Annotated in this window: 46 protein-coding genes (1 of these 46 running past the window's edge); 21 read left to right on the forward strand and 25 right to left on the reverse strand. The window is 39.9% G+C overall.

Annotation, left to right across the window (positions count from 1 at the left end; all coding sequences use genetic code 11):
- From VK159_RS07440 to VK159_RS07480, 9 genes are all read right to left on the reverse strand, one after another.
- Nucleotides 1–559: phosphatase PAP2 family protein (locus VK159_RS07440; protein WP_324229498.1), on the reverse strand; the 559-nt coding region annotated here is incomplete at its 3' end.
- A 13-nt stretch (nucleotides 560–572) separates the two neighbouring features.
- Nucleotides 573–1,094 (reverse strand): class IV adenylate cyclase, encoded by a 522-nt coding sequence (gene cyaB, locus VK159_RS07445; RefSeq protein ID WP_324229499.1) that lies wholly within the window; start codon nucleotides 1,092–1,094, stop codon nucleotides 573–575.
- A gap of 56 nt (nucleotides 1,095–1,150) precedes the next feature.
- Nucleotides 1,151–1,597 (reverse strand): hypothetical protein, encoded by a 447-nt coding sequence (locus VK159_RS07450; RefSeq protein WP_324229500.1) that lies wholly within the window; start codon nucleotides 1,595–1,597, stop codon nucleotides 1,151–1,153.
- 153 nt (nucleotides 1,598–1,750) lie between these two features.
- Nucleotides 1,751–2,563, reverse strand: a complete 813-nt coding sequence (locus tag VK159_RS07455) for a M48 family metallopeptidase (RefSeq protein WP_324229501.1) — start codon at nucleotides 2,561–2,563, stop codon at nucleotides 1,751–1,753.
- Between the two features lie 75 nt (nucleotides 2,564–2,638).
- Nucleotides 2,639–3,265 (reverse strand): glycerol-3-phosphate 1-O-acyltransferase PlsY, encoded by a 627-nt coding sequence (gene plsY, locus VK159_RS07460; protein ID WP_324229502.1) that lies wholly within the window; start codon nucleotides 3,263–3,265, stop codon nucleotides 2,639–2,641.
- Between the two features lies 1 nt (nucleotide 3,266).
- On the reverse strand, nucleotides 3,267–4,085 hold the full coding sequence (gene prmA, locus VK159_RS07465; protein WP_324229503.1) for a 50S ribosomal protein L11 methyltransferase: 819 nt from the start codon (nucleotides 4,083–4,085) through the stop codon (nucleotides 3,267–3,269).
- A 135-nt stretch (nucleotides 4,086–4,220) separates the two neighbouring features.
- Complete coding sequence (pnp, locus tag VK159_RS07470) at nucleotides 4,221–6,398, reverse strand: polyribonucleotide nucleotidyltransferase (protein ID WP_324229504.1); 2,178 nt, start codon at nucleotides 6,396–6,398, stop codon at nucleotides 4,221–4,223.
- A 157-nt stretch (nucleotides 6,399–6,555) separates the two neighbouring features.
- Complete coding sequence (rpsO, locus tag VK159_RS07475) at nucleotides 6,556–6,828, reverse strand: 30S ribosomal protein S15 (RefSeq protein WP_324229505.1); 273 nt, start codon at nucleotides 6,826–6,828, stop codon at nucleotides 6,556–6,558.
- 85 nt (nucleotides 6,829–6,913) lie between these two features.
- On the reverse strand, nucleotides 6,914–7,384 hold the full coding sequence (locus VK159_RS07480) for a nuclear transport factor 2 family protein (protein ID WP_324229506.1): 471 nt from the start codon (nucleotides 7,382–7,384) through the stop codon (nucleotides 6,914–6,916).
- A gap of 83 nt (nucleotides 7,385–7,467) precedes the next feature.
- On the opposite strand from VK159_RS07480, the gene VK159_RS07485 reads away from it, so the two are divergent.
- The gene (locus VK159_RS07485) at nucleotides 7,468–8,610 is read left to right on the forward strand and encodes a glycosyltransferase (protein WP_324229507.1); all 1,143 of its coding nucleotides are present in this window, start codon (nucleotides 7,468–7,470) and stop codon (nucleotides 8,608–8,610) included.
- Entirely contained in the window at nucleotides 8,603–9,721 is a 1,119-nt protein-coding gene (locus tag VK159_RS07490; RefSeq protein ID WP_324229508.1) for a glycosyltransferase, read from the forward strand. Before VK159_RS07485 ends, VK159_RS07490 begins: the two co-directional genes overlap by 8 nt.
- On the opposite strand, the gene VK159_RS07495 is transcribed toward VK159_RS07490, so the two are convergent.
- Complete coding sequence (locus VK159_RS07495) at nucleotides 9,702–10,388, reverse strand: cell division ATP-binding protein FtsE (RefSeq protein ID WP_324229509.1); 687 nt, start codon at nucleotides 10,386–10,388, stop codon at nucleotides 9,702–9,704. The two genes, VK159_RS07490 and VK159_RS07495, sit on opposite strands and share 20 nt — an antisense overlap.
- A 60-nt stretch (nucleotides 10,389–10,448) precedes the next feature.
- On the opposite strand from VK159_RS07495, the gene VK159_RS07500 reads away from it, so the two are divergent.
- The 3 genes from VK159_RS07500 to VK159_RS07510 all read left to right on the forward strand — a co-directional run bounded on the left by VK159_RS07500 (nucleotide 10,449) and on the right by VK159_RS07510 (nucleotide 13,781).
- The gene (locus tag VK159_RS07500; RefSeq protein ID WP_324229510.1) at nucleotides 10,449–10,856 is read left to right on the forward strand and encodes a GldM family protein; all 408 of its coding nucleotides are present in this window, start codon (nucleotides 10,449–10,451) and stop codon (nucleotides 10,854–10,856) included.
- A gap of 79 nt (nucleotides 10,857–10,935) precedes the next feature.
- Entirely contained in the window at nucleotides 10,936–11,307 is a 372-nt protein-coding gene (locus VK159_RS07505; protein WP_324229511.1) for a BlaI/MecI/CopY family transcriptional regulator, read from the forward strand.
- Between the two features lie 395 nt (nucleotides 11,308–11,702).
- Nucleotides 11,703–13,781 carry an N-acetylmuramoyl-L-alanine amidase gene (locus tag VK159_RS07510; RefSeq protein ID WP_324229616.1) on the forward strand — a complete coding sequence of 693 codons (2,079 nt, stop codon included), beginning with the start codon at nucleotides 11,703–11,705 and terminating at the stop codon, nucleotides 13,779–13,781.
- A 1-nt stretch (nucleotide 13,782) separates the two neighbouring features.
- Here the strand turns inward: VK159_RS07510 and VK159_RS07515 are convergent, their stop codons facing one another.
- Nucleotides 13,783–14,955 (reverse strand): AIR synthase related protein, encoded by a 1,173-nt coding sequence (locus VK159_RS07515; protein WP_324229512.1) that lies wholly within the window; start codon nucleotides 14,953–14,955, stop codon nucleotides 13,783–13,785.
- A 71-nt stretch (nucleotides 14,956–15,026) separates the two neighbouring features.
- On the opposite strand from VK159_RS07515, the gene VK159_RS07520 reads away from it, so the two are divergent.
- Both VK159_RS07520 and pgi read left to right on the forward strand, forming a co-directional pair.
- Entirely contained in the window at nucleotides 15,027–15,962 is a 936-nt protein-coding gene (locus tag VK159_RS07520) for a bifunctional riboflavin kinase/FAD synthetase (RefSeq protein WP_324229513.1), read from the forward strand.
- Between the two features lie 39 nt (nucleotides 15,963–16,001).
- Complete coding sequence (gene pgi / locus VK159_RS07525; RefSeq protein WP_324229514.1) at nucleotides 16,002–17,630, forward strand: glucose-6-phosphate isomerase; 1,629 nt, start codon at nucleotides 16,002–16,004, stop codon at nucleotides 17,628–17,630.
- A 52-nt stretch (nucleotides 17,631–17,682) separates the two neighbouring features.
- Here the strand turns inward: pgi and VK159_RS07530 are convergent, their stop codons facing one another.
- From VK159_RS07530 to VK159_RS07540, 3 genes are all read right to left on the reverse strand, one after another.
- A complete protein-coding gene (locus tag VK159_RS07530; protein ID WP_324229515.1) occupies nucleotides 17,683–18,483 on the reverse strand; it encodes a M57 family metalloprotease in 801 nt (266 codons plus the stop codon).
- A gap of 181 nt (nucleotides 18,484–18,664) precedes the next feature.
- On the reverse strand, nucleotides 18,665–19,465 hold the full coding sequence (locus VK159_RS07535; RefSeq protein ID WP_324229516.1) for a M57 family metalloprotease: 801 nt from the start codon (nucleotides 19,463–19,465) through the stop codon (nucleotides 18,665–18,667).
- A gap of 160 nt (nucleotides 19,466–19,625) precedes the next feature.
- Nucleotides 19,626–20,435, reverse strand: a complete 810-nt coding sequence (locus VK159_RS07540; RefSeq protein WP_324229517.1) for a M57 family metalloprotease — start codon at nucleotides 20,433–20,435, stop codon at nucleotides 19,626–19,628.
- A 312-nt stretch (nucleotides 20,436–20,747) separates the two neighbouring features.
- Between VK159_RS07540 and VK159_RS07545 the strand changes: the two genes are divergently transcribed.
- Nucleotides 20,748–23,288 (forward strand): S8 family peptidase, encoded by a 2,541-nt coding sequence (locus VK159_RS07545; RefSeq protein WP_324229518.1) that lies wholly within the window; start codon nucleotides 20,748–20,750, stop codon nucleotides 23,286–23,288.
- 61 nt (nucleotides 23,289–23,349) lie between these two features.
- On the opposite strand, the gene VK159_RS07550 is transcribed toward VK159_RS07545, so the two are convergent.
- Nucleotides 23,350–24,249 carry a nucleotidyltransferase family protein gene (locus VK159_RS07550; RefSeq protein WP_324229519.1) on the reverse strand — a complete coding sequence of 300 codons (900 nt, stop codon included), beginning with the start codon at nucleotides 24,247–24,249 and terminating at the stop codon, nucleotides 23,350–23,352.
- A 55-nt stretch (nucleotides 24,250–24,304) separates the two neighbouring features.
- On the opposite strand from VK159_RS07550, the gene VK159_RS07555 reads away from it, so the two are divergent.
- The 3 genes from VK159_RS07555 (at nucleotide 24,305) to VK159_RS07565 (ending at nucleotide 26,844) form a co-directional block, all read left to right on the forward strand.
- The gene (locus VK159_RS07555) at nucleotides 24,305–25,210 is read left to right on the forward strand and encodes a 1-aminocyclopropane-1-carboxylate deaminase/D-cysteine desulfhydrase (protein WP_324229520.1); all 906 of its coding nucleotides are present in this window, start codon (nucleotides 24,305–24,307) and stop codon (nucleotides 25,208–25,210) included.
- A gap of 54 nt (nucleotides 25,211–25,264) precedes the next feature.
- Nucleotides 25,265–25,954 (forward strand): hypothetical protein, encoded by a 690-nt coding sequence (locus VK159_RS07560; RefSeq protein ID WP_324229521.1) that lies wholly within the window; start codon nucleotides 25,265–25,267, stop codon nucleotides 25,952–25,954.
- 83 nt (nucleotides 25,955–26,037) lie between these two features.
- The gene (locus VK159_RS07565; protein WP_324229522.1) at nucleotides 26,038–26,844 is read left to right on the forward strand and encodes a hypothetical protein; all 807 of its coding nucleotides are present in this window, start codon (nucleotides 26,038–26,040) and stop codon (nucleotides 26,842–26,844) included.
- On the opposite strand, the gene lipB is transcribed toward VK159_RS07565, so the two are convergent.
- The gene (gene lipB, locus VK159_RS07570) at nucleotides 26,839–27,570 is read right to left on the reverse strand and encodes a lipoyl(octanoyl) transferase LipB (protein WP_324229523.1); all 732 of its coding nucleotides are present in this window, start codon (nucleotides 27,568–27,570) and stop codon (nucleotides 26,839–26,841) included. The two genes, VK159_RS07565 and lipB, sit on opposite strands and share 6 nt — an antisense overlap.
- Before the next feature lie 126 nt (nucleotides 27,571–27,696).
- Between lipB and VK159_RS07575 the strand changes: the two genes are divergently transcribed.
- On the forward strand, nucleotides 27,697–28,809 hold the full coding sequence (locus tag VK159_RS07575; RefSeq protein WP_324229524.1) for an RluA family pseudouridine synthase: 1,113 nt from the start codon (nucleotides 27,697–27,699) through the stop codon (nucleotides 28,807–28,809).
- Between the two features lie 70 nt (nucleotides 28,810–28,879).
- Here VK159_RS07575 and def read toward each other — a convergent pair whose 3' ends face one another.
- From def to VK159_RS07595, 4 genes are all read right to left on the reverse strand, one after another.
- On the reverse strand, nucleotides 28,880–29,458 hold the full coding sequence (gene def, locus VK159_RS07580; RefSeq protein WP_324229525.1) for a peptide deformylase: 579 nt from the start codon (nucleotides 29,456–29,458) through the stop codon (nucleotides 28,880–28,882).
- Nucleotides 29,459–29,570: 112 nt separating this feature from the next.
- Nucleotides 29,571–29,981: a Holliday junction resolvase RuvX gene (gene ruvX / locus VK159_RS07585; RefSeq protein ID WP_324229526.1), complete on the reverse strand. Its 411-nt coding sequence runs from the start codon at nucleotides 29,979–29,981 to the stop codon at nucleotides 29,571–29,573.
- Entirely contained in the window at nucleotides 29,974–30,897 is a 924-nt protein-coding gene (locus VK159_RS07590; protein ID WP_324229527.1) for a UbiA-like polyprenyltransferase, read from the reverse strand. The genes ruvX and VK159_RS07590 overlap by 8 nt, the downstream gene beginning before the upstream one ends.
- Nucleotides 30,898–30,912: 15 nt before the next feature.
- The gene (locus VK159_RS07595) at nucleotides 30,913–31,449 is read right to left on the reverse strand and encodes an RNA methyltransferase (RefSeq protein ID WP_324229528.1); all 537 of its coding nucleotides are present in this window, start codon (nucleotides 31,447–31,449) and stop codon (nucleotides 30,913–30,915) included.
- 200 nt (nucleotides 31,450–31,649) lie between these two features.
- Between VK159_RS07595 and VK159_RS07600 the strand changes: the two genes are divergently transcribed.
- The 6 genes from VK159_RS07600 (at nucleotide 31,650) to VK159_RS07625 (ending at nucleotide 42,490) form a co-directional block, all read left to right on the forward strand.
- Entirely contained in the window at nucleotides 31,650–33,368 is a 1,719-nt protein-coding gene (locus tag VK159_RS07600) for a DEAD/DEAH box helicase (protein ID WP_324229529.1), read from the forward strand.
- A 732-nt stretch (nucleotides 33,369–34,100) separates the two neighbouring features.
- On the forward strand, nucleotides 34,101–35,609 hold the full coding sequence (locus VK159_RS07605) for an Ig-like domain-containing protein (protein ID WP_324229530.1): 1,509 nt from the start codon (nucleotides 34,101–34,103) through the stop codon (nucleotides 35,607–35,609).
- A 785-nt stretch (nucleotides 35,610–36,394) separates the two neighbouring features.
- Nucleotides 36,395–39,253 carry an Eco57I restriction-modification methylase domain-containing protein gene (locus tag VK159_RS07610; protein WP_324229531.1) on the forward strand — a complete coding sequence of 953 codons (2,859 nt, stop codon included), beginning with the start codon at nucleotides 36,395–36,397 and terminating at the stop codon, nucleotides 39,251–39,253.
- Between the two features lie 152 nt (nucleotides 39,254–39,405).
- Nucleotides 39,406–39,846, forward strand: a complete 441-nt coding sequence (locus VK159_RS07615) for a hypothetical protein (RefSeq protein WP_324229532.1) — start codon at nucleotides 39,406–39,408, stop codon at nucleotides 39,844–39,846.
- A 31-nt stretch (nucleotides 39,847–39,877) separates the two neighbouring features.
- Nucleotides 39,878–40,132 carry a hypothetical protein gene (locus tag VK159_RS07620; protein WP_324229533.1) on the forward strand — a complete coding sequence of 85 codons (255 nt, stop codon included), beginning with the start codon at nucleotides 39,878–39,880 and terminating at the stop codon, nucleotides 40,130–40,132.
- 1,449 nt (nucleotides 40,133–41,581) lie between these two features.
- Nucleotides 41,582–42,490 carry a carboxypeptidase-like regulatory domain-containing protein gene (locus VK159_RS07625; RefSeq protein WP_324229534.1) on the forward strand — a complete coding sequence of 303 codons (909 nt, stop codon included), beginning with the start codon at nucleotides 41,582–41,584 and terminating at the stop codon, nucleotides 42,488–42,490.
- Between the two features lie 53 nt (nucleotides 42,491–42,543).
- Here the strand turns inward: VK159_RS07625 and fusA are convergent, their stop codons facing one another.
- Nucleotides 42,544–44,688 (reverse strand): elongation factor G, encoded by a 2,145-nt coding sequence (gene fusA / locus VK159_RS07630; protein ID WP_324229535.1) that lies wholly within the window; start codon nucleotides 44,686–44,688, stop codon nucleotides 42,544–42,546.
- A gap of 511 nt (nucleotides 44,689–45,199) precedes the next feature.
- Between fusA and VK159_RS07635 the strand changes: the two genes are divergently transcribed.
- A complete protein-coding gene (locus VK159_RS07635; protein WP_324229536.1) occupies nucleotides 45,200–46,552 on the forward strand; it encodes a hypothetical protein in 1,353 nt (450 codons plus the stop codon).
- Nucleotides 46,553–46,697: 145 nt separating this feature from the next.
- Here VK159_RS07635 and VK159_RS07640 read toward each other — a convergent pair whose 3' ends face one another.
- From VK159_RS07640 to rpsL, 4 genes are all read right to left on the reverse strand, one after another.
- Nucleotides 46,698–48,962: a DUF3857 domain-containing protein gene (locus tag VK159_RS07640; protein ID WP_324229537.1), complete on the reverse strand. Its 2,265-nt coding sequence runs from the start codon at nucleotides 48,960–48,962 to the stop codon at nucleotides 46,698–46,700.
- Nucleotides 48,963–48,967: 5 nt separating this feature from the next.
- A complete protein-coding gene (locus VK159_RS07645) occupies nucleotides 48,968–50,839 on the reverse strand; it encodes a transglutaminase domain-containing protein (RefSeq protein WP_324229538.1) in 1,872 nt (623 codons plus the stop codon).
- Nucleotides 50,840–51,110: 271 nt separating this feature from the next.
- Complete coding sequence (gene rpsG, locus VK159_RS07650; protein ID WP_182801520.1) at nucleotides 51,111–51,578, reverse strand: 30S ribosomal protein S7; 468 nt, start codon at nucleotides 51,576–51,578, stop codon at nucleotides 51,111–51,113.
- A 25-nt stretch (nucleotides 51,579–51,603) separates the two neighbouring features.
- Nucleotides 51,604–51,984, reverse strand: a complete 381-nt coding sequence (gene rpsL / locus VK159_RS07655; protein ID WP_182801521.1) for a 30S ribosomal protein S12 — start codon at nucleotides 51,982–51,984, stop codon at nucleotides 51,604–51,606.
- Nucleotides 51,985–52,259: 275 nt separating this feature from the next.
- Between rpsL and VK159_RS07660 the strand changes: the two genes are divergently transcribed.
- Together VK159_RS07660 and VK159_RS07665 are read left to right on the forward strand one after the other, a co-directional pair.
- A complete protein-coding gene (locus VK159_RS07660) occupies nucleotides 52,260–57,080 on the forward strand; it encodes a PKD domain-containing protein (RefSeq protein WP_324229539.1) in 4,821 nt (1,606 codons plus the stop codon).
- 99 nt (nucleotides 57,081–57,179) lie between these two features.
- Nucleotides 57,180–57,671 carry the beginning of a sulfatase-like hydrolase/transferase gene (locus VK159_RS07665; protein ID WP_324229540.1) on the forward strand. It continues 831 nt past the right edge of the window, so the window shows 492 of its 1,323 coding nt (coding positions 1–492); it begins with the start codon at nucleotides 57,180–57,182; the stop codon falls past the right edge of the window.

The following is a 57,671-nucleotide window of genomic DNA, read 5'->3' on the forward strand; positions in this document are numbered from 1 at the left end:
CTAAAGCTGCACCTGCCAATACATCTTCGGCAAAATGTGCGCCTACATAAATACGGGAATAGCCAACAAGCACTGCTACTACAAAAAAGAAAAGTTGTACAACTTTATTTCGTGAAGCAAACGCAAGTAAACTGAAAGTTGCAAAAGCAGTTGTGGTATGGCCGCTCGGGAAACTGTTATTCCCTTTCAACAATTTATCATCTACCCGATGGATACGTTCCGGTTGTTTGAAATAAGCACCGGGTCTTGGTCTTTGTTCAAGGCGTTTAATTGTTTGCGCCAGTAATCCGCTTAATAAGAAAGAGAGTACCAGAAGTAATCCAAGTTTACGTTTACCAACAAGAAATAAAATAACGCCCAGCGCTGCCATAAAAATACCGTCACCGATGTAGGTGAAATATTTCAACACAACATCAGCCACATCTGTATGACGGTTGTTGAGCGCCAGAAACATCTGTTCTTTATTCCAATAGAACAAAGCAGCTCCACCCAGCAACAACAGCAAGAGTGTTGCGTATGTAAAAAGATTGCGTAGGGGATGATTGTATTTCCAGTTCATACCTATTACAAAACTAAGATTGATTCATCAACAGATCACTGTAAGAATGCGTTAAAAGATCGTCCTCACCTATTTGAAACTGCTGCAAATAAAAGTAGCATTGTTCTTTTATTTTCTCAAGACCAAGATTGCCGTCTGTATCAATGGCTTCAATTTCTACAAAACTGCCAAGCCCTTCCACTTCATCAATATGGAATTTCACATTGTCGATGAAATAGATCTCACGCTTCTTCTTCACCACTACTTTTACGCCATGAGCTTTTATTAAGATTTCTTTCAACTGATCAGCATTGTTATCGAGCGGCAATAATTTCACTTCGCTCAATTTAGGGCCGGCTTTGTTTTCACGATTGTAATAAATAAGTGCATTTTCAATTGGCCCTTGCCTCATTTTTAACCGACCATTGTTTGTGTTGAAATAAGTATCGGTTTGATCATCTACACCAATGAACCGTGCCTTTTGCTGTTGCAGGTAATTTCGGATTGAAGCAGTGTTGGCACAGTGTGCTTTTATTTCGATATTCTGATGACTCATGTAAACTAAAAAGCCGCCTTTTCAGACGGCTAGTGTAATTAGTTGGTGAACCGGATTTAAGCTTCAGCTGGAGTTAACCTTGAAGTTCTGTTTGTTCTGGTTGGTTTTGGAGCTAACGCAATTGCATGTTCAAAACGCATTGCTGTCCAAACATGATCCAACACTACTTCTTCTGAAGTTTCAAATCCGCACTGGCAAACAAATTGCCAGCTTCCATCACGGTTTAAATCACTCACAATTTTGGAAGCAGATTTAGGATAAGCTACCCAGAATTTGGCATTAGGGCCCAACGCCGGTAACACTTCCTTTAAGATTCCGTTTAATTGATTCTGATTTACCGCAAAGATCAGGGCGAAATCGATCTTCTTACTACGCAGCAACGGAGTAACATTCTTGGCGAATGATAACTTTACAAATTGCTTTTCGATTGAAGAGGGTAACCCCTGGATTAATAAGTTCTTTTCTTCGTTCAATTGGAGTTTTTCCAAGAGAGAAATAGACATGCCAATGTAAATTTTGATGAGAACTAAAGTGGATGGCAAAGGTAGACTTTTTTTACCATTTCTAAAGGTCGTTAGCTAAAAATTTTAAAAAGAAGCCATTTAAAAAGCCTGGCCAAATGGCCAGGCTTTTTAACTCAACAACTTATAAATCAATTATTTACCTATAGGTTTATAATAAGGCATGGCCTCTTTTACATATTGCTGCATTTTGTTGATACGTGTTTCATCTGAGGGGTGCGTGCTTAAGATCTCAGGTGGTTTTTGCCCACCGCCCGCTTTTGCCATGCGTTGCCAGAAAGGAACAGCCTCCTGTGGGTTATAACCGGCCATTGCTGCAAAACGTAACCCAAACTGATCAGCTTCCAACTCCTGTTTACGGGAGAATGGTAAGGTTCCTCCTACCGTTGAACCGATGCCATAAGCCGTCATAAACAGGTTTTGTGTTTCAGCAGGTTTATTTGCAACTGCCACTGATAAAGCAACACCACCTAACTGCTGCACTAAGCCCTGACTCATGCGTTCGTTACCATGCAGAGCAATGGCGTGTGCAATCTCATGCCCCATTACCACCGCCAGTGCCGCTTCATTTTGTGTAACCGGCAACAGACCTGTGTATGCCACCACTTTACCACCAGGCATACACCATGCGTTTACTTCTTTATTGTCGATGAGATTAAATTCCCATTTGTAACCATCAAGAATATCTGACTTACCCTGTTGCTGCAAATAACTGGTGATGGCTGCGGCTATGCGTGTACCAACACGACGCACCATTTCTGCATCTTTATTTACGCTTACAGACACTACTTTACTTTCGGCAAGAAATTGCTGGTACTGCTGGGTTGCCATTGCCTGCAGATCTCTTTCAGGTAGTAACTTGAGTTGACTACGTCCTGTGATCTGGTTTTTTGCACAACCAACCATCAGGGCCGTTACTACGATAAATGAGCTTAGTATCTTTTTCATCTTATGTTTATTTTTCTTATTGATTTCAATTTACGTACCAAGTTTAAAACTGATACTTTGCAAAGAACGTTAAGATTATTTTTTCTTACGCAACCCTTTGAATTTATTTTCAGTCCCGGCAATTAACCGTTTAATATTCGAACGATGCATTACAATTACAAGCAACGCTGCAATCACTGAAAACCAACGCATATATACATTTGTTTCTTTTACTGCAAACCATACACATGCTGCAAAAACAATAACGGCAATGATGGAGCCAAGTGAAATATACTTTGTTAAAAAAACAACTACCATGAACACTCCAATGCTGATGAGTGCTGTCCACGGTTGTATTGCTAATACCACGCCAAACAAAGTTGCAACACCTTTCCCTCCCCTGAAACCTGCAAATACCGGGAATATATGCCCTGCTACTGCCAGCAATCCAAATATCAATTTCCAGAATGTGAGTTCACCACTCAACCAATCAGACGAGTGAACCGCATGTGCAAGTTGCACTGCTGCTATTCCTTTTCCCATATCAATCACCAATACAATAATACCCCATACGGAACCAAGCACACGAAAGGTATTGGATGCCCCCATGTTCTTACTGCCATGTTCACGGATATCGATATTAAAAAAAAGTTTACCGATCCAGTAGGCTGTGGGAATTGAACCGATGAGATAAGCAGATATAATGAGCAGCAACAAATTCATGTTAACTTAATTTCTGAAATAACAATGCGCTCCAGTTGTTTCTGTCGGATGCAGTTATCAATTGAAGTTGATGAGTATTTGCTGCATCAATGAGCAATTGATTTTCCTCTTTATAAAAACCACTGATGATGACAGAACCTCCTTTGCTGAGCGATGCAGCCATCGTTCCCATGTATTGCAATAAAATATGACGATTGATATTGGCCAGTATAATATCGAATTGTTGTGTTGAAGGAACGTCTGCTTTTTGCACTGTAATGTTCCTGCAATGATTGGCTTCAACATTCTCAATTGAATTTTCAATACACCAATCATCGTTATCAACAGCCAATACAGATGATGCACCAAGCTTTTCTGCAAGGATTGCCAGCACTGCTGTACCACATCCAAAATCAAAAACAGATTTGTTGTTGAAGTCAACCCCCTGCATCAGTTTCATTACCTGCCAGGTTGTTGCATGATGACCTGTACCAAAGCTCATCTTTGGTGTGATCACAATTTCGTGTTGTACAGTTTTTATGGGTTGATGAAAATGTGCACGCACTGCAACAAACTCATCAACAATAACAGGCTCGTAACTACTCTCCCATTCTGCATTCCAGTTTTTGGGTGCAATTACTTCCTTCGTGTACTCAACACCGAAAGGCTTGACCAGCTGATTCAACTGATCTTCGTTGTATGCATCTTCAGATATGTATGCGTTGAGTGCTGTACCTGTTTCTTCAAAACCATCATATCCTTCTTCACTTAACAGTGCCAGCAGAATTTCCTGTTGTTCATCATTGGCAACAGGCATTGTTATTTTGATGTAGTTATTCATAATAAAAACTGTGTAGGTATGCCCTACTTTATAAAACCCGATAATTTTTAATCAGACTGAATAAGAATGGCATACCTGATAATAAAAAAGTCCCGCTTTTCAGCGGGACTGTAAAGGTCATTTATTTAAATGAAATTAAAGACGCTCTTCGCCATTGTTCTCATCCTGTCTTGGTTGAACCTGCGGACGTGGTGCTGCATCTGGTTTCGGCATCAACGCTTTGCGGCTAAGTTTAAACTTACCCGTGCGTGGATCTAAACCAATCAATTTTACTTTCACTACATCACCAACATTCAATACGCCTTCCATACTGTCTAAACGTTTCCAGCTTATTTCACTAATGTGCAATAAACCTTCTTTCTTAGGCAGGAATTCAACAAAGGCGCCAAATTCTTTAATTCCTTTTACGGTTGCTTCATACACAGCACCTACTTCAGGAACCATTACAATACCTTTCACCCAAGCCACAGCTTTGTCTAAACCTGTTTTCTCTTGTGAGAAGATACTTACTTCACCGTAGTTACCTACTTCTTCAATTGTAATAGTAGTGCCTGTTTCACGCTGAATTTCCTGGATCACTTTACCACCGGGTCCGATCACTGCACCAATAAATTCTTTATCGATGATCAGTTTCTCCATACGTGGCGCATGTGGTTTCACCTCAGGACGTGCTTCTGCTATACACTCATACATTGCATCAAGAATGTGTAGGCGACCTGCTTTTGCCTGGTTCAATGCTTCACGCATTACATCCATGCTTAAGCCATCAACTTTAATATCCATCTGCACACCGCAAATACCTTCACGTGTTCCTGTTACTTTAAAATCCATATCACCCAGATGATCTTCATCACCAAGAATATCCGTTAAGATGGCATACTTACCATCACCACGTGTAATTAATCCCATTGCAACACCACTCACGTGTTTTTGCACCGGAACACCTGCATCCATTAATGCCAATGAACCCGCACAAACAGTTGCCATAGAAGACGAACCGTTTGATTCAAGAATATCACTCACTACACGAACGGTGTATGGATATTCACTACCCGGCATCATTTGTTTTAATGAACGTTGTGCAAGCATACCATGACCAATTTCACGACGACCGGCACCACGCATCATTTTTACTTCACCTGTTGAGAACGGAGGGAAATTATAATGCAGGAAGAATTTTGAATAGTTACTGTTAGCAGCACTTTCAACCAACAACTCATCAAGCTTAGTACCTAATGTAACTGTTGTTAATGATTGTGTTTCGCCACGTGTAAACAAAGCCGAACCGTGTGGAGTTGGCAATGGTTCAATTTCCATTGCAAGCGGACGAACCTGGTCTAACTTACGGCCATCGAGACGTACACGATCTTCGAGGATCATGTCACGCACCACTTCCCACTTCAGGTCTTCGTAATATTTCTTGGCTAATTTCTTTTCAACATCTGTTGCTTCTTCACCAAGACTGGCAATTAATTCTTCTTTCAGTTTGCTGTAAGCTTCACTGCGTTCGTTCTTAGCACTGCCTGCTTTAGAAATTGCATATATTTTTTCTTTTGCAAAAGCAATCACCTTCTGGTTGATCTCTTCGTTACCTTCCGGTTTTTTGTACTCACGTTTTCCTGTAACACCTTTTGCATCTCTCAACTCAGCTTGCGCTTTAATTTGAATGCGGATAGCATCATGTGCCATTTGCAAGGCATTCACTAAATCTTCTTCACTGCATTCCTTTGCTTCACCTTCCACCATCATCAGGTTCTTTTCAGTAGCTGCAATGAGGAATTCAGAAGTAGCTCTTGACAATTGTGAACGTGTTGGGTTGATGATCATTTCACCATCAACATTGGCAATGCGCACTTCAGAAATAATTTCTTTGATGGGAATATCTGAAACAGCTAATGCAGCAGATGCAGCCAAACAAGCCAATGCATCGGGCATAACCTCTGCATCAGATGAAACGAGGCTGATCAACACCTGTACATCGCATAAATAATCCTCGGGAAATAAAGGACGTAAAGCACGGTCAACCAAACGACTGGTAAGAACTTCATAATCGTTCAATCTTGCTTCACGTTTAAAAAATGAACCGGGTATACGACCGGCAGAAGCGAATTTTTCCTGGTAGTCTACTGACAACGGGAAGAAATCCTGACCTTCTCTTGGTTCTTTATTGGCTACAACTGTTGCCAGGATAATACAATTGCCTTGGCGAACAGTAACAGCACCATCGGCCTGGCGGGCAAGCTTACCGGTTTCAATGGTAACAATGCGGCCACCACCCAGATCGAATGACTTACTGATAGGTTGTGATAACATAGAACATGTTGTTTGTGAATTGACAAGCAGGCAGGCGGGAAGAAAGCCGTACAGGCAATTCTGTGATAAATTGATTGAAGGGAGAAACCTGTAAGAAAAACAAAATTCCCAACCGCATTAAATGTGTTGGGAATAATGATTTATTACATAGCCGTAATTATTTACGGAGTCCGAGTTTCTCAAGTAATGCACGGTAACCCTGGAGGTTAGTTTTGCTCAGGTAACTGAGTAAACTTTTACGCTCACCTACCAGTTTCATCAAACCACGGTTAGTAGAGAAATCTTTTTTGTTCTCTTTCTGGTGAGTGGCGATGTGGTTGATACGCTCAGTAAGAAGAGCGATCTGTCCTTCAATAGAACCGGTGTTTTTTTCTGATCCACCGTAAGTTGCAAAAATGCTTGCTTTTTTTTCTTTTGTAATTGCTGACATCTCAGATTTTTTTAATTTACATCCAAATTTTTCATCTATAAATTGGCGGCAAAGGTAGGGGAAAAGTCTGTGAAATTGCTACATCTCAGGCCGAAAAATTCCGGGAAAGATAGCGATTGAGGCCTTCCCGGGCTGTTTTTTGAACATTTTTCCTGAAAAAAGAGGTGCCGCCCAGCAATTTCCCTTTGATGCCCATGGCCTGACCAGCCCATTTATGCAAGTTAAAACTATCGGTATGGCGGTAGATCTTACCATCTTTAAACTCAAATTCGGCATGAATACGGTTGATGACCCGGCGGCCTGTGGCTGAAAAAATGTACACCGCCACCCAATCGGCACTGCCTGTCTGTTCATTTGCCTGTACATGGCTGAACGTAATTTCCATCTCCCCTTTGCTTCGTTCAATCAGCATCTTCCACATCGCCGGCACTTCTTTTCCCTTCAGACCAATAAATACCTCGTCGGTAAATTCGGCTTCGGGGTGGTAACATTCTGCCATTGTTTGAGCATCACCACGACCGAATGCTGTATAAAAACGTGAAATGAGTTCTTGCATAATAAATTGTTTATTAAAATCAACTGCAAATCAAGAGTAAGATAAACATTCATTTGAACTATCTTGGCAGCTAAATTTTCTGCTTGGCAAGTATAATCTGTACAGTAACCAATGACCTTACCTACGATCAGCGTATGATCCGTATCTGTACAACGCTTGCCCAACAAGGACATACGGTAACACTTGTAGGACGTAAGTTGAAACAATCAGCAGCATTACAACAACAGGCATTTCAGCAAAAAAGACTGTATTGCTTTTTTACCAAGGGACCTTTATTTTATGCAGAATATAACCTGCGATTATTTTTCTGGTTGCTGTTTCAAAAAGCCGATTGCATTTGTGCGATCGATCTTGACTCCATCCTCCCCTGTTTATTTGTATCGCAACTGAAAGGAAGTAAACGGGTGTACGATGCGCATGAGTTGTTTTGTGAGATGAAGGAAATTGTGACAAGACCTTCCCGCTATAAAATGTGGAAATGGATCGAACGGTTTGCTGTTCCGAAATTCAAACATGGTTATACTGTTTGCGAACCAATTGCAAGGGAGTTTGAAAAGATGTATGGCGTGAAGTATGAGGTTGTGCGTAATGTTCCTTTTGAAAAAAAATCCAAAATCCAAATTCCAAATTCCAAGGGACAAGGAACAAGGGATAAGGAACAAGAAACTTCAAACTACAAACCACAAACTTTCTTTCTCTATCAAGGTGCCGTAAATGAAGGCCGCAGTTTTGAAACATTGATTCCTGCCATGAAACAGGTGGATGTGCATTTGCACATTTATGGAGATGGTAATTTCATTGAGCAGACGAAAAATTTAATTGCCTCCAATCATTTACAGGATAAAGTGTTGTTTAAAGGAAAACTAAAACCTGCAGAGTTGAGTGACATTACTGCCACTGCTTATGCCGGTATTACGCTGTTTGAAAATAATGGCCTAAGTAATTATCTCTCACTTGCCAACCGTTTTTTCGATTATATACAGGCCGGTATTCCACAATTATGTGTTGATTACCCTGCTTACAGGCAGATCAATGATCGATTTGCTGTTGCATTGCTGATACCAGATACAAATGAGGAAACCATTGCAAAAGGTTTAAACCTTTTACTGAGTGATGCTGTTCTATATGCACAACTGAAAGAGAACTGTAAACAGGCTGCAGAACTATTAAACTGGCAGGAAGAAGAAAAAATATTAATTCATTTTTACAAAGAGCTACTTGGATAAACATTTACATATCGTTTCGTTTGATGTTCCTTATCCCGCCGATTATGGCGGTATTGTTGATGTGTTCTGTAAAATAAAAGCCTTGCATGAACTGGGCGTTAAAGTTCACCTGCATTGCTTTGAATATGGACGTGGAGAACAACCTGAGCTGGGAAAATATTGCACAGAAATACATTACTATCCACGGCAGGAAGGCCATAAAGGATTTTCGCTGCAACTTCCTTACATTGTTGCTTCACGCAATGATGAAGAATTATGGAAACGTTTAAATGCTGATGATCATCCTGTTTTATTTGAAGGCGTGCATTGTACCTATGGTATTTCAAACGGAGCCATCACAAAAAAGAATATTGCGATACGGCTGCATAATACCGAGTTTCAATATTATAAGCAATTAGGCAAATGGGAATCTTCATTGGTACGTAAAGCTTATATGAACCATGAAAGCCGCTTACTGAAACGTTATGAAGAAAAATTAAAAGACCATCTTATTCTTTCATTGTCACAGGAAGATTGCACAACCTATCGTAAACTATTCAAAGCAACCAACATCCACTACCTGCCTGCTTTTATTCCAAACAGTATGGTTACGAGTAAAACGGGCAAAGGCAATTTCATTCTCTATCATGGGAACTTATCTGTAGCGGAAAATGAGAAAACAGCTACCTGGTTACTGGAGAAAATTTTCAGAGATCTTGACATACCGTTTGTCATTGCAGGAAAAAATCCGTCGGATAAACTGGTTGAGCTTTCTCATAAATGGCCACACACCTGTATTGTTGCAAATCCAAGTGAAACAGAATTGAATGATCTTATACAGAAAGCACAGCTGCATATTCTTCCATCGTTCACACAATCGGGAATTAAATTAAAGTTGCTCAATGCTTTATTTAAAGGCCGTCATGTATTAGCGAACGATGCCATGATCAACGGCACAGGACTTGAACGGGCTTGTCAGAAAGCAAATAACACCACTGAATTCAAGTATCATGCGTTCCGTTTATTTCATAAAGAATTTACGGATGATGATATCCAGCTGAGAGAAGGACTGTTGCAGCAACAGTTCAACAATAAAACAAATGCAATGGAGCTTATGCGTGTTCTACAGTAGCATTATCCCATACTTTGCCGGCTTCTGTTTTCACCATACGTGCAGGGAATTTTTTGATCACCATAAAATCATGTGTTGCCATGATAACCGTTGTGTTATAATCTTTGGCTACCTGTATCAGCAGGTTCATGATCTCATCGCTTGTTTCGGGGTCGAGATTACCCGTAGGCTCATCGGCCAATATTAATTTCGGAGAGTTGAGTAAAGCACGTGCAATATCAACACGTTGCTGTTCGCCACCACTCATTTCAAAGGTCATTTTAAATCCTTTCGATTTCAACCCAACTTTATCCAACACATCATTGATCTTTTCTTCCATCAGGTTTTCATCTTTCCAGCCTGTTGCCTTCAACACAAATTTTAAATTCTCATGCACGTTACGATCAGTGAGCAATTGAAAATCCTGGAACACAACACCAAGACTACGACGAAGGAATGGAACTTTTTTCCAATCCATTTCACGCAGGTTAAAGCCAGCTACAGTAGCTTCTCCTTCGGTTAAAGCTAATTCACCATACAATGTTTTCAATAACGATGATTTACCTGTTCCTGTTTTACCAACGAGATAGACAAACTCTCCCTGGTTCACTGTAAGATTCACATCACTGAGAATAAGGTTTCCGCTCTGGTATATGTTAACATTCTTTATTTCTACTATTGGAGGCATTCTTTTTAGCTTTTGGCAAAAGTATGTAAATTAGAATCAAATAAAAGCTTCCTGCAAATCATGAAAAACATATTAACGCTGCTTTTACTGATTTCGATCAACCATGTATTTGCACAAACAACCAGTTCCGGCACAGTCTCGCAAACAATAAAAGACCCTGTTGCATCAGTTGCCGGATCATCGGGTGGAAAACTAGCAGCAACAATTTTTAAGGCTGCAAAAAAGATAGACGTGAAGGGCATTGATACTTCTGCAGCAGTAACTTCTTACACAATTTATTTTCAAGGCAAAGGTTTTGAAACAGCACCGGGTATGTTAGATAACATCAAAGGCAATCTTTTTACGAAAGATGTGGCCCGTTTACTTGCAAGATGTGTTCCCGGTACCACCGTTACCATTGACGATATAAAAGTTCTATCCGGTGACGTTATCAAAAAGGTTCCATCACTCCATTTTATTCTTCAATAACAGGTATCAATTTCCCGTAAAAAACTCTTTAACTAAATTTTTAGTTGTTAAACTAATTTTTTAGTTATACATTCGGTTTATGAATACGGAAAAACTAAAACCGCTTACGAAAGCTGAAGAACAGGTGATGCAGATCATTTGGAAACTCAACAAAGCTTTTTTGAGAGAGATCGTGGATGCAATGCCACTTCCCAAGCCACATCAAAATACCGTGGCAACGATTCTTAAAATTCTGATCGATAAAAAATATGTGAAGGCCGATGTGATTGGCCGTATGCATCAATACTACCCTGCCGTTTCAAAAGATCTTTATTCGAAAGCCAGTATGAAAAACCTGGTGAAAGGATATTTTGAAGGATCGTTTAAAGATGCTGTTTCATTTATGGTAAAAGAAAACAACCTGAGTATTGAAGAACTGGAGCTTCTATTGCAAACACTGAAAAAGAAATAACCATGACCGCCTTTGCTGAATACCTGTTGAAAGTAATGATTTGTTCCGGTGTATTAACCGGCTATTACTGGCTTGCACTTCGCAATAAATTATTTCACAGCTGGAACCGGTTTTATTTATTGGCAGTTGTTGTTACATCGCTGTTGTTACCATTTGTCAAGATCAGTTTTACAACGGAGCCCCAACCGGATAATTTACCGGCCTATAGCATTCTACAAACTGTTACTACCAATGATGATTGGTTTCCCGAACCAACAGTTGCCGAACCCGAAACATTTACCAAAGAGCAAATAAGTATTCTCTTATACACGCTTGTTTCACTTGTACTTTTTACAGCTCTTTTATTAACACTGTTACGTATTAAAAAACTGATCACTGCTTATGAGCATTGGAAAATGAAAGACCTCACGTTTGTTGATACCGATGCAAAGGGCACACCGTTCTCATTTCTTCATTACATTTTCTGGAACAGGAAAATTGATTTTGAATCAGCACAGGGACAACAAATATTTAAACATGAACTGATTCATGTAAAAGAAAAACACAGCGTAGATAAATTATTCCTGCAACTTGTATTAATTGTATTCTGGATCAACCCCTTCTTTTGGATCATTCGGAAAGAATTAACTATGATCCACGAATTTATTGCCGACCGAAAATCAGTAAAGGACAGCGATGCTTCTGCACTTGCAGCCATGATCCTTACTGCTGCATTTCCCGGCCACACCTTATCGCTCACCAATCCATTTTTTTATTCACCTATTAAACGAAGACTCCTTATGCTTTCCAAACTTCAAAACCCGAAAGTAGGCTACATCAGTCGCTTACTGTTACTGCCGTTGCTAACCATTTTATTTACTGCGTTTGCTTTAAAAATTAAAGAGAAGGATGCTACTTCTCGTATCCCACTATTAGAAAGATCATTGACGGTTGTAATTGACGCCGGGCATGGACTGAACGAAAGCAAACCCCATGGAGCTATTGGCTTAAATGGAATATCGGAAGATGAGATAGCATTGGCGATTTCAAAAAAAATTGAACAACTGAATACAGATAAAAATCTGAAATTAATTTTTACAAGGAAAGATGAAAGCTACATTGATGCAAATGAACGTGTGAAAATAACATCAGAAAACAGTGCTGATCTATTCATTTCCATCCATGCGTCATTTGTACCACCACTTAAAAAGGATGGTAAAGAAATTGAGAACCCGGCAAATGGGTTTGAGCTATATGTTGCAAAAGAAGGAACATCCAACTTAGAACAAAGTAAAACACTAGGATCGTCTATTATCAATGAAATGAAAACGATCATAGCTATCAGAGAGCCGGCAATAAAGCAAAGGCAAACGGGCATTTTTGTATTAACTGCTGTTCCTTGCCCAGCGGTACTGCTCGAATGTGGTTTTGTTTCAAATTCAAAAGATATAGCCTTTCTTACCAATGAAAAGAACCAGGAGAAAATTGCAGAAGCGGTATTGAAAGGGATTGTGAATTATGCAACTGCAAAGCATCAAAATACGGCAACCACTTTACATACCTCGCCAATAACAAAAGACACATTACCAAAGACCGAAATTGTAATTCCTCAAGGCACTCCAATTTTTACCAAAGCTGAAATAATGCCAGCATTCCCTGGAGGCGAAAATGCATGGAACAGATACATGGAAAAAATAATAAGAGAAAATATCGATGCTTTAACGAAAGAAGGTAAGGAAGGGATGTGTGAGGTAGAATTTATTGTTACGCCCGAAGGCTTTGTTAATAAAGTAAAAGCGAAAACGATGCAGAACACAAAACTTGCAGAAGTTTTTATTGAATCAATTAAAAAGGGACCCACGTGGATTCCTGCAACACAAAACGGAAGAAAGGTACATTGTTGGTCTACGCAAAAACTAACCTTACGTTTGCCTGTCAGTAAAAATGCCCCGATTTCCGTTGCAAATGCGTATATGCAAAATTTATTCATCGGTATAGATAATCCTTTGGTTATATCAATGGGCAACACCCCTGGAATTCAGTTACAAGTCACGTCAAACAATGGCACAGTAACTAAATTAAATGGCACATGGGTGGCACGACCATCCTTTGCAGGAAAAGCAACTATTACCGTTACAGATCCAAAATCAAATCAAGAAGCAAAGGTTATTTTTACTGTGAAGGAGTTGGCTGTTCCTGTTATAACCTTGGGAGATTCAAAAGGCGGCAGGATTGCAGCAAATAAAATCACGGAGTCAAAACAACTGACGATCGATGAGGACTGGGAAATAGCAAACTATACTATGTATTTTACGGGAAAAGGATTTGATAATCCATATTTTATAGCTGCAAATAAGTCACCTGAATTTAATAAAAGTGTACTTGAAGCTATCGCAAAATGTCAACCTGGTACAACTATCGTAATTGATGAAATAATAATTAAGCAAGGAAATACTAAAAAAACATCCGCCCCCCTTGCTTTCAATCTCTATTAAATCAAAACATTAATTCTTCATCCTTCAACTTAATCACTAACTCTTTTTTCTCACTCTCCTCTACCATGCCAATTACCTGTGCATCTACACCAAACGATTTTGAGATGTTGATCAATGTATCAGCATCTTTTTCATTTGTATAGATCTCAAGTCTTGTACCCATGTTAAACACTTGGTACATTTCACGTGCATCAGCACCGGATGCATCTTTGATCAAATCAAAAATTATCGGCGGCGTAAAGAGATTGTCCTTCACGATCTTCATGGGACCCGGTAAATATTTCATACACTTGGTTTGTCCACCACCGCTGCAATGGATCAAGCCATGAACTGCATCAAAATGATTTTGTAATATTTCTTTCAGTACCGGCGCAAATGTTCTTGTAGGTGATAACAGCAAGCGACCGATCAATGAAGTTTCACCATTGGGTAATTGTACTTCATCAGCCAAACGATGTTTACCAATGTACACCACATCATCATGCAACTTCGATTCAAATGTTTCAGGGAAATGATGCGCATAATATTTTTCTAATACATCATGTCTTGCACTTGTTAAACCATTACTGCCCAAACCACTGTTGTATGATGTTTCATAGTTCGCCTGTCCAAATCCTGCCAAACCAACAATCACATCACCGGCTTTGATCTTATCATTGCTGATCACTTTATTCTTTGGCCAACGTGCTGTCATAGTTCCGTTCACAGCAATGGTACGCACCACATCACCCACATCAGCCGTTTCACCACCCAGGTAATGAATATTCACACCATACTCTTTCAGCTGTGCAAACAAATCAGCAGAACCATGAATGATCTGCTCCAGCACTTCACCGGGAATGAGTGTTTTGTTACGATCGACAGTTGAAGAGAATAAAATATTATCGTAGATACCAACGCAAAGCAGATCATCAAGATTCATCACAATTGCATCCTGCGCAATCCCTTTCCAAATGGAAGCATTACCTGTCTCTTTCCAATATAAATAAGCAAGAATACTTTTGGTTCCGGCACCATCAGCGTGGGTGACGTTCACCCAATCAGCATCGCCACCCAAATAATCGGGATAGAGTTTGCAAAAAGCATGGGGGTATAATCCCTGGTCGAGATGTTCTACTGCCTTATGTACTTCTTCCTTTTGTGCCGAAACGCCCCGTTTATTGTATAATGACATGCCGCTTTGTTTATGAGCGGCAAAACTAACACTTCCACACTTCAAATGTGTTACTTTTGTGCCTTCAAATTATGAAGGTTTACAGAAGTTTGCAGCAGTTGCCCGTTTTTACGAACGCCGTTGTTACAATCGGCACTTTCGATGGTGTGCATCTTGGTCACCAGCAAATCATCGGGCAATTATGTGCCGAAGCAAAGGAAAATGGAGGCGAATCTGTCCTCATCAGCTTTTATCCACATCCCCGTAAAATTGTTCAGCCCGATCGGTATGTTGCTGAACTAACTACACTTGAAGAGCGTATAGAATTATTAAAACAGCAAGGATTAGATAATCTTGTGGTGGTTCCTTTCAACAAAGAATTTTCAGAGCAAACTGCCCAGCAATACATTAAGAATTTCCTGGTCGATCGGTTTCATCCATCACTCATCATTATTGGTTACGATCATAAGTTTGGTAACAACCGTGAAGGCGATTATCGTTTGCTCGAGCAAATGGGTGAGCAGTATAATTATGTAGTAAAAGAAATTCCGCAACAGCTCAGGAATGAAGTAATTGTAAGTTCAACTAAAATACGGGACGCAATCGGCAAAGGAGAAATAGAGAAAGCCAATCAACTGTTAGGTTATACTTATTTCTTTCGTGGATATGTGGTTGAAGGAAATAAACTTGGCCGTAAGTTGGGCTACCCTACTGCTAATTTGCAGATACAGGATGCCGATAAATTAGTACCTGCCAACGGCGTATATGCAGTGCAGGCACAGGTAGAAGGTGAACCAAGAATACTGATGGGTATGATGAATATTGGCACAAGACCTACTGTTGATGGCACACAAAAAACAATTGAAGTAAATCTGTTTGATTTTGCAGAAGATATTTACAACCGTCATTTGAAAGTGTTTGTAAAATATCATTTGCGTGATGAAGTGAAGTTTGACGGATTAGACAAACTGATTGAGCAACTGCACAAAGACAAAGAAGTAACGTTGAGTAAATTAGCCGACGGCTGATAAAGCAACAAACATAACATACGATAAAATTTAACTAACATGCTCTCATCGATTAACCCAACTACAACCAACGCCTGGCAACTACTTACCGCACATGCTGCACAAATGAAAAAAGTGCACATGCGTGATCTGTTTAAAGCAGATGCCAACCGTTTTAAAAAATTCAGCACTTGTGAAAATGACATGGTGTTTGATTATTCAAAGAATATCATCACTGAAGAAACCATGCAGCTATTGTTACAATTAGCTGAAGAATGCAAAGTGAAAGAAGCTATTGATAAAATGTTTGGTGGCGATGTAATCAATCAGACAGAAAAGAGAGCTGTACTGCATACCGCACTTCGTAATTTTTCTGGAAAAGAAGTTTTGGTTGATGACAAGAATGTGATGCCTGATATTAAACGTGTGTTGGAGCAAATGAAAAATTTCTGCGCCAATATTCATAGCGGCGAGTGGAAAGGTTATACTGGTAAGAAAATAAAATACATCGTCAATATTGGTATTGGTGGTAGTGATCTTGGACCGGTGATGATCACCGAAGCATTAAAGCCTTATTGGGTTGATGGGATTCAAACGTATTTTGTAAGCAATGTTGATGGAACACATATTGCTGAAACTTTGAAGAAGGTAACACCTGATGAAACACTATTCCTTATTGCTTCAAAAACATTTACCACACAAGAAACCATGACCAATGCGCACAGCGCAAGAAACTGGTTTCTGCAACATGCAAAAGACGAAGCACATGTGGCCAAACATTTTGCAGCCTTATCTACCAATGAAAAAGATGTGGTGAAATTTGGGATTGATAAAGCCAACATGTTTGAATTTTGGGATTGGGTTGGTGGTCGTTACAGTTTGTGGAGTGCAATTGGCTTATCCATTGCACTAACAATCGGCTACAACAATTTTGAAGAATTGTTGAAAGGTGCTTACCAGGCCGATGAACATTTTAAAACAGAAAGCTTCGATAAAAATATTCCGGTGATCATGGCATTGCTGGGCACTTGGTATGTAAACTTCTTTGATGCAAAAAGTGAAGCGATTCTCCCCTACGATCAATACCTGCATCGCTTCGCTGCTTATTTCCAGCAAGGCAACATGGAGAGCAATGGTAAGTATGTTGATCGCAGCGGTAATAAAGTAGATTACAGCACTGGCCCCATCATTTGGGGTGAGCCGGGTACAAATGGACAGCACTCATTCTATCAATTAATTCACCAAGGCACACATTTAATTCCTGCTGATTTTATTGCACCGGCTATCAGTCATAATCCGTTGAGCGATCATCATCCAAAACTCATGAGTAATTTCTTTGCACAAACAGAAGCACTCATGAATGGTAAATCAAAAGAAGAAGTAATTGCTGAAGGAGTAAAAGAAGAATTGATTCCGTATAAAGTATTTGAAGGTAATCGTCCAACAAACTCTATTCTTCTAAAGAAGATCACTCCATTCTCATTGGGTGAATTAGTTGCTTTATACGAGCACAAGATCTTTGTACAAGGAGTTATCTGGAATGTTTACAGTTTCGACCAATGGGGTGTTGAGCTGGGCAAACAATTAGCCAATAAAATTTTACCTGAGTTAATAACGGATGATGCAGTATCGTCGCATGATGCATCTACCAACTCACTCATCAATTTGTATAAAAACTTTCGCAAATAAGAAAAGCCTCCCGCAAATCGGGAGGCTTTTCATTTATGCTTTACGACTGTTATTAATACAGGTAAGCTAAAGCAATTTTATCATTGGCATTGAACGGACGGTTTACACCAGTACCAACACAAGCCAGCATCCATGAAGCTGCGTCAGCTTTTGTTGGAGTACCAGGAATATGAATAGCGCCAACTGTGCTTGCACCTTCATTGCTGCCCGGGCCAGGACCACAACTGAATTTTCTGTTCATATAATCTGTATGACGGAAACCAATGCAATGTCCCATTTCATGTGCAATAATAGTTGCGAGATAATTAATATTGGTATTTGCATTGTACCAATATGTGTTCATGCTGATCGTATTGTAGGGGTTGCCACCAGTAGGGAAGCCAGCATAACCTAACGTATTGCTTGCCTGATAATATGTTTGCACGTTAATGTCAGCAGTACCGGTTACACGTGTAAATGTTAACTGGAGACCTTCTGCATTGTAACGTGCAATCGCTTCGTCTAAGGCCTGTACAAAATAGGAAGCTGATGTGTTAATGGAAACAGTAATGTTCCTTGCGCCACCACTTACAGTAACAAGATTCGTAGTTCTGTACTGTTCTTCGCTGGCAATAACAAGATTTGGACTGTTGCTTGTTTTACCCAAGTCGATTGACGGGATATAAATATCACCCTCTACCAGAAAACCATCGCCTTGTTTTGTTACACCACTAGTTGAAAAACCCATGGAGGCGATCTTGGTCAATTCATCCTGTGAAATTTCAGAATCATTTGTCTTTACATCTTTCTGACAAGAGACAAAGAATACGGACATCGAAATTGCGGCAACAAATGCCATTCTCATTTTCTTCATGCTGATTAATTGTTTAGGTTTAAAAAATGAAGATTGAATATATAGAAAAATCTGACAGATAAATAATTGATAATTTTACAATTATAAAATTGACACATTTGTCTACAATTTTGATATAGGCTAATAAACAAAGCCCCCAATAAATTGGGGGCTTTGTTTATGCTTTTTTAAACGATTGCTATTAATAGAGATAATCCAAAGCCTTTTTGTCGTTTGCATTGAATGGGCGGTTAGTCGATGCACTCAAACAGGCAAGCATCCAAGAATCTGCATCTGGCCCTGTCGGAGTTCCAGAAATATGAACAGCACCAACTGAACCAGAACCTTCATTACCGCCTGAACCACCGCAACTGTAAGAACGGTTCATATAATCTGTATGACGGAAGCCGATGCAATGCCCCATTTCATGTGCAACTACAGTAGTTACAAAACCAAGGCTGTAACCTGATGTGAAGTTGCGGGCATATTTGATTGTACCATATGGATTTCCTCCGCTGGGGAAACCTGCGGAAGCAATATATTGACCAGTATTTACCACGCTGATATTAATGGTGCCGTTGCCTGTCCTACCTACGTATTGAAATGTTAATCCCAAGCCTTCTGCATTATAACGTGCTACTGCAGCCTCAACTCCATCCTCAAGCAAATTGGTGATATTTCTGCCGCTAAGGCTTACTGTAATAACTCTTGGAAGCCCTGTAACCAGGTTGTTAGTTCTATACTGCTCTTCATTAGCAATAACTAACTTATGAGCAGTTTTTTGTGTTGTTAAATCCTGCGGGCTAAGAAAAATATCACCTTCAACAATATAGCCGCCATCAGACGCTATTACATTGTCAGATGAAAAACCAAGCGCCGAAATTTGATTAAGTGTTTCTTGCGAAACTTCTGCTTGCACGTCTTGCTTTGCTGATTTAGAGCAAGCTACAATAAACAATGTTGCAAACGCCGCAACAGCAATAATTGAAAATAGTTTTCTCATGTCTTAAATGTTTAGGTTTAGAATAGACTATTAAATTAAACAAAATAATTGAGGTTTCAAGGGAATAAGTAGTATCGTAAAACTACGTACAACCATATTTACGGAAACAAAAAGGCATCCTGAAAGTACAGGATGCCTTTCCATGTTGAATACAAATCAATTAATAAACATAATTCAATGCTGTTTGATCAGCACTTGTAAACGGACGATTGAAAGAAGAGGATGTACTTCCGCAAGCAAGCATCCATGAACCTGCACTTGGGCCTGATGGTGTGCCCGGAATATAAACAGCACCCACACCTGCTGAACCTTCATTTACAGCAGAGCCACCACAACTGTAAGAGCGGTTCATATAATCTGTATGACGGAAGCCAATGCAATGTCCCATCTCATGTGCAATAGTTGTAGCCAACGCATTTACAGCAATACTTGGTGTGTACCAATACCTGTTCATTTGAATCTGGCTGTAAGGATTTCCACTGCTTGTTGGAAATCCGGCAGAACCCAACGTATTACTTACCTGGTAATACGTAACAATATTGATGTTGGCAGTGGCTGTTCCAGTAATACGTTGAAACTTTACACGCAGGTTTAACGCATTGTAACGACGAATGGCTTCATCCGTAGCTGATATAAAATTCGCCTGTGTTGTGTTCAACTTTACAGTAAGCGTTCTTGGTAAACCAGTTACCAGGTAAGTAGTACGGTAATGTTCTTCATTAGCGTAGATCAGTTCATTTGAAGTGGGTGTGTGCCGGAGGTTTTCGTCAGTAAGAAGGATATCTCCCTCTACGAGGTAACCGCCATTCGTTTGTACAACTCCTTCAGTTGAAAATCCCTGGGCAGCAATTTGATTTAAAACATCCTGCGATACTTCAGAGTTAGCAGTTTCTTTGGCAGCTTTCTTACAGGCTACGATAAACAACGCTGAAAATGCAACAGCGGTAAAAACAAAAACAATTTTTCTCATGTTAACTTGTGTTTAGGTTGAAAAATGATTGACGCATTAAATTATTTATTTTTATCAAGTAATAATCATGCATCATTGCAGCAATGTTGCAAAGCGAAAACTTGTTTTAGAAAAAAGTAAAAACACTAAGAATTGTTACACAGAAAAATAAACAGATGCTGATTTGATTTTTTTTAATGAGATTTATAACTGATGAGAATATATTCAAACTATTTATTTCTTTTCCGAACAGGTTTGCAGACAATCAGAATTTGTGCTGTAATTTTTTTATTGTTCAACAATGCTTTTGCCCAGGTTAGCGATAAAAAAAATGTGGATAAATTATTACCATCACTTCGTCTTCAATTAGCAAAATCGCAAACCGATGCTGTGCATTTGTATACTGTTTCAGTAGATGATCTTAAACAATTCGAAACTGTACTTTCAAAAAACAAATCCATTAAACTCATTTCTGTTTATCAACCTGCAAATATTGCAGTCATCGAATGCAAATGGAGTGAACTTGAAGAAATCATCAATACTCCATCGATCCGTTCCGCAGATATACGCAAACAACCAAAAGAAGAATTGCTGTTTGGTTTTGTTGACTATGCTGTCAACCGCATCTCTACTATTCAACATCGTTATCCGTTATACAATGCAACTGGCATTCATCTTTCAGTAAAAGAACAACAGTTTGATACAACAGATATTGATCTGAAAGGACGCATTCTTCCATCAGCTTTTGCTTCAACAACAGGGAGTAATCATGCAAGCATCATGGCTACAATGATCGCCGGTGGCGGTAATACATGGTATAATACAAAAGGGGCTGCCTGGGGAGCAAATCTCAGTTCAGTAAGTTTTCAAAACCTTTTGCCGGAACCTGATAGTTATTACAACGGTTCATCCGTGCTTTTACAAAACCATTCCTATGGAACAGTTGTTGAAAGTTATTATGGTGCAGAAGCTGCAGCTTATGATGCATCAGTAATAAACAATCCTTCTTTGTTGCATATTTTTTCAGCAGGTAATTCAGGTTCACAAGCTACTGCAACAGGTACATATATGAATTTATCCGGCTACTCGAACCTCACTGGCAATTTCAAGCATGCAAAAAACATCATCACTGTTGGTCATATCGATTCGTTTGGAGTGGTAATGATACCAAGTTCAAAGGGACCTGCATTTGATGGCAGAGTAAAACCTGAACTGGTTGCGTTTGGAGAAGATGGCAGTTCAGGTGCTGCAGCATTGGTATCTGGTATTGGAACCGTTTTACATCACATCTACAAACAAAAGCATAATAACACAGCAGCCTCTGCATCATTGATCAAAGCGGTGTTATTAAACAGTGCTGATGATGTAGAAACAGCAGGCATTGATTATAAATCAGGCTATGGAAGTGCAAATGCATTGCATGCAGTTGAAGCAATTTTGAACGGACAATATTTTACCGGTTCTGTTACTGCCAATACACAACAACAGTTTACAATTACGGTTCCTGCAAACATTAAACAACTGAAATTAACATTGGTATGGACCGATCTACAAGCTGCACCAAACACTTCAAAAGCATTGATCAATGACCTTGATCTTATGTTAACACATACAGGGAGTAGTACAAGCTGGCAACCATGGGTGCTTAACAGTGCTGCATCAGTTGCAGCATTACAACAATTACCAACACGCAAAAGAGATAGTTTGAATGTAGTTGAACAGATAACAGTAAACAATCCTGTTGCAGGAAATTATGCAATTGACGTGAAGGCATTCAGCATTCCATCCGGTTCGCAAAATTTTGCCATCGCCTACCAATTGGATACACTGGATACATTTAACTGGCACTTCCCTACTGCATCTGATCATTTATTTCCCGGTCAAACAAACATGTTACGTTTCCAATCAAACTTTACAACTGCAACAGGTAGTTTAGAGTTGAGTACAGATAATGGTAGCAGCTGGCAAACAGTATCTCCTTCAGTTGATCTCACAAAAGGTTATTACAAACTTCAAACACCAATGATTACAAGCAAAGCGTTGCTGCGGTTTTCAATTGCGAATAATTTTTTCGCTTCAGATACGTTTACAATTTCGCAACGCATTCCCACTTCTGTAGGGTTTAACTGTCCAGACTCATTTCTTATTGCATGGCCAAAAGTGCCTCAGGCTTCTGCCTACCGTATTTCTCAACTGGGTGTAAAGTATATGGAGCCAATACGCATAACGACAGATACATTTGTTGTGCTTTCAAAAACAGCCAATCTCTCAAAACATTATGCAATTACACCATTACTTGCAGGTAAAGATGCGTTGAGAACTTATACGTTTAATTATGAATTGCAAGGCACGGGTTGTTATACAAAAAGCTTTATAGCAGACTTCACGTTTGATCTTAAAGGATCATTACAACTTTTACTCGGCACAACATACAATGTGAAGTCCATTAGTTTTGAAAAATATCTTGCAAGTGGATTCTCTTTACTTGATAAACAAACTGCCAGCAATGCACTGCAGTATCAATTCACCGATCAGCAACTAATTGCTGGTACAAATCTTTATCGTGCAGTGATTGAATTATCTGATGGAAGAAAAATTATTTCGGACACAGCAAGTCTTTACTTCACACAAAACAATGTAGCTGTTGTGTACCCCAACCCCGCATTAATAAATGGGTCTGTTACTGTGCTTACAGAACAGGATGATGAGGTAATCTTTCAACTTATTGATAATTATGGTCGTGTTGTTTTGCAAAAACAGATCGTAGACTATCCTCAACAGATTTCACTTTCAGGATTGCAACGGGGAATACATTACTACCGCCTGTTGAAGAAAAACAAGAAAGTGCAAACGGGCATTCTGATCATTCAATAAAAAAAGCCGCCCTGTTATATTAACCAGGGCGGCTTTTTTTATCATATCACTACTTTTTTTATTAACTCCACAAGGAGGAAGGATACTCACCAGCATTAACAAGGTTATCTACACTTTGCTGTACACCCGGCGCATCTTCTTTATAGGTAACTCCAAACCATTGCGATGATGTTGGAATAACCTTCACCACGCCAAGACCTTTCTTAATATAAGTATCAGCTACGATTGGAATAAAGAATTCTGATTTTTCCTCTTGTCCGTGCGCCTGCAGAAATGTTGAGAAAAGATCTTCACTCACTTTAAAAATTGATGCATCAAAACACCAGAAGTTCATACTCACACTTGAACGATACGGCACTTCATGTTTTCCTGCAGCATCCTCATACACGATCTTATCGTCTTCTGCATAGATCTTAGTACGTTCCGAAATACTTACCAGGTTATTATTTTCATCCACTTCACACACACCACGACTAACTGTACCATTAGCACTCAAGGTTCTCGCAAGCTCATAACCAATAATGGCCTGTTGTTTTGGTGTGCAATCATTCATTAAAAAAGAATATGCTTTTTCAAATGCATCACGACCGTAAAAATCATCGGCATTAATTACTGCAAACGGTTCGTTGATGGCATCCTTTGCACAAAGGATCGCATGTGCTGTTCCCCATGGTTTTGTACGGGTTGCAGGAATTTCATATCCGTTTGTTAATGAATCGAGTTGTTGATACACATAATCAATTTCAATACGGCCTTTCAGCTTTGGTTCAAACACTGCTTTGAAATTATCAGCAAAATCTTTGCGAATGATAAACACCACTTTTCCAAAACCTGCACGAATGGCATCATAAATGGAATAGTCCATAATAGTTTCGCCGGCAGGACCAAAGCCCTCCATCTGTTTCATACTGCCATAGCGACTGGCCATTCCGGCCGCAAGAATCAATAATGTAGGTTGCATGTATTCATTTATTTTTGAGCGGTGCGAAGATAGGAAACAATTGTTCCGCCACATCATGCAAACGATACCACGAATAATTTCACATAACACGGTAGAATGGCCACTGACAAAAGGGAAATCTTTTGGCTTTACGGTAGCAAGGCTTGATCTCTTGCACCCTTTCATTTCAGGTAACAAATATTTCAAACTAAAGTATAACCTGGCAGAAGCAAATGAACATAATAAGCAAGGTATCATTACAATGGGCGGCGCTTATTCAAACCACCTGGCAGCAACAGCTTTTGCTTGTGATGAACAAGGAATGAGTTCTGTTGGCATTGTGCGTGGTGAAGTGATTGAACCACTCAATCCTACACTTTCGTTTTGCAGAAAACATAACATGAAATTAATTTCTGTGCGCCGTGAAGATTATGCATCAAACAGTGAGGCAGTTCAGAAAATCATTCAGCAGCATTCTAATTTATTCTTTGTACCGGAAGGGGGAAATAATGAACCGGGAATGAAAGGTTGTCAAGAAATTTTGCAGCGCATACCGGGGGCCGATGAATTCACACATATCATTTGTTCAATTGGAACAGGCACTACATTTAAAGGAATTGCCTCAGCTGCCAATGCATCACAAACGGTGATCGGTGTGCCAGCACTCAAAATAAAAACTGATGAGCAGGAACAATTCATTTTACAACATACAGCTGTCCCATCGGCAGCAAAACAAATTGTGTTGTTTGAATTTGCAGGCAAAGGTTACGCCCGAACCGATGAGGAGTTGATCAACTTTATGAATTCATTTTATACGAAAACATCTATTCCTACCGATATTGTGTACACGGGCAAATTAATGCAGGCCGTTATTGCCTTAGCAGAACAAAGCTATTTTCCGGATAACAGTAAACTATTGGTTATTCATTCCGGCGGTTTGCAGGGAAACAACAGTTTACCATCCGGAACGTTATTATTCTGAACGGCATTATATTTGTGCAGCTAGAGAACAACCAACAGAACACATATCAATTCCATGAACAAACTGATCTTACCCATTCTTCTTATTTTTATTGCCTACTCTGCAACTGCACAACAGGACACGCTTCCGAAATTCGCTGCAGTAAAAAAAATGAATGGCGAAATTGTTCTCAGTTGGATCAGCACATTCAAAAATGTATCGCAGATCAATATTCAACGTTCAAAAGACAGTTTACGGAATTTCAGTACCATCCATTCTGTACCCAACACCAGCAGCAAAGCCTACAGCTATGTTGATAAAACAGCAAAGAATGATAGTGGCTATTACCGCATCTTCATTTTATTCGAAGGTTCCAACTATGTATTCACCCCTTCAAAAAAATTAACGATCGATACATCTTCAACAACAGTTCCAACTTACAAACCAGCTCAGCCGCAAAAAGAAGTTGAAAAAGACGACCGGCCCACTATTGCACCTAAGCCGGTTTGGGTTCCGTCAGTATATATTTTCACCGGTGATGATGGAAATCCTGTCATTCGTTTGCCCGATGCATTATCAAAAAAGTACAGCGTCAGGTTTCTAAAGGAAAATGGTTCACAGCTCTTTATTATTCCAAAAATAACAGACACCTATCTTACCCTCGATAAAGTCAACTTCATGAAATCGGGTTGGTACCACTTCGAATTATTGGAAGATGGCAAGCTGAAAGAGAAGAATAAGTTCCTGATTACAAGGGATTACTAATATTTTTAATAGGTTATTTGAAGAATGGCCTTGTTTTTGTATTTTGCTTCACCGTGCAGATCGCTTCCCCTGCATACCCGTTTATGAAACAATTATACTTACCCTTACTCCTTACCGCATTGCTTTTGGCTCCGGAATTTTTGTTGGCACAACGTGTTGGACGCAGAGGTGTGAACGCTGTTAATACAACCGCAGCAAAAAAAGGCCCTGTTTACAACTTTACCTTAGCACAACTACTTGGCAGATGGCAGGAAGTAAAACGCACAGATGCTGATAAAAATGCGCAACCGGTAGGTGACACAATCTATCTGCATTTTACTGAAGGCGATAAAGTGGAAACAAGAGACGGAACAAAAACCATCATGCGTGGTGTTGCGTTTATTGATGAACCGGGAAATATATTAGTTGCAGCTGCTGATGTGTATACGATTGGTTCAATTTCAGAAACGGAGTTGTTATTATTAGATGACGATGGCACTGTTCATACTTTAACTAAGAAAGAAATCTTCTGGCGTGAAACGCTTGGTAAAAACGCAGTGACTGATCCCGTGCTTGATACGCCGTTAGATCCTAATCTTGCAGATCTTACCGGTGCTAACTGGACTGTGTACCGCCGCAGAGCAAAGCCTGGAGCTGTTAGCAACGAATCAGTATTGATCCGTTATATCAAATCAATTAAAGATAATGGTGATAAAACCGCAACAGCGGAACTCACGTTTTATTCAAAAGATAAAACAGAAGTATTGCCCTGCACTATTACTGTTGTGAATAACCAGATCGAAGTAAAATCTGGTGGGCATTCATGGCTCATGTATGTTTATAAAGTGGAAAAAGATGAATGGATATTTGGCGATCATAAATCATTACTCTACTTCGCCAAGCCATTATAGTTTTACATCAAATACTTTTTCAAAATTTCGCTTCACGCTTTCTTTCGCTTCTTCAAAATCAACTTTATGCCCTAACTCTTTTTCCAAAGAAGTTACCTGCTTGTTTTCAATACCGCAGGGTATAATGTAGTTGAAATAATTAAGATCAGTATTTACATTAAATGCAAAGCCATGCATGGTGATCCAGCGGCTGCAACGCACTCCCATTGCGCAGATCTTTCGCTCTTTTCCTTTTATATCCGGTTCAAGCCATACACCTGTTTCGCCTTTACTGCGTTCGCCCTTCAAACCATAATCGGCCATGGTTAAAATGATGACATGTTCAAGTTTGCGTAAGTATTTACCAATGTCGGTTTCGAATTTTTCAAGATCAAGAATGGGATAGCCAACGATCTGTTGCGGGCCATGAAAGGTTATATCGCCACCACGATTTGTTGGATAATATTCGATTCCTTTTGCAGCACGTTCTTCATCACTGATCAGAATATTTTCGATGTGGCCACTTTTGCCTAAGGTGTATACGGGTGGATGTTCTACAAATAAAAGATAGTGGTGAGTAGTGAGTGGTGAGTGCAATACACTATCAACTATCGGCTCACGGCTATCGGCTACTAAACGCAATTCTGCTTTCACATCAAGGTTTTTCTTCAACAAAATCTCCTGGTAATCCCAGGCTTGTTTGTAAGGCATATTCCCTAGATCTTCAAACTGCACCAATTGTGTCATAGCCTGCAAATTTACTTGATTTTTCCTGCGGTTTTTTATTGAAGAAAATTGCCAGAAAGAGCCTCTATTAAATTTTTAATGCCGTTTCCTGACAATTTCGGCATGAAAAATTTAATATCGGATTGAATGGATGCCGAACAGGGCTTACTTTTGCGGATGATGATCGACGAAGAATTATTAGACGAAGACAGTGAACTGGAGAACGGTGATGGCTCGGAAGAGTTGTTTGAAAAGAAGCGTTTTGAAGTAGCCCAGGGACAAGAACCTTTGCGTATCGACAAATACCTGATGACCAGGATCCAGGGTGCTACCCGTAATAAAGTGCAACGTGGAATCGAAAACGGCATGGTGCTGGTCAATGGCAACACGGTTAAAGCAAACTATAAAGTAAGACCGGGCGATGATATTGTAACATTTACTGATACTGCACCTGAAGACACGAACCTAAAAGCAGAGGAACTCCCGCTCAATATTGTTTATGAAGATGATTCTGTGATGCTGGTAAACAAAGTACCCGGCATGGTGATGCATCCCGGCTGTGGTAATTATTCCGGTACATTGGTGAATGGTGCATTGTGGCATTTTCAACAACAACAACCCGATCTTACCGAAGATGAATTGCCTCGTTTTGGCATGGTGCATCGCATTGATAAGAATACAAGTGGCCTTGTGATCATGGCAAAAACTGAACAGGCCAGCGTGCATTTAGCTAAACAGTTTTTCAATCATACAGTAGAACGTAAGTATGTGGCATTGGTATGGGGTGATATAAAAGAAGATAACGGAACAATCACCGGTCATGTTGGTCGTCATCAACGTTTCCGCAAGATCATGGATGTATATCCTGATGGTGAATATGGCAAAGAAGCCACCACTCATTATACTGTTCTTGAACGTTTCGGCTACACCACACTGGTAGAATGTCGTTTGGAAACCGGACGTACACACCAGATACGTGTGCATATGCAGCACATTGGTCATCCTTTATTCAATGATGATACCTATGGCGGAGATCGAATTGTAAAAGGAACTGTTTATACCAAGTACAAACAATTTGTAGATAATTGTTTTACCATTTGTCCACGACATGCATTGCATGCACAAACGCTGGGATTCACACATCCAAAAACACAAGAGCGGATGTTATTTGAAAGTGAACTGGCAAAAGATATGCAGCAGGTAATTGAAAAATGGCGGGTGTATACGAAAGCAAAAAATCTTACAGGCGAAGATGAATAAAAGGAAGCCCCGATATCAATTGATATCGGGGCTTTATCATTAGCACCATTTAATCATTTTTCTCTCCGTTCTATTTAGGGAACAGCATTTTATAATCCACATTTACCTTTCCTCTTGAAATATCATCGAGCTTTCCTTTGAGCATTTTTCGTTTCAATGGTTTCAGGTAATCGATAAAGAGTTTGCCTTCAATATGATCATATTCATGGAGGATTACACGGGCAGTGATGCCATCAAATGTATTTACATGCTCTTTGAAGTTTTCATCCATGTAACGGATGGTTACTTCTTCAGCACGATACACATCTTCACGGATCTTAGGTATGCTTAAACAACCTTCGTTATACAACCAATCATCACCCAGCAACTCTTCTACCTGAGCGTTGATGAATACCTGTTTGATACCTGGTTTATCAGGATAGAGCAAGGTTTCTTCTTCATCCATATTGGCAAACATCTGTGCACTGTCCACCACAAACAAACGAATATCACGGTTGATCTGTGGAGCAGCAAGCCCGACCCCATTGGAGGAATACATGGTTTCCCACATATCAGCAATCAACTTCTCCAGCCCGGGGTACTCAGGAGTAATATCTTTTGCTGTTTTACGAAGAACATCAAAGCCGTAGGCAACAATGGGAAGAATCATGCGATTTCAGATTTACGATTTCAGATTGCAGATTGCACCACAACTGTAAAAATTAGCTGCAAATATAAGCACTGGGACCGAAGGAATAACCCTGCAATTGTATATCTGAGTTCTACAATCGTTCGAGGTATTCCTGCAGCATGATAGTAGCCGCTATCTCGTCCACCAGCTTTTTATCCCGGCGTTGACTTTTTTTGAGTCCCATTTCAAGCATGGCACTCTTGGCCATTTTGGAGGTGTAACGCTCATCAACTGTTTCAACCGGAATGGTAGGGAAATTTTTCTTGAGTTGTTCTATGGCACGTTTCACTAACGGCGTGGCATGTGTGTCACTATCATCCCAGTTGGTGGGCATACCGATAAGAATCAGCTCCACCTGTTCTTTGCTGAAATAATCTTTCAGGAAAGGAATAAAGTTTTTTGTTTCGATGGTGGTTAAGCCGGTAGCTATGATCTGGAAAGGATCAGTTACCGCAATACCGGTTCGTTTGCCGCCGTAATCGATGCAGATGATTCTAGCCATTTAAATTCCATGAACCTTTGATGAACAATATATCTGTAATCACAAAAGCTGCAAACACCACACTGGCTATGCCGTTGGCTGTCATAAATGCAATGTTAACTTTGCTGAGATCGTTAGGTTTTACAAGAGTGTGTTGATAGATTAGCATGCCCATGAATACGGCAACTCCGATCCAATAGAACAAGCCAAAATCACCATATACACCTGCTGCAATTACACAAGCTGCTGAAAGTACATGCAGCAGTTCAGATACACGCAATGCTTTTGCTTTACCTAACCATGCCGGTATTGATTTTAATTCATACTTTTTATCAAACTCCTCGTCCTGCAACGCATAAATGATATCGAAGCCACTAACCCAAAACAATACTGTAAATGAAAACAATATCGGTAATACAGCAAATTCTCCTGTTACGGCGAGGTACGCACCAATTGGTGCTAACGACAACCCAAGACCTAACACCAAATGACAAAGCGGGGTAAAACGTTTTGTGTAGCTATAACCTAACACAACAAATAATGCTACTGGGGATAAAGCTAAGCAGAGCTTGTTAATGAAGAATGTTGTTGCAACAAACAACACACTATTAACGATGGTGAAAATTAAAGCACTGTTAGCCGAAATAATTCCCGCCGGGATTTCACGAATAGCAGTGCGTGGATTTTTTGCATCAAAACTTCTGTCTAGGTAACGATTGAAGGCCATGGCTGCACTACGGGCGAAAATCATGCAGAGGAGAATCAAAAACAATTTTAAATAGTCAGCTGGGATATAAATACTCCAAGAACTACTTGTTTTTGAAATTTCCGAAACTAATTCGTGTCTCTGAAGAAAAAATCCAATCAATGCAAACGGCAATGCAAAAATGGTATGCGAAAATTTTATCAGCGATAAATAGCTCTTTACAGTACTCATGTTGTTCAATCCTGATTATTGGTTCAATAGACCTTTTCTTGCCATTTCCCACAGCACCACGCCGGCGGCAACCGAAATATTCAGTGAATGTTTCATTCCAAACTGGGGTATTTCAATGCAGCCTTCACATTCGTGCAAGGTTTCCTGCTCCACTCCTTCGGCTTCGTTGCCAAAGATGAGGGCTATTTTTTCATCCGGCCCTTTTTCAAAATCCTGGAGTAAAATGCTGCCTTCGGCCTGTTCAATCCCAAACAGTTTATAGCCGTTTGCTTTCAACTCTGCAATGGCCTCGGTTGTTTTGGCGAAATATTTCCAGCTCACCGTTTCTGTTGCACCCAGGGCTGTTTTATGAATATCCCGGTGCGGGGGTTGCGGCGTGTAACCAATGAGGTAAATGGCTTCCACCAAAAATGCATCGGCTGTGCGGAACACGCTGCCCACATTCTGCATGCTGCGGATATTTTCCAGCACAACAATCACCTTGTTCTTCTCCGCTTCTTTAAATTCATCAACCGATTTGCGGTTGAGCTCATCCATGCCCAGTTTTCGCATGGCGCAAAGTTAATGGTGAACGGTGAATGGTGAATGGGCAATGGTTAATAGGCAAAATCTGAATTAGTCTCTTCGTTTTTCCGTCAGACGAGGACGTCAGACAGGGTGCGCTCCGTACCTCGTACCTCTTACTTCGTACTTCTACCCTTCCTTCCCCCATAAAACCTTACCTTTGCCGCTTATTATAACAGAAATAAAGAATGAACACATTTGAAGCGCTTGGACTGGATGAAAGATTGATGAAAGCGATTAGTGAACTCGGTTTTACAACTCCCACTCCTATTCAGGAAAAAGCAATCCCCGTTCTGCTCAGCGGAACCACGGATTTGATCGGTCTTGCCCAAACGGGTACCGGCAAAACAGCAGCGTTTGGTTTACCATTGCTGCAATTATTAGACGAAAGCAAAAAACACCCACAGGCACTGATCGTTTGTCCTACACGTGAGCTTTGCCTGCAGATCGTTAAAGAGATAGAAATTTTCAAGAAACACATGAAGGGAATGCAGGTGGTAGCTGTTTACGGCGGCACCTCTATCGGCATGCAGATCCGTGATATCAAGCGTGGTATCCAGATCGTTGTAGCTACTCCCGGTCGTTTAATTGATTTGATCGAACGTAAGGCTATCAACCTTGGTGAAATTAAGTATGTGGTACTTGATGAAGCAGATGAAATGCTGAACATGGGTTTCCAGGATGATATTGAATTCATCTTGCAGAACACGCCTAAGAAAGAAAGTACCTGGTTATTCAGTGCTACTATGCCGCCTGAAATTCGTAAGGTGAGCCGTAAGTACATGAAAGAACCCGTAGAAGTTACTGTTGGTAAAATGAATACGGCCAACGTAAATATCGATCACCAGTATTTTGTGGTGTCATCACAACACCGCTACGAAGCATTGAAACGTTTGATCGATTTCAACCCCGGCATTTACGGGATCATTTTTACACGTACCAAAATTGATGCACAAAACATTTCCGAGAAACTTACACGTGAAGGTTATGATATTGATGCATTGCATGGTGATCTTACACAGCAACAACGTGATGCGGTGATGGGTCAGTTCCGTGACAGAACATTACAATTGCTGATTGCAACGGATGTGGCTGCACGTGGTATTGATGTAAAAGATATTACGCATGTCATTAACTACGAATTACCTGACGACATTGAAGTGTACACCCACCGTAGTGGTCGTACAGGTCGTGCCGGTAAAACGGGTATTTGTATGAGCATTGTGCATAGTCGTGAAATTGGCAAGGTTCGCCAGATCGAACGTATTGTGCAGTCACGATTTAATAAACTTGAAATACCAACCGGTAAAGATGTTTGCCGTAAACAGTTTTTCTCGTTTATGGATAAGCTCATCAACATGGATGTAAGCAGCGAAGAATATGAAACGTATGTACCGATGCTGCAGGAAAAATTTGCAGACATCAGTAAAGAAGAAATTCTGAAGCGTGTTGCATCAATGGAGTTCGATCGTTTCCTCAAGTATTACGAAAACGCAGAAGACCTCAACATTCGTGAGCGTGGCCGTGAGTTTGATAAATTCAAGCGTGATGGTGGTGGTCGTGGTATCGAAAGAGAAAGACCGGGATCAGGACGTACACGTGAACGTGAACGTACACCTTATCGAGATACACAAGGTCGTGATTTCAACGGCGGTGGCGGTTCAGGCAATTACACCCGCTTGTTTGTAAACCTCGGAACGAAAGATGGTTTTTACAAAGCAAGTTTCCTGCAATTCATTTTAGATATGAGTGATTTGAAAAAAGATTCCCTCGGTAAAATTGATATGCGTGAAATGAACAGCTGGGTTGAAGTTGACAGTAAAGCAGCAACGCAGATGATCCGATCTATTGACGGAAAGAAGTTTAAAGGACGTAACATCCGAATGAATGATGCGAACAGCAGGTAAACTGTTGTTAATTATATTAGAAAAGGAGTTGCAAATTGCAGCTCCTTTTTTTGTTGCATCAGTTTTAATACTGCCTGCAAAAAGCTAATTGTTTTCTGATCTTCTACTCTATTGCAATTGTGAACAAACTGGTGATAAAAGAACTAATGTGCAGAGAAGTAATGATTAGATAAATCAAGTGAACAGAGTTTCTTTTTATTACATGCGTTAACCTTATTGAATCAGTTGTTTACTAAAAGCAATTTTTCGGAGTAACTGCATCTATCAAAATGATACCTACAAAAGTTCTTGTTTTGCATGTAGTATAAAGAGTGATTTTTCTGTCCTTAAAAGTCATTCGTTCATTTTCTGCATCAAAACAAAATATCTTTACTAACATATAAATACGATGAGCGATTGCAAAGCTGAGTGGCATAGTTATTGTTTAATACTCGGAGATTAACGACAGCGTAAACAGGATAAAATTTTGAGACAGAGCGGAATTGATTTGTTTAATTAAGGACCCACGAGAACAAATATCCAGATCATAGAAGAACCATTCCCCAACAGAAAGTACCAGCTACAATTTCCCACAAGATTTATCACAACAGGATGCTAATGTAAATGCTTTGCATTTGCAAAGGCAAAGCTGCATGACCTGTCAGGCATTGAAAGACAACTATACCTGAATGCAATACCTATGGGCGTCACCGCCAGATATTTTTTTACTAATAAAAACCAACAGCAGATTAAATGAAAAGAATTACAATGCCGAAAGGCTTGTTAGGGTTATTGATTGTATCCGTTCTATGGACATCCTGTTCAAAAGAAAAATCAACAGCATTACCCGAAAGTGAGACAGAACTTACTCAAACGAAAGTTTCAGGAGTTGTTGACGATAATCCTGTGTTACAGGCAAAAGTGCCCTTGATCGTTTCTTCCGGATTTTTATCGAACGCTCCTGAAGCGGGCAGGGAAGTTTTTAATTTATCCATGCTTGCTGCAAGAGGTAAACGTGATGCAACTGCGCCAACCATCAGCATTATTACACCAACAACAGGCTCTTTTATTACAGGCATATCTGCCGTACAGGTAAGTGCGAGTGATAATGTTGGTATAAGTGACGTTAGTCTTGCTGTTGATGGTGTTTCAATCAGCAGCAGCAGTGTTGCTCCATTTACAAATACCTGGAATTCTGCAACTGTATCAAACGGAGCACATACATTAACAGTAACAGCAAGAGATGCTGCAAATAACAGAACAAGCAGCTCTGTTACAGTGAGTGTAAATAATGTGACTGTTGGAGATGTTACAGCCCCAACTGTAAACATTACTTCACCTGCCAATGGTGCTTCCTACAATACAGGGGCCACCATTAATATTGGCGCATCTGCAACTGATAATACCGGTGTAACTTTTGTAAGCATCAGCATAAATGGAACAGTAGTTGGCAGTTCATCGTCATCAAACTACAGTTACTCATGGAACACAACAGGTGCTGCAAGCGGCATTTATACAATTACAGCAACTGCAAGAGATGCTGCAGGTAATCAATCAGTGAGATCAATTACTGTAACACTTAATACAACAGTTGTTGAACCTCCTTCTACTTCGGGTTTCAGATTAACAATGCCACCTGTAAGTAACCAGGGAAGCGAAGGTTCATGTATTGCATTTGCAGTAGGCTATGCAGCACGCTCAGCTGAACAATATTACAGAACAGGTGCAACATCTTACAGCAACAGTGCGAATATTTTCAGTCCTGAGTTCTTATACAACCAGGTAAAATTCAGCATCGAATGCAGTTCAGGCTCAGCCATGCAAACTGCTCTTGATTTTATTAAGTTAAATGGCATCTGTACTTTTCAAACAATGCCTTACAGCAGTACGAATGGATGTTCAACGTTACCAACTTCATCACAATCGTTGGAAGCGCAGAATTACAAGATCAGTTCTTATGCGAAACTTTACACGACAGATAAAGCAGCCATCAAATCAATGGTTACGCAAAAACATCCTGTCATCATCACCATACTTGCCGACAATTCATTCATTAGTGCAAAAGCCGGATTTATCTGGAAAACCTATTCCGGTTCAGGTTCACTTGCACACTCTGTTGTTATTTGCGGTTATGATGATGCGAAAAACGCATATCTCATTATGAATTCATGGGGTACAGGTTGGGGCGATGCAGGCTATAGCTGGATCGATTACGATTTCTTTACAACAAGAACAGGTACTTATTGCTATGCAATAAACTAAAACATATCCTTTTTTAATACCTGCAATTAAATGAACAAAGGAGCAAACGACAACACTTAGGTTTAAAACAAATTATGTACTCAGAAGATAAAAAAATACGCCCCGAATATCGGGGCGTATTTTTTTATTGAAGAATTATTTTTGCCACCAGCTTTTTGCTTCAATCGAATGTAATAAACGACTGAATATTTTTTTCAAGATGTATAGTAATTGTATTTGATTCAACAATGAAATTTCCCCGGTTCTGGATGTTAGTGAAAAACACTTGACGACCAGCTGTAATGCATTTTATTCAGCAGTCAAACCACATAGACAAAAAGACGATGAATAACGGTATCGGGGCGGAAAATATTTCGACTTCTTCAGGAAACGGTGCTACACACTTCTCTGAATATCCTGCAGCCATCTTCACTTTCCTGCTTATAAACTTTTCCATTCCTTTCACGTTCCGGCGGCCTTCGGGGGTTGGCTTACGCATTACCTGTTTGCTCTATAAAACAGGCATTTTCTGCATCTCCCCCTTTTCCTTTAGATTTGTTACCGACAAAACATATTATCAATAACGCTTTGCGTTGCTGACGTTTCTTCTACAGTAAAACGACCAATTTTAGAAAACAGAAAGAAACAGTTCATGCGATGCACCCGTACGGGTGTATTCCTTGCTGTTTTCAATTCTGTTTAGGTGCTTGGTCGTACCTTCTGTAGATAGGATTCAGATGTAGGAGCACCCAATTTTTTGCTCCTTGCTGAAACAACGTTTGGCAACCAACTCTGCCAAACTGCTTATGAACTTTCCCACTAAAGACTCGGCTATTCAAAAAATCCTGCAATTGGTTGAACGCTTTCACGAACAAAAAGAATCTTACCACCGGTCTGATTATAATGAAACACTAACCCGTCGTGATTTTATTGATCCGTTTTTTAAGGCATTGGGTTGGGATGTTGACAACGAACATGGTTTTGCAGAAAGCTACCGTGAAGTAATACATGAAGACCGAGTGAAAGTAGGCGGAGCAACAAAAGCACCTGACTATTCATTCCGTTTAAGCGGAGGAAAGCGTTTGTTTTTTGTTGAGGCAAAAAAGCCCAGCGTGTTGATTAAAGATGATATAACACCTGCTTACCAGGTACGCCGTTACGGATGGAGTGCAAAGCTTCCCATCAGCATTATCACCGACTTTGAAGAGTTTGCCATTTACGATTGTACCAAAAAACCAAACCCAACCGATAAGGCCAGCAATGGACGATTAAAATATCTCACTTACGCCAATTACCTGAATGAGTTTGATTTTATCTGGGATACATTCAGTAAGGAACGAGTTTTAAAAGGAAGTTTTGATAAGTTTATTCAGAGCGATAAGCACAAAAAAGGAACAACCACTGTTGACCATGAGTTTCTGCAATCGCTTGATAGCTGGCGCACCTTTCTGGCTAATAATATTGCCCTGCGTAATAATATTGATGAAGATGAACTCAACTTTATTGTGCAGCACATCATCGACCGCATTATTTTTCTACGCATTGCAGAAGACAGAAGCGTAGAGAATTACGGCAACTTAAAAGACACATTGAAAGGTGATGATTATTATCAGAATCTTTTGCGCCAGTTTCATACAGCCGATCAGAAATACAATTCAGGTCTGTTCGATTTTAAGAAAGATAAAATCAGCGATAGTATTGAAATTGATAACAAAGTAATCAAGACAATAATCAATGATCTGTATTATCCATTGAGTCCGTATGAATTTTCTGTATTGTCGGTCGAGATACTTGGCAGCGCTTACGAACAGTTTTTGGGTAAAACCATCACACTTTCAAAAACGGGCAAAGCCCTTATTGAAGAAAAACCGGAGGTAAGAAAAGCGGGTGGTGTTTACTACACACCTGAATACATTGTAGAATACATCGTTAATAATACGGTGGGTAAACTCACCGAAGGAAAAACACCGAAGGACATCAATAAATTAAAAATTGTTGACCCGGCCTGTGGCAGCGGTAGCTTTTTAATTGGCGCTTACCAGTTCCTGCTCAACTGGCATAAAGATTACTACAGCAATAACGGCAAACCGGGTAAAGGCGGTAAAGACAATCCGCTTACACCCGATGGAAGCCTTACCACTGCAGAAAAGAAACGCATCCTGTTAAACAACATCTACGGTGTTGATCTCGATGCAAATGCGGTAGAAGTAACCAAGCTTTCCCTATTACTGAAATGTATGGAAGGCGAAACCGAAGCCAGTATTGCCACACAGCTCAGGCTTTTTCACGAACGCATCTTACCGACACTTGATGATAATATAAAATGTGGCAACAGCTTAATTGATGTTGATTTCTATAATACAGAATTTGATTTTGGAGAAGAAAGAAAAGTAAAACCATTTAGTTGGAAGAAAGCATTCCCCGATGTATTTAAACAAGGTGGTTTTGATTGTGTGATTGGAAATCCGCCGTACGGCGCACTGTTTTCAGGATCGGAACTTTCTTATTTCAAGAATATTTATAGCACAGCTGTGTGGAGAGGTGAAAGTTACCTGCTTTTTATTGAGAAAGGTTTAGAGCTTCTTAAACCTCAAAGAGCTTTAGGATTTATAATTCCTGATACTCTTTTAAATTTAGAATTCACTCAACCAGCAAGACAACTTCTGCTACAAAATTCCAAAATCCAACAACTTATAGGTCTTCCTTCAAATGTATTTGTTGGAGCAACTGTTGATACAATTATTTTATTAACAGACAAACAGGAGTACACAAGCGAATTCCATCAATCAAATGTTATTATAAAAACCTTTGGGAAAAAACAGCTTATTACTGAAATCAATAACCCTTCAAAGGAATTTGTTGTCAATACAAAAGATTGGTTTAAAGAAAAAAACTTCAACTTACAAACAGATGAATTAGAGAAGTTGCTTCTTGCCAAAATAGAGTCCGGCAAAAAAAACATATCTGATGTTGGTATTTTGCTATACGGGATCAAAGCTTATCAAGTCGGTAAGGGTAAGCCAAAACAAACAGAAAAAATTCGAAATGAAAAGCCTTTTACATCCGATACAAATCTTGGTCAAGGGTGGCTTCCGTTTTATGATGGTAAACATATTTCCAGATATCAATTACTCTGGAAACAAAATAACTGGCTGAATTATGGTGAATGGCTTGCAGAACCCAGAAACCCCTCTGTTTTTGAAGGCGAAAAAATTCTCATCAGAAAAATAACAGGAAAGACACTTTTTGCAACGTATGTTGCTGAAACATCTTACTGTAATACGCTTCTTTTCGTTTTAAAGCTAACAGACAAAGAATTTAGTTATAAAAGTATCTTAGCAATTCTGAACTCAGTATTAATAGGATGGTACTTTAGAAAAAAGTTCCAGATTAGTGATGATGATACTTTTCCTCAAATAATGATTAGAGATATTTTACAATTTCCAATCCCACTTATTGATAAGAAAAACATCACCGAATTAAACAAGTTGACTGATCAACTCCTAGAACTTAATGAAGCAAAAAATCAACAAACGCTCCAAACCAAAATCGACCAGCTCCAATCCCGTATTGATTTTTGTGAGCAACGTATCAACGAAATTGTCTACGAATTATACAACTTAACAAAGGAAGAAATAGAGTTGGTTGAAAAAAGCGCACAGTAAACAAACAGCAAATACATAACTTTAGCAAAACTTCTGAATATGTTCCGGATTTATAGCCCGGGGTTCATTTTTCAGAAGTTTTTATTTATTACATCGGGATAGTTCCTGATGCGGTAGAAAGAATACCAAAGACTTTCATTAAATAAAAAAGAATGGGAACAGACGATTTTTATAAGATTATCGGACGTGTTACAGTATCGCTAAGTAGAATTGATTTTCTGCTTTCGAATATCGCTGTAGATGTAAAATTGGTGCCCGACTACCCCGAATTCTACGGAAAGCAAAATCTGAAACAAAAAATAACAGAACTTAAAAGTAAGATCAATTCGCATTTTAATGAATCAGAAATAGCTGATGCATTCATAAATAATTTGAACAGGTTAGATGAATTAAGGCAACTCCGAAATCAATTGGTTCATGCTGTTACACTTCAAAATAGTGATGAAATTATGTTCTATAATTTCAGGACCACCAGTGAAGGAGTTAAAAGAAATGTAACCATCGTTCCCTTTAATGACCTTGCTGCTCTTGACACAGAACTGATTAATTTGCATAATGATTTGTACACGCTAAGAAAAGAACATTTCAAATAGCGCCCTTAAAAAAATCAAAAAAATAAAAGCCATGAACGAGCACCCGCCCATCAATGACACCCGATATTGTCCTGATTGTAATTCATGCGGAAATGAAGATTGTTGCAATGCAAGCGACTGTTTATACCTTTTTAATCATCCTAACTGCAGGGAGCATCTTGATCACCTGTTGTATGTGTATAAGTGTAATAAGAAGTTTATTTCCTTCATTTATCAAAACAGCGACACCTACAAAGAGCTGATAAAAGAGTGGGAAGAAATTTGTTACGATACAAGCGAACGCTGACAATCTCCTGACTTTTGTGCTACCATGTAACAAACTAATTTCGTTACTTTTGTAAAGGATGGTTGCCTATGTTCACCCCCCTCAGTGATTATGCATCCTACCTCGGTCCCGTATTGCGGGACTTTTTTTATTTCTGATTCCGTTGGTCCTGTTGTATTTGTTATAGCTGGCTCCTGAGTTTAGAATATTGTTCCGGATTTTGCTAAATTTCAATCAGGGCAACCAGAAAAAAGCATAAAAAAGGCCAACTCTGTAAAGAGTCGGCCGCTCGAATTTCTTTATTAAAAAAAAATCCGACAATGATGAGTTTAAAGATGCCCAAAAAAAACGGAAAATCCAATAGGACTTTTACGACTTTGCAAATCAGATCAACTTCTTTGACTCCGAAAAAACGGGTACCGCCAATAAAAACCCCGCTGTTAAGCGGGGATATTAGCTTCAGTAAGGCTACTAAGATCGAACAGGGCCAAACGAATTAAAAACCTGATGTATACTATTCTTAACTAAACCAATCCCTTTCTTAAATATTTTGTTTGCTGTGTTTAAAAATTACTGTCGAGGTAATAGATGATGCTGAATAAAAAGAAAAAAAACAGGATCACCACTACCGTTCGCTTCATTTGCCGCCTGTCTGTTTGTTCATTCGTTAATTTCATTTCAATTGTCTTTGGAAAAAGGCCAACACTAAAGAGGGTCGGCCGGCTAATTAAAAAAATTCAACTGATTCTACAGTAAAAATGCAACATATATTGCAGAAAACATATAGGATTTTTACTATCTTTCATTAGTCTTTCGTTTAAACTGCTGTACCTGTTATTTATATACGCATAAACCGCTGCTTTTGGTTCAAAGGCTGAACCTCGAAAAGTGGCGGTTTGTTTATTATGCCAGGTTTCATCTGTCGGGGGGCTGCTGTAAACCTCCTCGGAGTCAGTAGGCACACAAAAATCATCAACAGCAGGGCCTCAAACGAAATTCAGGCAACATTTCCTGCCAAAAATTCCTGAAACATACTTACTGATCTCTAAATACCATTATTTGGCTCTGTCAATGCATATCGTTGCTTCGTCAAGTCGTTTCAATAAAGCATCAGACCATTTCACCGAACTCTCATGCTGCTTCAAAATTGTGTCAAGGTTGTTCCTTAATTCGTCAATGCATTTAGCAATTATGTCAAAGCACTTAGTTGTTCTGTCAATAAATATCGGATTAGTGACATGTCGGTTCGTTGCTGCGTCTAAGCGCTTAGACTTGTCGTCATGTCAGTTCTGTAAAAATAAAAATCACAGCAACTCAAAAAATAAATCAATCACTAATTACACATAACGGAGCAAAATAAACGCAGTTATAAAAAAAAGCAACACATTACCGCTTCGTTGTATTGACAAACATTCACTTACTTTTTAGTTTCGGTTTGTCATTTTTTTATAACCTTAAAACAAAAACATCATGGAACGTAAAACAGAAGCAAAGCTCAACATGTACAGGGCAGTTGCTAACCATTGTAATGCTAACCCCGCCATCATTGCCACAGTGCCGGCTTTTCAAACAGCTGTTACGGCTCTCAATGCAAACATCTCCACCATTCTTTCCACAGCCCAAATGGAAGTGCAGGTTATTTCCGGTATCACTGCCGATAAATCGGCGCTTAAAGAATCACTGGCACAACAGGCTGCTGATATTGCAGCCATCGTTTTTGCATTTGCATCATCCACAAACAACAACACACTAAAAGAACAGGTAAAATTTTCTTTTCGTGAAATTTTGCGCATCAAAGATGATTTGATTGCACCTACCTGTTTAAACATTCACGATGCAGCCAACTCAAACCTGGCGGCGCTTGCCAACTATGGTATTACCGCAGCCACGCTCACAGCATTTAATAACGCCATCACTAATTATTCAGCCGCAGTTCCTTCACCACGCAATGCAGTAAGTTTACGGGCAGCATACAAAAAAGACATTACCAATCTAATGAAGCAAACCGACAAATTAATAAAAGAACAGCTAGATAAACTGTCGGTGCAATTTAAAACTGCCAATACAGAATTTTATAATGCCTACAAAAGCAATCGTGTTATTATAGATGCAGGCGCTGCAGGCACGCAAATAAAAGGCAAAGTTGTGTCGGCTGCAGATAATAAAGCGTTGAAAGATGTAAAAGTTGAAATCGTAGGAAATGGTTTGTCTGATCTTTCATCTAACACAGGGCGCTTTATGATTAAACCCGGTGCTGCAGGAAACTATTCCATTAGATTATCGAAAACAGGATTTCAGGATAATACAATTGCCAATGTAGTTGTACAAACAGGGCAACCTTCCGATGTAGGTACTGTTGTACTTACACCTGCTGCATAATAAAAAATCCCCCGATCACTCGGGGGATTTCTATTTCAATCAACTTAATTTAATTAAGCACTCACTTTTCCTTTCACCTTCGCAATTACCTCTTCGGCAACGTTGTTTGGCGCAGGTGCATAGTGACTGAACTCCATGGTTGAAGTTGCACGACCACTCGATAATGAACGCAACTGTGTAACATAACCAAACATTTCACTCAAAGGAACTTTGGCTCTGATCACCTGTGCATTACCTTTTGTATCCATACCTTCCAGCATACCACGACGACGGTTAAGGTCACCCGTAACATCACCCATGTACTGATCAGGCGTTACAACTTCTACTTTCATGATTGGTTCAAGCAAGGTTGGTTTTGCTTTGCGTCCTGCTTCACGGAAACCGCTCTTCGCACACAATTCAAAACTCATTGCATCAGAATCCACATCATGGTAGCTACCATCAAACACACGCACTTTCATATCTACCATTGGGTAGTTAGCGAGTACGCCATTGCTCATTGAAGTTTCAAAACCTTTGATGATGGCAGGAACAAATTCTTTTGGAATTGATCCACCAAACAAATCATTTACAAACTGGTATGATTTGCCCGGGTTTTCTTTCAACCACTCTTCATCAGCAGGTCCGATTTCAAAAATGATATCGGCGAACTTACCACGACCACCCGATTGTTTCTTCAACACTTCACGGTGTTCAACTTTTTGTTTGAACGCTTCTTTATAAGCCACCATCGGTGCACCTTGGTTTACTTCCACTTTAAACTCACGACGCATACGGTCAACGATGATCTCAAGATGTAATTCACCCATACCGCTCAATACAGTCTGACCAGTTTCTTCGTCAGTCTTTACACGCAGTGTAGGATCTTCTTCCACCAATTTAGAAATCGCTAAGCCCATTTTATCAACGTCGGCTTGTGCTTTTGGTTCAACCGCCAAAGAGATTACAGGCTCAGGAATGAACATGTTCTCTAATGTGATCGGATGATTTTCATCGCACAATGTATCACCGGTTTTGATCTCTTTAAAACCTACGGCAGCACCAATATCACCTGCTTCAATAAAGTCAACAGGGTTTTGCTTGTTTGCAAACATCTTCATGATACGGCTGATACGCTCTTTCTTACCGCTTCTTACGTTCAACACATAAGAACCTGCATCAAGATGACCGGAGTAAACCCGGAAGAACGCTAAACGACCTACGAAAGGATCGGTCATGATCTTAAATGCCAATGCAGCAAATGGTTGTTTCGCATCTGGCTGACGAGTCATTTCTTCACCTGTATCAGGATCTGTTCCTTTAATTGCTTCCACATCTAAAGGAGAAGGCAGGTAACGGCAAACAGCATCCAATGCAGTTTGTACACCCTTATTCTTAAATGAAGAACCACACATCATTGGTACAATTGAAAGATCAATTGTTGCCTTGCGTACAGCTTCGTGAATTTCATCTTCAGTAATGCTGTCTGGATTGTCGAAGAATTTCTCCATCAACTGATCATCGTATTCAGCAACCGCTTCTACAAGCTGTGCTCTCCAGTCTTGTGCTTCTTCCAACATATCAGCAGGAATTTCGATCTCATCGAACGTCATTCCTTCTGTTTCCATGTGCCAGATGATACCTTTCATCTTGATCAGATCCACAACACCTGTAAAATCATCTTCAGCACCAATTGGTAATTGAAGAGGAACCGCTTTTGAACCAAGCATTTCACGTACCTGCTTCACTACCATTAAGAAGTCAGCACCACTGCGATCCATTTTATTTACGAAACCGATACGTGGTACATTGTAACGGTTAGCCTGGCGCCATACAGTTTCAGATTGTGGTTCCACACCATCAACCGCACTGAACAAAGCGATCAAACCATCCAATACACGCATTGAACGTTCTACCTCTACAGTAAAATCCACGTGACCGGGAGTATCAATAATGTTGAAAGAATACTTTTTAGTATCTGGAGTTTGCTTACCTAATACTGTAGGGAAGTTCCACTGACAGCTTACAGCAGCTGAAGTGATGGTGATACCTCTTTCTTTTTCCTGTTCCATCCAATCGGTTGTAGCTGCACCATCGTGCACCTCACCAATACGGTGAATCATACCGGTATAGCGGAGGATACGCTCAGTAGTTGTGGTTTTACCGGCATCAATGTGAGCCGCAATACCAAAGTTTCTCTGAAATTTTAAGTCTGCCATGACTGTTTTAATTTGAATGTTTATCGTTTAAAAAATCTTGAATAATGTTTGTGATCGTCTTTTGTAATCCTGTGCAACCACATCGGCGTCGCACTCTTTTACTTTATGAATTCTATTGAACTGATATCTCCGGTTTGGAGACATGCTGCCCGCAGGTAACATCCTTTTAAGGATGGGGGCTGATATGTAATAATTATACTCTCATACGATGCCAATCAATTTCGAACCTCCTATCCTCAGTTCAAATGCACCTTTGGTTGGAAACTTTGGCGGCCGCAAAAGTAAGGATTTTTCCTTTCCGAAATGCATTTAGCCGTAAAAGCCGCACATGCAGAGTTTTCAGAATTCAGGTGCGTTTTCAGCTTTGCTCCTTTGCCTCTTAGCGCCCTTTGCATGAAACTGAAAACCCGGGGCAACTGCCTTTTCCATAAACGGTAAAAATCATGCAAACGATTGCCCCTGTCTTTACATCTCAAATGCAGTTTACTTTGTACGAAACAATTCAAAACCAATGAATAAAGTTAGAATCCTGATCGTATTACTCGCTTTATCAGGTGCAGTAACAGCGCAAAGCACAACCGATTCAATGCGCCCTGCCCGTACAGAAGTGATTTCCCCAATTCACAAAACCAGCTTCAACAACAATGGCCAATGCCCGGAGCGCAAGCAAGGCGGCAACTCTCGCCTGGAAAATGGCTTTCTTGTATTTGACGGTTCCTTGGACGGCAACCGCCAGGTTGATCCACAAATTGCAGTTGGCGGTGGTTATGTGCTCCACGGCACCAATAATGGATTAGTGATCTATAATAAGAAAGGTGAATACCAGCAAGGCATCTCGCAGAAATGCTTCAATAATGGCATTGACCCCAAGCTTTTCTTCGATGCGCATAACCAGGTATTTGGTTTCGATCTTTGGGTGTATTGGGATTCGGCTAAAATAAAACCGGTAAACATTTCGGTTTCTGAAACCAGCGATCCCCGTGCTGCCTGGAACACCTACCCTGTTCCTGCACCCAAAGGTGTTGATGGTGGTGGTATTGGTTACAGCCGCAAATGGATCGGTTATTCATTTCCCGGTGGCGAAGAGCGGACTTTTGTTTTGAAAATGGCTGATGCAAAATCGGGCAAGCCGGCAACTATTTATCATTTCAATGGTAGTCTTGGCCATCCTGTTTATGGACAAGATGCAACAGATGATATCTATTTCTTCGAAATTGATCGTGATAAATTTGTGATACGTCGTGTAACTGAAGCTGCCGATGGCACACCTGTTTGCGTTTTAGTAAGCAGCAAACCGCATAACCTGAAATATGTTGGCGGCCCACCACAATCACCACAATTCAATACGCAGCAAAAAGTTTCTTCCGGCGATCGTAATCCAAAAAATCTTGTGTTACAAAGCGGCAGCATTTGGTTTTCACAAGCAGTTAATTGCGAAGGTCGTTCTGCAGTGCAATGGCACCAGGTAAATGCAACTGATGGAACAATTCAGCAAACAGGTTTAGTTAAAAGCGACACCACAAACTATATTCAAACAACGCTTGCAGTAAATAAAAACAACGATGTACTCATCGGTTTCCAGGAAGCAAATGCAAATATGTTTGTTAGTCCACGTTTTGCGTATCGCAAAGCAACTGATGCAGCAGGCACTATTCGTGAAATAGTTCGTGTTGGTGAAGGAACAGGCGCTGCTGATGGTGTAGCCTGGGGCGATTACAGTGGCAGTGTTGTTGATGGTGATAACCAACTTGATCTGTGGACCATTCAAAGCAGGGCAAATGAAAAAGGCCGTGGCGAAACGGTTATTGTTCAATTGCCTGCAAAGAAGATCAAGCAAAAAGTAAAAAAGAACAAGAAGAAATAAGTGATTCAAGAGTAAAGATGCTTTAAGATGTCGTCACGATCATCTCAAAGAAAATGCTGATATAAAAATTGCGCAATGCTTGCTAAAGGTTTAGCTGGCATTGCGCAATACTTTTTAGAGGCAAAACAGATCGTATCTGTAAAATCTATTTTTTCTTCAACAACAATTTTGCATTCGTCCATTCGCTGGATGCGTTTACAAAGGCCAGTATTTTTTCGAAGTTTTGAAGTGGTTCATAACTGTTCAGGTAATGCTTAATAATTTTTACAGAAACAGTTTGCCCGTTACTGGTTGCTTCGGTAATAAAATATCCGGTTTCATTTTGAACTTTTGAATTAAGAGCAGCAACACCTTCAGCTGTATAACCTTCCGGAATTGCAATCTCCAAATGATACTCAATACTTCTTGCAAAAGGCATGTATACATCAAGTGCCCGCTTTTTCTGCTCTTCTTTAATTACAAGAGGCGTTCCCTGTATCTTTCCTATCTCAACAATAATATTATTTCCTGCCTTTTTAATCAGCCCGCCCAACTGAAAATTCGAACTGTATACAAAATCAGGTGCAGTGTGGCGTATGCCCGGATTTTCAATTTTATAATCCTTCATCTCTGTAACTTCTTGCTCAAACCAGTCTTTTGCCTCTTTTAAAAAAGCATCCTTCTGCTTTTTCTTTGCTTCAGCAAAGGCATTTCTCACTTCATTAATATATTTTTTCCCGGTTTTTGAATTGGCTAGCTCGTCAATTAAAAGCTCTTTCTGTTTAAATACTGTACACTCATAGTCCATGATATCCTGATACACTACAAGTTTGGTTTGTTCATCGAGTTTATAATGACCTTTTAATGTTGTATTTCTTTTTACTTGTAACAATGGTTGTCCTGCTGTTAATGATATCTGCAGTTTTTCAATTCTTGCATTATCTGCCGACTTACTTGTTGCTACGTTTGGTCCCGGTGCAACTTCTGTAAGATTAAGTACTTTAGCCGGCCCAACCATGGCCGGATGATCGAACGTGAAACTTTTAGTTGTTTTAGCACCTTCTGCAGCCGATGGTGCAGTAAAGGGAACATCAAAGATGCTGTTAAATGAGAAATATTTATTTGATCCAGGCAAGTAGGCAATTGCTCCCAAATCACTTCCGTTCATTGCTTCATTCATGCGAAAACCTGTGCGATCTTCATACACCATGATTGCAGGATCTAGGTCTGCTGCCTTAAGTAATGCAAACATTGAAAATGGGAATCCATCAAACCGTCTTGATGGAAGATTCATTTTTGCATCTAAACGATCAATCGAAAAACGCAGGAACCAATCAAACCGGGCCGTGTAATATAAGAGCGCCGCCTTTTCTTCTCTGCTCATTGTTTTATAATCGATGCCCATTTGCTTTGCCTTGCTTTTTGCCAACGCTTCCATCTCAGTGTATTCAGCTCTGGCACTCCGCATCCAATAGCCGTTATAGTACTGTTGTGAAAAATCACGGGATTTTTCCTCTAATGCATTTTGACTATTTGCTATCTTTTTAATTTCACCAGGTCTGCTCATGCCCAACGCCGCACTACCGATGCCTTTGTACCCCTGCCCTATATTCATACGTATAAACGGCAACTGCCTGGTGGCAGAAATCCAAAGACTTGTTTCAAAAGGAGGCATATCATTTTTCTGCACGCTTATTTCAATATCGCTTTCTGCGCTTTTTTTGATCGCAAGTTCTGGTGCTCCATTATAGCTACGGTATTCAACCGCAAATTTTTTCCCAAGCTGACTGTGAAATGAATAACTCAACACAGGTGCATTATCAAACAAGAGCAGTGTGTACACTTTTGTTGCAAAATCATTGGTTGTATTTTGAGCAGTAGCAAAAAAATAGTCGAGAATATCACCCGGTTGCAGATCCGGGATGGCAAGTTTTGCCTGCTTTTCATTTGCGGCATCTTTTGTCAGCACTATTTCGTCAGCATTAATTTCTTTTACCGTACCATCTGCTTTAATCACACGTACTCCAACGTAAGTGCTTGATTTATCTGAGGTGTAGAAACCGCTTCGTTTTTCAAATTGAGTAAAACTCAGTTCTGAATATTCTGTTACCGCATTCTTATCATTCAGTTTTACAACTTCTCTTACTATTTCAGTTAGGTTTTGTTTATGCTTTGTGCCAAACCCTAACCCGTAAAATGCAATGGATGATTTACTGTCTGCAGTTAATTCTGTGTGATGAGCAATGATAATTTTTGATGCGTTTGCATATTTCTGCGGGATGTCTTTTACTTTAAATTTAGGGTCTTCCCAGGCCCAAACCGACTTACGCATTTCTTCTGACTCTTTACGATAAGCGATGGTTTCCTTCGATTGAGCGAAAGAAGTAAAAAAAGCAAAACACAATACTGCTGCAAAAGATAATTGTTTCAAGATGGTTATTTTTTAGAGGTAAGTACTACTTGTTGGTCGTAAAAATCTGTAAGCTGCTTAATGTCATTGTTCCACTGCGCAAAATTATCGGGAACAATTTCTGTGTTGTTAATGATGATCTCATTACGGTATTTGAGCTTCCCGGCTTCATTTGTATAAGAAGCATAAAAACTATAACCAGGTTGTTTAATATTTATCTTTTGAGGTAACTCTGATACAACCTTATCTGAAGGGAGCACTAACTCAATTTCAAATACCAGATTGTTCTTAAACTGCAACCAGTAGGGCAACGTGCGTTTATCTGTATCAATTTTAAAGTCTTTAAAGTTCACCCTGTTATCAATGCTGAGGTAAGCATCTTTATCAAATACCGATACTGCATTTTTCCACAAAACATCGTATTCAATTTTGAGATCATTGTTGTAGTCAGTAAGGTTTGTGATCTTCAAATTACTTATTTCGAAACCGCTTTCTCCCTCCGCAAGGAACTGCTTCAATGCATTTTCCTGTTTATCCTGTTTAATGTCTGTAAGTGCATTTAATAACCATTCTTTATTCTCCCCTTTCCAAACATGTGTTACATGACCTTTCAGGTTATTGCCATCAATCACTAACTTTCTGTTTTCAGTAGAAGTATTCTGTAAGTAACTGGCAACGGGTACCTTCTCTAACAAATATTGATTACCATTCTCAATAAGTGTTTGACGGCCTTGAATCCGTTCCGCTGTTTCTCCAAAACCAATATACTTTTCTGTTGCATCTAAAAAAACCGGCTTGCCATTTTTCATCCATGCACAGATCATGTGATTATCTACCGAAAGAGAAGGTGTGCTGTAATCGTATGCAATATGCTTTGTGCCTATCCAGCATCTACGTGCATCTAATTTTAATGATCGCAACATAACCGTAAGTAAATTAGCCATGCCTTTACAATCACCATATTTTTTTCGTAACACTTCTTGTGCTTTTTCGGGTTTAAACCCTGCTATCCCATTTTCAAAAGCGATGTAACGGATATTATCCTGCACCCATTGAAATATCTTTTTTACTTTTTCTTCATCATTGCTGATTCCTTTTACGATATCTTCTGCTTTTTCTTTTACGATTTTTTCGTCATCACCAATTGTCTTTACAAGACTTTGATACCAATCGTACTGTTCTTTTACTGTTTTAAAATAAGTGTAAGAAACATCTTTCGGTTGAGCCGATTTACAGAGTACAAGGATATGCGGAGCATAATAAGTTAAGCCGGGTGCTGATGATTCCTGTTTGAATTTCGGAATATCATTCATAGAAAAAGTATAAACAGTTTCACCGCCTTCCTGCGATACAGATTTGCGGATGTTGTACTTACCGAAATGATATTCTTTTATATCAAGACTAACCCAGGCAGGTACATACAGTTTAATTTCCTGTTCAGTAATGACATGTCCTTCCGTAAAAAAAATATTCGTAAAATACCTCGGGTCCTTGATTGTCTTTTTGATCGTTACTTCAGATTTGCTGCCAATCTTGGAAACAGGTAATGAAAAATAGCAAACCTGTTCATCGGAGTAGAAGATACCATCACGATTGTAATACTCATAACCTGGCACAATACCATGTCGTTTCGATCCATCAACACGTATATCAACATCATCCATTGTTTCTATACTATTGAAGAGCTCAACAACCGGCACATCAGTTCGGTACTTATTGCAAGTGAAAGTGCGGCTATGCTCCTCTTTTACAACTACAGGGTTTTCGGCTGTGCCTTTCACAAATCTGAATGAGCGTACCGATTTTACAATCGAAATATTCTCGTCGTCTTTTTCCTGAGCTGCAACAGATAGTTGAATCAAAAGAAAAGCCGTAAGGCACAAAATGGCGTTTTTCATATTATAAGGAGTAATGAGTGAAATTTGGAAAGATGTTTTGATTTGGGTATTACGGCATATTTAAACTGCTGTAAAATAAATGGATCAGGGGTTATTATGGTTTAAAATTCACGTTGGTTTCATTACAAATATATTCCCGGAAGACAAATAAAAAAAGAGAGTGTGAAAATTGAGTGATTCCACTTAGCGCTGTTATTGGGGAAGTTGAGGTTACACCACAAAAAAATCCCTCCGTAAACGAAGGGATTCCTGAATATGATCTTGTTGAAGATTAAGCTCTGAAGTGAGCGAAAGCCTTGTTGGCTTCAGCCATACGGTGTGTATCTTCTTTCTTTTTGAAAGCACCACCTTCACCTTTGCTTGCACTTACAATTTCGTTTGCTAATTTATCAGCCATACTGCGACCGTTACGCTCACGGCTATAACGAACCAGCCATTTGATACTGAGAGAGATCTTTCTGTCAGCACGAACCTCTGCAGGGATCTGGAATGTAGCACCACCAATACGACGGCTACGTACTTCAACAGCAGGAGTTACATTAGCAACTGCCTTCTTCCAGATTTCATAACCGTCTTCTCCGGTTGTTTTTGCAACTTTATCAATTGCATCGTAGAAAATAGTAAAAGCAGTGCTTTTCTTACCTTGCCACATTAAGTTATTTACAAAACGGGTCACCAACGTATCGTTAAACCTTGGATCTGGTGCCAGCGCTATTTTTTTAGGTTTCGTCTTCCTCATTGTATATAAGAATTACTTAGTCAGATTATTTTTTAGCTTTTTCCTTCTTCGTACCGTACTTAGAACGGCTCTTCTTGCGGTCTTTTACACCGGCAGTATCGAGCGAACCACGAACGATATGGTAACGTACACCTGGCAAATCCTTCACACGACCGCCACGCACCAATACGATTGAGTGCTCCTGCAGGTTGTGACCTTCACCGGGGATGTAGGCAATCACCTCAATTTTATTGGTTAAACGCACTTTCGCTACCTTACGCAAAGCCGAGTTTGGCTTTTTAGGCGTGGTTGTGTACACACGTGTACATACACCTCTGCGAAACGGGCAGCTATCCAGCGCACGGGATTTGCTTTTCGCCCTAATGATTTCTCTTCCTTTTCTTACTAATTGTTGAATTGTAGGCATTCCTTACCTTATTATTTTTCGGACGGCAAAGGTAGGTGTCCTCATTTAAAGTACAAAAAACTTTCACAGATTTCTATTCACATATGTGTAAATAACTAAAATTTCCTGCAAGGCATTATTCCCCTTGGTTTTTGCGTTAATAGTAAAAACCAAAGAATCTGAGCGAAATTCCAGCCCTGTTTTCTATAAAATACTGAAAATGAAAGCTATATTTGTTAATAGCACGGCTATAACAACCAATATCTCGTTTTTCGTTCAGAAAAGACTGACTTAATATGACAAAACTGAGTGCTGACACAACACCACCACTATTAAGAAAAACCTGCAAAGTCCTGACCCTGACTGTACTTGCATGTTTTTTTTCGACTTCGTTATGGAGTCAACTCTCCACAGCTTTTAAGGCAACCCCTACCAATGGCTGCGCCCCCTTACTAGTAAATTTTACGGATGAATCAACCGGCGGAGCAACAGGCTGGCGCTGGGACCTCGGCAACGGAACTATTTCAACCCAACAAAATCCATCTACCACTTACTTAACTCCAGGCCTCTATACAGTAAAACTTATTATTACAAATGCTTCCGGCAAAGACTCGCTGGTAAAAACAAACTACATCAATGTTTTACAGCCTCCCCAGGTTGCATTTACCACTTCCACGAGTTCAGTAGGCTGTTTTCCGCTTAGAGTTCAATTTGTAGACAATTCAGTTTCTACATCTGGCGGAACCATTACCTCCTGGGAATGGGACTTCGGCGATGGTACTACCAGCACAGCCCAGAACCCGTACCATGTTTATTACAATACCGGTAATTATAATGTAGCATTGAAAGTGACCAATAGCAGTGGCTGTTTTACATTATTGGTGAAGCCTTCGTTCATAAGAGCATCAAATGGTGTAAAAGCTGACTTTAGTGCCAGTGCTCCTGTAAATTGTAAACCACCTGAAGCAATCACATTTACAAATCTCACTACAGGTCCCGGAACAGTTACCTATAAATGGGACTTTGGCGATGGTGGCAATTCAACAGCTACCAATCCTTCACATACATATACAACAGCCGGCACCTACAATGTCCGGTTAATTGCAGAAAGTGATCAGGGCTGTATCGATACCATTACAAAAAACAATCAGTTGAGTATTGGCAACTTTAATTCTAATTTCAGTTTCAGAGATAGCGTGTGTATCGGCGATACCGTGAAGTTTACCAATCAATCGATGCCGGTTCCAAATTCTTCTACCTGGTATTTTGGTGATGGTACATCGTCCATTACAGCCAACCCGATCAAGATCTTCAGTACAACAGGAGCCTATACCGTTAAGCTGGTGAATAATTATGGGGCCTGCGTTGATTCTTCTATAAAGACGATCAATGTTATCAGTAACCCTGTTCCAAACATTATTGTAAACGATTCTATTTCCTGTCGTGCACCTTTTACTGTAAATTTTTCGAACACTACTCCCGGTGCAAAACAATGGCTATGGGATTTTGGCGACGGCACTATTTCCACACAACAGAACCCATCACATACTTATACAGCCGAAGGAAATTATACAGTTAAACTAACCGTACAACTTTCTGCCGGCTGTACTGGTTCACTAACAAAAACAAACTTCATCAGGGTTCAGAAACCCGTTGTGTCAATACTCGGCATGCCAACCGGTGGTTGTTTCCCTTATACATTCAGTCCTACCCCATCTGTGATATCAGCCGATTCTGTTGTTTCATGGTTGTGGGATTTTGGTGATGGCGGCACATCAACCCAACAATTCCCCAGTCATCTTTATCCCGGCCAAGGCAGTTATACCGTTCGCTTAACTGTTACAACAAGAAGAGGATGTACTGAAACGATCAGCTATGTTGATGGTGTAAAAACAGGAACAAAACCAACTGCTAACTTTTCTGCTGCACCGCTTGTAAGTTGTGCAGGGCAACCTGTTAACTTCACAGACCTCAGTACCGGTTCTCCTGATGCATGGCGTTGGGAATTTGGCGACAACAAAATAAGTACCAATCAAAATCCAACACATGCTTATGACACGGCAGGCTTTATCACTGTTCGATTGATTGCTTTTAAAAATGGTTGTCCTGATACAGCAACTAAAACAAGTTACTTACAGATACTTCCACCTGTTTCGAAATTTGGTATTGTGTATGATTGTAATACCACATCTACTGTTGCGTTTTCCGACAGTTCTGTTGGTGCGGTAACACGTCTCTGGAATTTCGGTGATGGCAATACATCAACTGCAGTTAATCCAACATATGCTTATGCATCACCAGGTACATACACTGTAACATTAAGTGTAACCAACGGAAGTTGTACCGATACATCGCAACGGGTAATTAATTTCCTGAACTTCAATCCAACGATTGTAACAGATCAGAATGCAAAATGCAAATTCCAATCATTTAGTTTTTCTGCAGACAATGTAACACCGGCTAATATCACATCATGGTCGTGGGACCTGGGTGATGGAACAACAAGCAACTCCGCATCCTTCAATCATTTCTATACTGCTGTAGGTAGTTACACAGTTAAACTTGTTATTACGGATATAAACGGCTGCAAAGACAGCACAACAAAAGTGTTGAATGTGTATGGAGCAACGCCTTCCTTCACAGCACTTCCTAATCCGCAATGCGTAGGTCAATCAGTAACGTTTACAAGTACGTCTGTGACCGACGGAACACATCCCATCACAAATTACTTATGGAAATTTGGCGACGGCAACAGTTTGAATGGGAACAATGCAACAGTGCAACACAGTTTTACAACAGCATCAACTTATTTTCCAAAGCTGATTGTAACAGATTCTTATGGTTGTACCGACAGCACATTAACAAGTACAATACTCGACATCTTTGAGTCGAAACTTGGTTTTTATGCTGTTGATACGTTGTCGTGTCCCAATGGCAATGTTCAATTTGTAAATACTTCAACAGGAAGCAACTTAAGTTATACCTGGGATTTTGGTGATGGCAACACATCAACCGCTGTAAATCCTACTCACAGTTATGCCGCAACAGGAACATACACGGTGAAGCTGATCGGTCGTGAAGCAATTGGTTGTGTTGATTCTGTTATCAGAACAAATTATATTACTGTTGATGTACCTGTAGCAAATTTCATCGCCAGTGATACATTCACTATTTGCCCACCACTGCAAGTGCAGTTCACTAATACATCAACTTTCTACAAATCGATACTGTGGGATTTTGGTGATGGCAATACATCAACTGCAGCAAATCCATCTTACTCCTATGCGATCCCGAACGACTATATCGTAACGTTAACAGTAACATCAGCAGGTGGTTGTACAAGTACAAAACAGATGACCATTCGTGTATTATCAAATACAGTCGGCAATCTCAGTTACAATCCTATAACAGGTTGTTTTCCGATGCAGGTAAACTTTGCTGTTACAGCAAACAACAACGTGAAATACCTGTGGGATTTTGGTGATGGCAATACGTTATTTACACCCGATTCTACTGTAGGTTTCAATTATCAATATCCCGGCTTTTATGTGCCGAAAGTAATTCTGCAGGACACACAGGGTTGTTTAACACCATTGATCGGAATTGATACCATCAAGATATTCGGATCGAAACCTGATTTTGGTTTTGACAAAACAGTTCTGTGCGATAATGGTACTGTTCAGTTCCGTGATTCATCTGTCACAGCAGATATTGTGAGCAGCTATGTATGGAATTTTGGTGATGGAAATACGAGTGGCTTGCGTAACCCATCGCATGGATATACAAGCACAGGTGTGTATGATGTAACACTCACGATCAACACAGTAAATGGTTGCAGTAACGCTATTACCAAACCGCAACTGATAAAGGTTGTGCCGACGCCGCAATTAAGTATAACCGGAACTACAACTTATTGCAGTCCGGCAACAGTCAATCTAAACGGCAATCTGATCAATCCTGATACATCATCCATACAATGGACCTGGAAAGTTGATAACCGAATTGTGAACACGAAAGATCTTTCAAACTTCTCTATTCCTGCTGCAGGAACCTATACAGCATGGCTCATTGCAACAAACAGCAGCGGCTGTACAGATAGCACATCAACGACCATTACAGTTAATCAAACCCCAACCATCGATGCAGGTAAAGACACCACTGTTTGTATTGGCAGCAGCTTTGTGTTAACACCATCGGGCGCAACATCTTATTTATGGAGCCCGGGAACTGATTTGAATTGTACCAATTGTGCCAATCCTGTTTCTACTCCGCAAAATAATATCCGTTATTACGTTACTGGCACATCGGCTGGTTGCAGTACGGTTGATTCTGTTTTCATTCGTGTGAAAAAACCATTTACCGTTACCGTTAGTGCAAATGATACATTGTGTGTGGGAGAAAATATTCAGCTTGTTGCAAGTGGTGCAGAAATTTATAGCTGGTCGCCGCCTGCAGGTTTAAGCAGTACATCAATTGCAAACCCTGTAGCAACACCAACCACAACTACTACTTATACTGTTACAGGTTCCGATAGCAGCAACTGCTTTACCGATACAAGATCAGTAACTGTTTATGTCTATAATTATCCAACCATTAATGCGGGCAATGACACCGTGATCATCGCAGGAACAACAGCACAATTATTGGCAACAGGTTCACCTGATGTTATTTCGTACAGCTGGTCACCTTTCAACACGCTGACTTGTACAACTTGTACGAACCCGGTTGCGAATCCTAAAAACAATACAACCTACAAAGTTGAAGTAAGCAATATTGCAGGTTGTACATCCTTTGATGAAGTAACGGTTCTGGTTGGATGTTTAGCCGGACGCATTTACATTCCGAATGCTTTCACACCAAATAATGATGGAAAGAATGACCGCTTCTTTGTGATTGGTGATGGGGTTGATAAGATCAAACGTATCATTGTGTACGACCGTTGGGGTAAGCCGGTCTATTCAAAAGAAAATATACAGGGAAATAATCCTGCTGTTGGTTGGGATGGAACACGCAATGGCTATGAACAGCCAACAGGTATGTACACTTACATTGCAGAAGTTGTTTGCGGCGATGGTGCTGTATTTAAAATGCAGGGAACTATTTCCCTCATCCGATAATCTTCTTTTTATAAATTTTACTGATAGCTGTGGACAACCACAGCTATTTTTTATTGCAAAAGAAAATTGGAAACTCTAACTTGTAGCAAAGCGATCAACATGAACAGTAAATGGTTTCAGGCAACAATGATTTTTCTTGTGTTGAATAGTTTTTGTGCAGCACAACGAAAACCGAATATCATTTACATCATGACTGATGATCTCGGTTATGCTGATCTAAGCTGTTATGGACGTAAAGATTATCAAACTCCACATCTCGATAAACTTGCATCGCAGGGAATGAAGTTTACACAAGCTTATGCTGCGGCTCCTGTTTGCACTCCCACTCGTACAGCGTTTATGACAGGCCGTTATCCTGCCCGTGCTTCAATCGGTTTGCTGGAACCCTGGGTGCCTTCAAAACGGGATAACAGTATTGGCTTAAATGCAGCAGATCATTCCGTTGCGGCATTGGTAAAAAAAGCTGGTTATGAAACAGCACTCATTGGTAAATGGCATTTGGGTGTTGGGCCATCTTTTTCTCCGCTTGATAACGGGTTTGATTATTTCTACGGCATCTATACCGGTGCGGCTGATTATATTTCGCACAAA

Origin of the sequence: Lacibacter sp., assembly GCF_035299325.1 — a bacterium.
Lineage (GTDB): Bacteria > Bacteroidota > Bacteroidia > Chitinophagales > Chitinophagaceae > Lacibacter.

Bases quoted from the DNA above. Each gene is read 5' to 3' on its own strand.
- cyaB (WP_324229499.1), bottom strand. From the start codon at position 1,094: ATGAGTCATCAGAATATCGAAATAAAAGCACACTGTGCCAACACTGCT.
- VK159_RS07450 (WP_324229500.1), bottom strand. From the start codon at position 1,597: ATGTCTATTTCTCTCTTGGAAAAACTCCAATTGAACGAAGAAAAGAAC.
- VK159_RS07455 (WP_324229501.1), bottom strand. From the start codon at position 2,563: ATGAAAAAGATACTAAGCTCATTTATCGTAGTAACGGCCCTGATGGTT.
- plsY (WP_324229502.1), bottom strand. From the start codon at position 3,265: ATGAATTTGTTGCTGCTCATTATATCTGCTTATCTCATCGGTTCAATT.
- prmA (WP_324229503.1), bottom strand. From the start codon at position 4,085: ATGAATAACTACATCAAAATAACAATGCCTGTTGCCAATGATGAACAA.
- pnp (WP_324229504.1), bottom strand. From the start codon at position 6,398: ATGTTATCACAACCTATCAGTAAGTCATTCGATCTGGGTGGTGGCCGC.
- rpsO (WP_324229505.1), bottom strand. From the start codon at position 6,828: ATGTCAGCAATTACAAAAGAAAAAAAAGCAAGCATTTTTGCAACTTAC.
- VK159_RS07480 (WP_324229506.1), bottom strand. From the start codon at position 7,384: ATGCAAGAACTCATTTCACGTTTTTATACAGCATTCGGTCGTGGTGAT.
- VK159_RS07495 (WP_324229509.1), bottom strand. From the start codon at position 10,388: ATGCCTCCAATAGTAGAAATAAAGAATGTTAACATATACCAGAGCGGA.
- VK159_RS07500 (WP_324229510.1), top strand. From the start codon at position 10,449: ATGAAAAACATATTAACGCTGCTTTTACTGATTTCGATCAACCATGTA.
- VK159_RS07505 (WP_324229511.1), top strand. From the start codon at position 10,936: ATGAATACGGAAAAACTAAAACCGCTTACGAAAGCTGAAGAACAGGTG.
- VK159_RS07510 (WP_324229616.1), top strand. From the start codon at position 11,703: ATGAAAGACCTCACGTTTGTTGATACCGATGCAAAGGGCACACCGTTC.
- VK159_RS07515 (WP_324229512.1), bottom strand. From the start codon at position 14,955: ATGTCATTATACAATAAACGGGGCGTTTCGGCACAAAAGGAAGAAGTA.
- VK159_RS07520 (WP_324229513.1), top strand. From the start codon at position 15,027: ATGAAGGTTTACAGAAGTTTGCAGCAGTTGCCCGTTTTTACGAACGCC.
- pgi (WP_324229514.1), top strand. From the start codon at position 16,002: ATGCTCTCATCGATTAACCCAACTACAACCAACGCCTGGCAACTACTT.
- VK159_RS07530 (WP_324229515.1), bottom strand. From the start codon at position 18,483: ATGAAGAAAATGAGAATGGCATTTGTTGCCGCAATTTCGATGTCCGTA.
- VK159_RS07535 (WP_324229516.1), bottom strand. From the start codon at position 19,465: ATGAGAAAACTATTTTCAATTATTGCTGTTGCGGCGTTTGCAACATTG.
- VK159_RS07540 (WP_324229517.1), bottom strand. From the start codon at position 20,435: ATGAGAAAAATTGTTTTTGTTTTTACCGCTGTTGCATTTTCAGCGTTG.
- VK159_RS07550 (WP_324229519.1), bottom strand. From the start codon at position 24,249: ATGCAACCTACATTATTGATTCTTGCGGCCGGAATGGCCAGTCGCTAT.
- VK159_RS07555 (WP_324229520.1), top strand. From the start codon at position 24,305: ATGCAAACGATACCACGAATAATTTCACATAACACGGTAGAATGGCCA.
- VK159_RS07560 (WP_324229521.1), top strand. From the start codon at position 25,265: ATGAACAAACTGATCTTACCCATTCTTCTTATTTTTATTGCCTACTCT.
- VK159_RS07565 (WP_324229522.1), top strand. From the start codon at position 26,038: ATGAAACAATTATACTTACCCTTACTCCTTACCGCATTGCTTTTGGCT.
- lipB (WP_324229523.1), bottom strand. From the start codon at position 27,570: ATGACACAATTGGTGCAGTTTGAAGATCTAGGGAATATGCCTTACAAA.
- VK159_RS07575 (WP_324229524.1), top strand. From the start codon at position 27,697: ATGGATGCCGAACAGGGCTTACTTTTGCGGATGATGATCGACGAAGAA.
- def (WP_324229525.1), bottom strand. From the start codon at position 29,458: ATGATTCTTCCCATTGTTGCCTACGGCTTTGATGTTCTTCGTAAAACA.
- ruvX (WP_324229526.1), bottom strand. From the start codon at position 29,981: ATGGCTAGAATCATCTGCATCGATTACGGCGGCAAACGAACCGGTATT.
- VK159_RS07590 (WP_324229527.1), bottom strand. From the start codon at position 30,897: ATGAGTACTGTAAAGAGCTATTTATCGCTGATAAAATTTTCGCATACC.
- VK159_RS07595 (WP_324229528.1), bottom strand. From the start codon at position 31,449: ATGCGAAAACTGGGCATGGATGAGCTCAACCGCAAATCGGTTGATGAA.
- VK159_RS07600 (WP_324229529.1), top strand. From the start codon at position 31,650: ATGAACACATTTGAAGCGCTTGGACTGGATGAAAGATTGATGAAAGCG.
- VK159_RS07605 (WP_324229530.1), top strand. From the start codon at position 34,101: ATGAAAAGAATTACAATGCCGAAAGGCTTGTTAGGGTTATTGATTGTA.
- VK159_RS07610 (WP_324229531.1), top strand. From the start codon at position 36,395: ATGAACTTTCCCACTAAAGACTCGGCTATTCAAAAAATCCTGCAATTG.
- VK159_RS07615 (WP_324229532.1), top strand. From the start codon at position 39,406: ATGGGAACAGACGATTTTTATAAGATTATCGGACGTGTTACAGTATCG.
- VK159_RS07620 (WP_324229533.1), top strand. From the start codon at position 39,878: ATGAACGAGCACCCGCCCATCAATGACACCCGATATTGTCCTGATTGT.
- VK159_RS07625 (WP_324229534.1), top strand. From the start codon at position 41,582: ATGGAACGTAAAACAGAAGCAAAGCTCAACATGTACAGGGCAGTTGCT.
- fusA (WP_324229535.1), bottom strand. From the start codon at position 44,688: ATGGCAGACTTAAAATTTCAGAGAAACTTTGGTATTGCGGCTCACATT.
- VK159_RS07635 (WP_324229536.1), top strand. From the start codon at position 45,200: ATGAATAAAGTTAGAATCCTGATCGTATTACTCGCTTTATCAGGTGCA.
- VK159_RS07645 (WP_324229538.1), bottom strand. From the start codon at position 50,839: ATGAAAAACGCCATTTTGTGCCTTACGGCTTTTCTTTTGATTCAACTA.
- rpsG (WP_182801520.1), bottom strand. From the start codon at position 51,578: ATGAGGAAGACGAAACCTAAAAAAATAGCGCTGGCACCAGATCCAAGG.
- rpsL (WP_182801521.1), bottom strand. From the start codon at position 51,984: ATGCCTACAATTCAACAATTAGTAAGAAAAGGAAGAGAAATCATTAGG.
- VK159_RS07660 (WP_324229539.1), top strand. From the start codon at position 52,260: ATGACAAAACTGAGTGCTGACACAACACCACCACTATTAAGAAAAACC.